At 44.3% G+C, this 43,266-nt stretch carries 37 protein-coding genes, 5 tRNA genes and 1 riboswitch; of the genes, 18 read left to right on the plus strand and 24 right to left on the minus strand.

The annotated features are described in order from the left end of the window. Nucleotides 1-569: 569 nt before the first annotated feature. The 6 genes from ACKA06_RS19750 to ACKA06_RS19775 all read right to left on the minus strand — a co-directional run bounded on the left by ACKA06_RS19750 (nucleotide 570) and on the right by ACKA06_RS19775 (nucleotide 5,390). Nucleotides 570-1,691, minus strand: coding sequence for a histidine kinase N-terminal domain-containing protein (locus ACKA06_RS19750; protein WP_411160451.1), 1,122 nt, complete (start codon nucleotides 1,689-1,691; stop codon nucleotides 570-572). A 159-nt stretch (nucleotides 1,692-1,850) separates the two neighbouring features. Further along, a complete protein-coding gene (locus tag ACKA06_RS19755; protein ID WP_411160452.1) occupies nucleotides 1,851-2,402 on the minus strand; it encodes a competence protein ComK in 552 nt (183 codons plus the stop codon). 259 nt (nucleotides 2,403-2,661) lie between these two features. After that, nucleotides 2,662-3,087 (minus strand): hypothetical protein, encoded by a 426-nt coding sequence (locus ACKA06_RS19760; protein ID WP_411160453.1) that lies wholly within the window; start codon nucleotides 3,085-3,087, stop codon nucleotides 2,662-2,664. Nucleotides 3,088-3,206: 119 nt separating this feature from the next. Next, nucleotides 3,207-3,785: a signal peptidase I SipW gene (gene sipW, locus ACKA06_RS19765; RefSeq protein ID WP_411160454.1), complete on the minus strand. Its 579-nt coding sequence runs from the start codon at nucleotides 3,783-3,785 to the stop codon at nucleotides 3,207-3,209. A 22-nt stretch (nucleotides 3,786-3,807) separates the two neighbouring features. Continuing rightward, a complete protein-coding gene (tapA, locus tag ACKA06_RS19770) occupies nucleotides 3,808-4,788 on the minus strand; it encodes an amyloid fiber anchoring/assembly protein TapA (RefSeq protein WP_411160455.1) in 981 nt (326 codons plus the stop codon). 5 nt (nucleotides 4,789-4,793) lie between these two features. Further along, complete coding sequence (locus ACKA06_RS19775) at nucleotides 4,794-5,390, minus strand: CalY family protein (protein ID WP_411160456.1); 597 nt, start codon at nucleotides 5,388-5,390, stop codon at nucleotides 4,794-4,796. 410 nt (nucleotides 5,391-5,800) lie between these two features. Here ACKA06_RS19775 and ACKA06_RS19780 point away from each other — a divergent pair, with 410 nt between their 5' ends. Next, a complete protein-coding gene (locus tag ACKA06_RS19780; RefSeq protein WP_411160457.1) occupies nucleotides 5,801-6,076 on the plus strand; it encodes a DUF4282 domain-containing protein in 276 nt (91 codons plus the stop codon). Between the two features lie 89 nt (nucleotides 6,077-6,165). Here the strand turns inward: ACKA06_RS19780 and ACKA06_RS19785 are convergent, their stop codons facing one another. The 3 genes from ACKA06_RS19785 to ACKA06_RS19795 form a co-directional block, all read right to left on the minus strand. Beyond that, a complete protein-coding gene (locus tag ACKA06_RS19785) occupies nucleotides 6,166-6,696 on the minus strand; it encodes an Ig-like domain-containing protein (RefSeq protein ID WP_411160458.1) in 531 nt (176 codons plus the stop codon). Further along, nucleotides 6,693-8,276 carry an S-layer homology domain-containing protein gene (locus ACKA06_RS19790; RefSeq protein ID WP_411160459.1) on the minus strand — a complete coding sequence of 528 codons (1,584 nt, stop codon included), beginning with the start codon at nucleotides 8,274-8,276 and terminating at the stop codon, nucleotides 6,693-6,695. Before ACKA06_RS19790 ends, ACKA06_RS19785 begins: the two co-directional genes overlap by 4 nt. 426 nt (nucleotides 8,277-8,702) lie before the next feature. After that, nucleotides 8,703-8,788: riboswitch (cyclic di-GMP riboswitch) on the minus strand. 310 nt (nucleotides 8,789-9,098) lie between these two features. Then, nucleotides 9,099-10,421, minus strand: a complete 1,323-nt coding sequence (locus ACKA06_RS19795; RefSeq protein WP_411160460.1) for an S-layer homology domain-containing protein — start codon at nucleotides 10,419-10,421, stop codon at nucleotides 9,099-9,101. A gap of 237 nt (nucleotides 10,422-10,658) precedes the next feature. Between ACKA06_RS19795 and ACKA06_RS19800 the strand changes: the two genes are divergently transcribed. After that, nucleotides 10,659-11,138: a sigma-70 family RNA polymerase sigma factor gene (locus ACKA06_RS19800; RefSeq protein ID WP_411160461.1), complete on the plus strand. Its 480-nt coding sequence runs from the start codon at nucleotides 10,659-10,661 to the stop codon at nucleotides 11,136-11,138. A gap of 612 nt (nucleotides 11,139-11,750) precedes the next feature. Here the strand turns inward: ACKA06_RS19800 and ACKA06_RS19805 are convergent. After that, nucleotides 11,751-17,465: a pullulanase gene (locus ACKA06_RS19805; RefSeq protein ID WP_411160462.1), complete on the minus strand. Its 5,715-nt coding sequence runs from the start codon at nucleotides 17,463-17,465 to the stop codon at nucleotides 11,751-11,753. Nucleotides 17,466-17,775: 310 nt separating this feature from the next. On the opposite strand from ACKA06_RS19805, the gene ACKA06_RS19810 reads away from it, so the two are divergent. Further along, nucleotides 17,776-18,189 carry a hypothetical protein gene (locus ACKA06_RS19810; protein WP_411160463.1) on the plus strand — a complete coding sequence of 138 codons (414 nt, stop codon included), beginning with the start codon at nucleotides 17,776-17,778 and terminating at the stop codon, nucleotides 18,187-18,189. A 127-nt stretch (nucleotides 18,190-18,316) separates the two neighbouring features. Here the strand turns inward: ACKA06_RS19810 and ACKA06_RS19815 are convergent, their stop codons facing one another. Genes ACKA06_RS19815 through ACKA06_RS19825 form a run of 3 tightly spaced genes read right to left on the minus strand, consistent with a single transcriptional unit; the run spans nucleotide 18,317 to nucleotide 20,769 of the window. Beyond that, the gene (locus ACKA06_RS19815) at nucleotides 18,317-19,069 is read right to left on the minus strand and encodes a gamma-glutamyl-gamma-aminobutyrate hydrolase family protein (protein ID WP_411160464.1); all 753 of its coding nucleotides are present in this window, start codon (nucleotides 19,067-19,069) and stop codon (nucleotides 18,317-18,319) included. Next, entirely contained in the window at nucleotides 19,069-19,383 is a 315-nt protein-coding gene (locus ACKA06_RS19820) for a hypothetical protein (RefSeq protein WP_197669531.1), read from the minus strand. Before ACKA06_RS19820 ends, ACKA06_RS19815 begins: the two co-directional genes overlap by 1 nt. A gap of 15 nt (nucleotides 19,384-19,398) precedes the next feature. Continuing rightward, nucleotides 19,399-20,769, minus strand: a complete 1,371-nt coding sequence (locus tag ACKA06_RS19825) for a TRAP transporter large permease subunit (RefSeq protein ID WP_197669532.1) — start codon at nucleotides 20,767-20,769, stop codon at nucleotides 19,399-19,401. Nucleotides 20,770-21,000: 231 nt separating this feature from the next. Between ACKA06_RS19825 and ACKA06_RS19830 the strand changes: the two genes are divergently transcribed. The 6 genes from ACKA06_RS19830 (at nucleotide 21,001) to glaH (ending at nucleotide 26,668) form a co-directional block, all read left to right on the plus strand. After that, entirely contained in the window at nucleotides 21,001-21,747 is a 747-nt protein-coding gene (locus tag ACKA06_RS19830; protein ID WP_411160465.1) for a GntR family transcriptional regulator, read from the plus strand. Between the two features lie 298 nt (nucleotides 21,748-22,045). Further along, nucleotides 22,046-23,425: an acyclic terpene utilization AtuA family protein gene (locus ACKA06_RS19835; protein WP_411160466.1), complete on the plus strand. Its 1,380-nt coding sequence runs from the start codon at nucleotides 22,046-22,048 to the stop codon at nucleotides 23,423-23,425. Nucleotides 23,426-23,509: 84 nt separating this feature from the next. After that, entirely contained in the window at nucleotides 23,510-23,833 is a 324-nt protein-coding gene (locus tag ACKA06_RS19840) for a DUF4387 domain-containing protein (RefSeq protein ID WP_411160467.1), read from the plus strand. 33 nt (nucleotides 23,834-23,866) lie between these two features. After that, nucleotides 23,867-25,081, plus strand: a complete 1,215-nt coding sequence (lhgO, locus tag ACKA06_RS19845; protein ID WP_411160468.1) for an L-2-hydroxyglutarate oxidase — start codon at nucleotides 23,867-23,869, stop codon at nucleotides 25,079-25,081. A gap of 30 nt (nucleotides 25,082-25,111) precedes the next feature. Next, on the plus strand, nucleotides 25,112-25,459 hold the full coding sequence (locus tag ACKA06_RS19850; protein ID WP_411160469.1) for a DUF3870 domain-containing protein: 348 nt from the start codon (nucleotides 25,112-25,114) through the stop codon (nucleotides 25,457-25,459). Between the two features lie 273 nt (nucleotides 25,460-25,732). Next, entirely contained in the window at nucleotides 25,733-26,668 is a 936-nt protein-coding gene (gene glaH, locus ACKA06_RS19855) for a glutarate dioxygenase GlaH (protein WP_411160470.1), read from the plus strand. A gap of 17 nt (nucleotides 26,669-26,685) precedes the next feature. Here the strand turns inward: glaH and ACKA06_RS19860 are convergent, their stop codons facing one another. The 6 genes from ACKA06_RS19860 to ACKA06_RS19885 all read right to left on the minus strand — a co-directional run bounded on the left by ACKA06_RS19860 (nucleotide 26,686) and on the right by ACKA06_RS19885 (nucleotide 28,897). Beyond that, nucleotides 26,686-27,918, minus strand: a complete 1,233-nt coding sequence (locus ACKA06_RS19860; RefSeq protein WP_411160471.1) for an ATP-binding protein — start codon at nucleotides 27,916-27,918, stop codon at nucleotides 26,686-26,688. Between the two features lie 279 nt (nucleotides 27,919-28,197). Further along, nucleotides 28,198-28,271: transfer RNA gene (locus tag ACKA06_RS19865), tRNA-Gly, on the minus strand. A gap of 16 nt (nucleotides 28,272-28,287) precedes the next feature. Next, nucleotides 28,288-28,361: transfer RNA gene (locus ACKA06_RS19870), tRNA-Trp, on the minus strand. Nucleotides 28,362-28,514: 153 nt separating this feature from the next. Next, nucleotides 28,515-28,595 (minus strand) — tRNA-Tyr (locus tag ACKA06_RS19875). 23 nt (nucleotides 28,596-28,618) lie between these two features. Further along, nucleotides 28,619-28,711 (minus strand) — tRNA-Ser (locus ACKA06_RS19880). A gap of 110 nt (nucleotides 28,712-28,821) precedes the next feature. Then, nucleotides 28,822-28,897 (minus strand) — tRNA-Val (locus ACKA06_RS19885). 217 nt (nucleotides 28,898-29,114) lie between these two features. Between ACKA06_RS19885 and ACKA06_RS19890 the strand changes: the two genes are divergently transcribed. Then, nucleotides 29,115-29,552, plus strand: coding sequence for a hypothetical protein (locus ACKA06_RS19890; protein ID WP_411160472.1), 438 nt, complete (start codon nucleotides 29,115-29,117; stop codon nucleotides 29,550-29,552). Nucleotides 29,553-29,666: 114 nt separating this feature from the next. On the opposite strand, the gene ACKA06_RS19895 is transcribed toward ACKA06_RS19890, so the two are convergent. Further along, complete coding sequence (locus tag ACKA06_RS19895) at nucleotides 29,667-30,431, minus strand: transposase (protein ID WP_411160473.1); 765 nt, start codon at nucleotides 30,429-30,431, stop codon at nucleotides 29,667-29,669. Nucleotides 30,432-30,804: 373 nt separating this feature from the next. Here ACKA06_RS19895 and ACKA06_RS19900 point away from each other — a divergent pair, with 373 nt between their 5' ends. From ACKA06_RS19900 to ACKA06_RS19910, 3 genes are all read left to right on the plus strand, one after another. Further along, on the plus strand, nucleotides 30,805-31,701 hold the full coding sequence (locus ACKA06_RS19900) for a helix-turn-helix domain-containing protein (RefSeq protein ID WP_411160474.1): 897 nt from the start codon (nucleotides 30,805-30,807) through the stop codon (nucleotides 31,699-31,701). A 15-nt stretch (nucleotides 31,702-31,716) separates the two neighbouring features. Next, complete coding sequence (locus ACKA06_RS19905) at nucleotides 31,717-31,848, plus strand: hypothetical protein (RefSeq protein WP_411160475.1); 132 nt, start codon at nucleotides 31,717-31,719, stop codon at nucleotides 31,846-31,848. A gap of 117 nt (nucleotides 31,849-31,965) precedes the next feature. Then, entirely contained in the window at nucleotides 31,966-32,862 is an 897-nt protein-coding gene (locus ACKA06_RS19910; protein WP_411160476.1) for a helix-turn-helix domain-containing protein, read from the plus strand. A 46-nt stretch (nucleotides 32,863-32,908) separates the two neighbouring features. Here ACKA06_RS19910 and ACKA06_RS19915 read toward each other — a convergent pair whose 3' ends face one another. Then, on the minus strand, nucleotides 32,909-34,012 hold the full coding sequence (locus ACKA06_RS19915; protein ID WP_411160477.1) for a plasmid pRiA4b ORF-3 family protein: 1,104 nt from the start codon (nucleotides 34,010-34,012) through the stop codon (nucleotides 32,909-32,911). Between the two features lie 252 nt (nucleotides 34,013-34,264). Here ACKA06_RS19915 and ACKA06_RS19920 point away from each other — a divergent pair, with 252 nt between their 5' ends. Beyond that, the gene (locus tag ACKA06_RS19920; RefSeq protein WP_411160478.1) at nucleotides 34,265-35,092 is read left to right on the plus strand and encodes a nuclease-related domain-containing protein; all 828 of its coding nucleotides are present in this window, start codon (nucleotides 34,265-34,267) and stop codon (nucleotides 35,090-35,092) included. Between the two features lie 174 nt (nucleotides 35,093-35,266). Next, nucleotides 35,267-35,587: a hypothetical protein gene (locus ACKA06_RS19925; RefSeq protein WP_411160479.1), complete on the plus strand. Its 321-nt coding sequence runs from the start codon at nucleotides 35,267-35,269 to the stop codon at nucleotides 35,585-35,587. 51 nt (nucleotides 35,588-35,638) lie between these two features. Here the strand turns inward: ACKA06_RS19925 and ACKA06_RS19930 are convergent, their stop codons facing one another. Both ACKA06_RS19930 and ACKA06_RS19935 read right to left on the minus strand, forming a co-directional pair. Next, nucleotides 35,639-35,953, minus strand: a complete 315-nt coding sequence (locus ACKA06_RS19930; RefSeq protein WP_411160480.1) for an outer membrane protein assembly factor BamD — start codon at nucleotides 35,951-35,953, stop codon at nucleotides 35,639-35,641. Nucleotides 35,954-36,108: 155 nt separating this feature from the next. Continuing rightward, the gene (locus ACKA06_RS19935) at nucleotides 36,109-37,188 is read right to left on the minus strand and encodes a DnaD domain-containing protein (RefSeq protein ID WP_411160481.1); all 1,080 of its coding nucleotides are present in this window, start codon (nucleotides 37,186-37,188) and stop codon (nucleotides 36,109-36,111) included. Between the two features lie 750 nt (nucleotides 37,189-37,938). Here ACKA06_RS19935 and ACKA06_RS19940 point away from each other — a divergent pair. Continuing rightward, nucleotides 37,939-38,904 carry a glycosyltransferase family 4 protein gene (locus ACKA06_RS19940; RefSeq protein ID WP_411160482.1) on the plus strand — a complete coding sequence of 322 codons (966 nt, stop codon included), beginning with the start codon at nucleotides 37,939-37,941 and terminating at the stop codon, nucleotides 38,902-38,904. A gap of 346 nt (nucleotides 38,905-39,250) precedes the next feature. Here the strand turns inward: ACKA06_RS19940 and dhaK are convergent, their stop codons facing one another. After that, a complete protein-coding gene (gene dhaK / locus ACKA06_RS19945) occupies nucleotides 39,251-41,002 on the minus strand; it encodes a dihydroxyacetone kinase subunit DhaK (RefSeq protein WP_411160483.1) in 1,752 nt (583 codons plus the stop codon). A gap of 221 nt (nucleotides 41,003-41,223) precedes the next feature. On the opposite strand from dhaK, the gene ACKA06_RS19950 reads away from it, so the two are divergent. Continuing rightward, on the plus strand, nucleotides 41,224-42,297 hold the full coding sequence (locus tag ACKA06_RS19950) for a tetratricopeptide repeat protein (protein WP_411160484.1): 1,074 nt from the start codon (nucleotides 41,224-41,226) through the stop codon (nucleotides 42,295-42,297). A gap of 10 nt (nucleotides 42,298-42,307) precedes the next feature. Then, nucleotides 42,308-43,180, plus strand: coding sequence for a hypothetical protein (locus ACKA06_RS19955; RefSeq protein WP_411160485.1), 873 nt, complete (start codon nucleotides 42,308-42,310; stop codon nucleotides 43,178-43,180). Nucleotides 43,181-43,266: the final 86 nt, after the last annotated feature.

The raw sequence follows: 43,266 nt of genomic DNA on the forward strand, positions 1-43,266 counted from the left end.
TGTTTCCAGATATATTTAAATTTGGGTGTATCTGTTTGATCATGCCGTGTCTCTTCTGTTGAACACTTAAGAAATCCAGAGAAAAACAAAGATATTTTAAGTAACCTGCCATTATCGTGAGGGAGGCTCACGGGCTACCCGCGGAAAGCGAAGTCTTGCACGGAAATCATTAGCGGTAAAAAGAACCTATACTCAGATTGTTCGTCTTTGGATGGTAACTCTTTAGTTTTGTCTCAACCTCTTTTGCCTTTAACACCTACTTTAAACCTGAATTTTTGTGTGTAAAATGAAATCCCATTGTATCTATGAGTCTTATGGATCTATTTTTCCCCATCCTTATTTATAAATGTAATTACCAACCATAAATACCACCTTTTACTCATCGACATGTACCAAATAAAAATGTTTAAATATAATCACGATAAGATTTTGGTTTGTAAGCTGTATACAGGCCATCATCCCAGAGGCATCGGCTTGGTGAGCCGGTGCCTTTTTCTATTCCGTTAATAAACCTAGATATGTCTAATAAAAAAGTTCCGGGATATCCTATCCCGGAACTTTTTCTTCGACTATATTGATGCTGCTTGCGGTAAAGGAATCCGAACGGTAAAGGTGGTCTTTTCCTCAGAAGAATCACAGTATATATCGCCGCCATGCTTTTCTATCAGCTTTTTACAAATGAAGAGCCCAATACCTGTTCCAAGTTCTTTAGTTGTATAGAACGGTTCAAAAATCGCCTTGATCGTGTCTACTTGAATCTGCGGACCGTTGTTAGAGATGCTGAGGTTTAGGTGGCCATTTTTTATGATTGTTTCAATGGAGATTTCCCTTTCATCTTCGACCTGCTGGAGGGCATCAATGGAATTCATGATGAGGTTCAGGAAAACCTGCCTGAGCTCATCTTTATTGCCGGAAATTTTCACATCAGCGTCAATATTGACGCTTGTCAGCACTTCTCCAGCTAAAAGACTTGGATACAGAAATTCGATCAACTCATTGAAAAGTCGTGAAAGATCGATTTCTTCTCTCTTACTGTCGATGATTTCTTTTCTGGATACATGGAGAAACTGCGAAATGCGGTAGTTCAGCTGATCCAGTTCATGCTGCATGATATCCAAATAAGGAAGATCAGGGTAATCATTTTGCAGCAGTTTAGTAAAACCGATAATGGAGGTGAGGGGATTCCTGAATTCATGCACGAAGCTGGAACTCATCTGCCCAAGTATCGTAAGCCGCTCTTTGTGGGTCTGATCGATATAGAGTTCTTTTTCCTGAAGCTGTTCTTCCCGTATTTCCGTGTACTTTCTCACCGCTAAATATGAGAATCGGTCAAACAGTGAATTGATTTGCTCCAAGTAAGACTGTAGCTCTGTCCATTCAATCCCAGATCTGCTCACCCATTTGATGATTTCGCTTTTCCCAATATTGACATTGTAAACAAAATCACTGATATTCACATTGGCTTGCACTCGTTCGCGAGCTGTCTTATAGGCAAGCGCAGTGATTTCATCCTCGCTCAACGGATTTACAATCGCTCGTTTAACCAACTGAAACATCCGCAGACCGTTTTGAAGGACTTCTTCTTTGTAAATATCATTTTCTGCAATCACGCTTTTCTCTCTCCAATTATGTAAAAACTCATCCGAATGATCATCCAAAAAAGATATCAATCTATCAGAAGTACCAGCCATTAAAGACATCCCCTTGTTCCCGACTTTTCGTTCTCTCTTTTTTATTATCATAACAGAAATAGACAGAACAGGAGACTTCTTTTTCTGCCTGCCCCATTGCTAATTGTTTTAGGCGTGAAAAAAAGAAGCCTTTATCAAGTCTTCTTTTGAATTGCACTATTATGTTTGGAAGTGATTTTCTATAGTTATTGGACTTTTGGGTATTGGCAAGTGAATGTGCTGAAAGACATTTTCTTCAGCAGGATGAAGCTCTGTCAGTCTATGATCATTGTATGGAGGAAAGTCTGCAAAATAGTTCATCAAGGTAGCCGACCGCTCCCGCTGCTTGTTCAGGACGTCAATTGAAGATTTTATCTCAAACGAGAAGCCGTTTTTAAAGTGAATGAGTGTTGTATTTCCAGAAGAGGTGAATTCTTTAATATGTAAGTGGAATAACCAGATGCAGTCATAATGTTCAGGGGACATGGTGGGAAAAGCGTAAATATTTTGTTCCTTACTAATCATCAGGGGTGTCTTTCTATGATATCGAAGTGCATGCCGTACCGCTTTAATTTTCCCGTCATAAGAAGCACCGTTAGACATGCATGCCTCTTTTATCAATCTTAACATAGGCTTTTCGCTGAAAATCTCCTTTCCTGATAAATCTAGTAAAATTGTTTGGTACACCTCATGATATGCCGGATACATCGCCATTGTGGTCGATGTGATCAAGCCATTCCCATTCCTCACCGCCAACACCATCCTTTTCGAAAATAGAGTAAGTTGGATTTATCAGAAAATAACGAGAAACACAACTTTATACCTATTATAACGCAACAAGAAATTATTACCAGTTATTTTTACATATTTCTGTAAATTTCGTCTTTGATTTAGTCGAACGTTGTCTATTTATAAAGTATTGTAAAAAATGCTAAAAAGGAATTCTGTTACAACTGGTCTATTAGAATTTATTGCACCCAACCTTAACGTACTAGTTTCTTAATTCCTCACTAAACTCCACAAAGTCTTCATACGTTTCGTTTAAGTACCGTCTATTTCTTTCCAGCTCCTTTTGTTCACTGACTGCATACTGTGCCTGTGCTTCCCAATATTGACTGAACAAATGATGAAGATGCTCTTTTTCTCTATTTAGTTTAGAGGGATAATTTGCTTCAACCACAAAGTATAATTGGTCAAAGGCTAATTTAATATATTCCGAACTTGTATTATAATAGTCCTTTGTGATTTGCTTCTTACTATATTGTTCTGTCACGTGAGTATGGATTTCAAGCTCCTTAAGAAACCTTGAGTATGAATCTAATGTGTGTTCTTGCTGAGACTTTAAATGGTTAGATAAAATTAATAAGAGGGTAATTATTAATATAATTATAGATACAGCAGGGATTGATTTTTTCATCAGCTTCTTCCTTTTCACTAAAATTTTCAAACAGCTCTTCTCACATTCTATCAGATAATTAATACATATTTTCATAAAAAAGCCTCTACACCAGACAGTGTAAAGGCTTGGGATAACATTTAAGAAATATTCTTTTCGATCGTTTCATCCTTTTTTGATGAGAGATCGATGGTGGAGATGGCTTTCCAAATTGTAAAGCCTGAATATAGGATGAGCAGGATACCAGGTATAATGAACATCAATGCACCATTCTTCGAGTTCATGAAGTTCATGAAATATCCAATGAATGGAACGGTAAACCCTTTATATTCAGCAACGACGTTCTCGGATAGTACCGGCTCAAGGTCAGGCGCATCATTGTTATCACCTTTTGTCTTATACATGACGTGTTCCCCGTTCTTGATCACTTCCAGGACTCTGTGGGTGATGAGAATGTCTTCTTTCTCTTTGAACGTGATGACATCCCCTTCCTTGAAGCGGGTCATATCGCCTCCAGGCTTCACTGCGATGATCGATCCAGTCTGGATGCCCGGCTCCATCGAACCAGACAAAACCGTTTTTATTTGATACCCGAAGAACTGAGGTTCGCCGCCGGCAGCTTTAGATGAGACGACTACGAAGATCATCATGAACAGAACAGCGTACAAAATCACTGTAATACTGGTACTTACTATTTTTTTCACTAATTTTAATTTCATTGGTATCTCCCTTACCTTTCTATTATGGTTGCTCTTTATCATCCGGGGTAGAGTCTACAGGCTCTTCTTTCTCAACTGGCGGTGCAGTTTTTGGTTCACTTGCCGTTTTAGCTTCTGTTTCTTTAGCCGGCTCTGGTTCAGGCTCTGCTGGAGCTGGGGGTTCTTCAGGGGCTGGCTTCTCTTCTACAGGTGGTGCCGGTTGTTCTTTATTTTCCTCTTTACTCTGCTCTGGTGATTTTTCCTTAGGAACTGTTACTTCCTGCTCTTCTTGTTTATCATTTTTCTTTGGAGGTTCTGGCTTGGTTTTTCCTCCGCCTTTACCCTCGTCTTTTAGTGTCTCTTGTACACAAGTGATCGTGATGGTTTCGCTCCATAATTCGTGTCGGGTGTCTTCTTTGTTTCCGTGCCCAGGGCGTTGTAAGGCTTTGAATTTGTAGTTTCCTGGCTCATTGACAGACAAACTTAGAGTAGTTGTACTATCTCCATCTATCGGCTGAATGTTTCCATTGAAAATGCTGTTTCCGTTCATAGGATTTCCACTAGCTGCATAGTATACCGCATATTCTGTAGGACCTTCCATTGTACTTCCTGTGTTTTTAATACTCACAGAAATCTCTGTCGCGGTACAAGCTTCGACTGATCTTTCGTGATCTTTATTCGGGAAGCTTAAAGAGCTTTTATCCCAACTGCTCCATGTGCCGGTAGTAATAACACCGGATACTTGATCCTGATCGTTAAAATATGCACCCGTACTTCCATCTAAGAAAGAGCTAGTTATGGTAGTTGCATACCAGATGGCCATTAATTGACAGAGCAACTTCCACTTTTTGAATGGGGTTTTATGTTTTCTAGTTCTTGGGAATCTTATGGGGATCACATCCTTTGGATACGTAAAAAAATTTAATCTTTTGAAGAAGATAAATTGTTTTATCTTCTTCAGAAAACTAATTTTTATTGTACTAATTATGATAAGAAAGGTGGGAGAATCCCCACCTTTCTCCAATTTTTTTATCGCGCTACGCCTTCACCCTGTTTACCTTCAAATGTCCATTTAAGTTGTAAAGAATCACCTTGGAATTGATTTTGTTCTGTACCACTGTCAACAAATTCATATTGAACATAAAGTGTATCCGATGTACCAGAAGCAAGGTTCCCTCCAATTCTTTCGAACCAAGGTGAGAAGATATGACCTTCAATAACATCAGGTGACATGGATTGTAAGTCTGATAGTGTTGTACTAAAGATAGGTGCATCTAATTTATCTGCATTAATTAAGAAGTTCACTCTTATATGATCCCCTAGGTCATCGTTACCATTATTACCATTTGCATCGCTAACTGTATAGGAAGTAGCCAATTTAATAGAGTCAATACCTAAGCTTCCATCATTTTTTAATTGAAATGAACGCAACATTGTATCCCCTGGTTTTATATTTGAAACATTTATAATTTCAGTAGGTGCTGCATTCAAATCCAAAGTACCTGCTGCGAAGGTAGCGTTAGTATCTACACTATCACTAAAGTAAGCATATGTACCTCCCCCAACCAAAGCTAACCCTAGTGCTGCTGATGCTACGCCTAAACCTAATTTTTGCTTAATACCCATTTCCGAATTCCTCCTTGTTTTCACCCTTAGTTTTTTTGGTTCGATCTAGAGTTTGTTTTGTTCTCTTTAGCGAACCTTACACTTGAAGTATAAGACAAATGTCACAACTTGAAAAACCTTAAATACAGCCGTTTATTCGTTAAAAAGAACATTTATCGTTCGTTTTCTCAATTTATCTCTATTATTCTTATTATTTTGTAAATTATTAAGAACATTTTGTTCATTATAAAATACAAATCAGCACAATTATACGGTTAACTTATATGCATTAACTCCCCCTCCATCTATACACCTTCAAATTCCAATATTATATGCATTTAACTTAATAACCCTTAAAAGTTAAAATAGTCTTGTTCCTAACCTACTTATATAGTTATATATCCCTATGCCTATAAAAGGAGGTGACAAACATGGATCAATTTCTAAACTTCAATAAGATGATCACGCCCACGATCATTAAGGCGATCTTTTGGGTAGGCGTGGTTATTTCAGTTATTTCCGGTCTTATTATGATTATTTCAGGAGCAGCAAGCGGTGGAATCCAGATCTTCGGGGGATTACTTACCATTGTGATCGATCCGCTTCTCACACGTATTTATTGTGAACTTCTTATCGTATTATTTAAGATGCATGAGGCTCTTCAAACCATCAAGGAAAACAGCACGAAAGAACGGATGGGAGCTTAATCCAACATTACCGCTATTATTCTTTATTTTATACATATGATAGCCAAAAACCCCTTCTCGAAAAAAGAAGGGGTTTTTCTATTATTCTTCTATTTTATAACGGACTTAAATTCATACGTACCCTGGCCGGATTGAACAGTGTATTTAACGTAAACTCCATTCGAAGCCAACAAGCCGCCATAATTATAGGTGATACTTATTCCAAACTTCTCGTATTGAGAAATTTCTGTATCGATTCCGGCATTGTTGAGATCTGCCTGACTATACTCTGATTTTTTCGTCGTTCCTTCAAAAATCTCAACTTTCTTTACAATCACAGTGTTCTCGCTCATATTATTAAAGGAAGTGCTCAAGCTTTTAATAACGTTGTTGATTTGGCTGGTGCCGTGACCAAATGTAAGCATCGGTCTGTCAGAGACCTCAATTACGGTTTCTGCAGTATTTCCATTTGAAAGCGTTGCTGTGATGACTGCGGATCCTTCTTCATGGGAAGTAACCAGACCGGTTTCATCCACAGTTGCTACAGCAGGGTTATCTGAAGTCCAAGTCACATTAAGTCCTCCGGCAGCTTCCTCCGGTGTGATCACTGCTGATAGTTGGTAGGTTTTATTTGTATTCATTTTTGCATGACTTGTGCAGATTCGATAAGCAATTCTTGGATGCGTCCCTCTGCTGCTTCAAGTTTACCAAGCCCATTAATTGCAAGGTTTTCATCAAGTGCTAATGCAGCTTCTACCTTTTCACGTGCTGCATCCACAGCAGAGCGATGATCTAAAGTAATGGTATCAGGGAGAGCAGCAATCGCTTCTTCCGCTTGATACACAGCTTTCAGAATCACGATTTCGGATTCAGCTTCATCCAGATGTTCAATTCCTTTAATAGTTGCTTCTGGATCCACTTTCAGGACCTCATCTACTTTAGCCCTTGCCGTTTCGATCGCTTCTGCATCATCAAGAGTGACCGGATTTGAGATCACTTCAATTGCTTTTTCTGCTTCGTTAATAAGACCCGTCAGAAGAAGCGTACGTTCTGCTTTTTCCAGTTTTTTGATATTGGAGATTGCGGCTTCAGCATCCATGCTGAGAACGGAATCGACCTTTTCACGGGCAGCTTCCACACTTTCTTTATCTTTCATAGTGATGGTATCCGGCAATGCCGCAATCACTTCTTCAGCATCCTCAATTGCATAGAGAAGTTTAATGGAATGTTCTGCTTTTTCGAGGACCGAAAGATTTTTAATCATATCTTTACTTCCTCTTTGCAGCACTTCATCCACGAGGTATCTTGCTTCTTTTATTTTTTCTTCATCTTCCAACGTAATTGTTTCAGGTAAAGATGCTATTATATCGTCCGCTTTTTGGGCGTTGATTGCCTCAGGAGTCGTTTCAATGGTTAATTTTAAAGATGTTTTCAGGTCTGTTCCATTGATATCCCCATGAAGAATATATTCTCCAGGTTCGCTGTAATCAATCATTTCCCAGCCGACCGATCTTTCTTCAAGATTATTTCCCCGCATAAGGAGGGTGACGTTTGGAAGGGACACGTCCATATAGGTACGGGCTGTAATATCTTCCGGTTCAATCACTTTAATGAATACAGGATTATATGGGGACTCTGAACGAAAAATGAAAAGCGCAAACTCACCACGTGTGATCTCCTGGTCAGTTCCGAATAATGTCGCAGTCTTTCCCTGTGTAATATCATTGGCGATGAGCGCCTTTACAAATGGCATATACCGGTTGTTCACATCAACGAACGGGACACCCGCTTCTCCTTTTAGTTGATAGGCTCTGGCAATGATAATAGCCATTTCCCCACGGGTTAAGGTATCATCTGCACCGAAACGAGTTGATGTTTTCCCATTGATGATCCCTTGCTGCTTTAAAATATTAACTGCGTCTTTGGCACGTTCAGGGACATCATTGAACCCTGCATCAGGTGCCTGTTCCCCTAATAAATTTAAAGCTCTGGCAATCATGACAGCTGCATCAGCACGCTTGATCTGTTCAGTTATGCCGAACTTCGATTCAGAAAGACCGTTTGTAATGTCTTCCCTCACAAGATAATCAACAGCAAGTTCATATCTTACAGATACATCTTTAAATGTAAATGCCGAAGCTGTCGGAACGGCTGCCGTTATAGTCGCTGCTATTGCTGCCGCAGACAAGAACTTACGTAATCGTTTAGAATATTGACCCATTTTTTCTCTCTCCTTTATGTAGTATTCTAGATGTAAGATTAGTTGTTTTTTTAGGCTCTTTTCGCATAATTTGTTGCTATACAGACAAGAAAATACCGAAACTTGGGTATTTTTGGGTTGACCGTCCGTATCTAGTTTAAACTTGAGTTCGAAAAGAGCACGTCCTCAATCTGCATTCAGGTTGCAAGCCTATTTACGGAAAGCAACAATCTTTTAGAAAACAGCCTTTTTTATGTATTTTACTAATCTGGAATGTTACACCATTGGTAATTTTATCATAAAAATAAGCTAAAATTACCGTGGTGTTTTTGGTAATTTCAGCCTATAAAGTATAGAAATAGTGTACGTCAATTATAAAAAAGACAAAATAAAAAACCTTCATAACTCAAGGTTTATCGTCTTCCCGATATGTAAAAATAGGACGTATTCGGCAACTGGCAAGCATCGTCTTATGGACGGAAGCCCCTATAGTTTTGCGCCACCACTTTTCAATGGTTTTGCCTTTCTCGCACGCTCCATCAACTTGTCATTTGCTTCTAGCCGAATATCCGCTTTCTCGGCTGCTGTAACACTTTTATATATAGGCTGCCGCTTTCACTTTTGTAAAACTTGATTCCTATTAACTTTAATGGAGTCCATATTTCCTTCATATAGTACATCGGCATCGGTTAACTACCTCCACTCCTTACTATTTACCTATATTTTACACATATATTTCAGAAAATTCTATAATTTACGACAATCATTTATCGACAACATTTTTTGACAAAATATTAATTCATAAAAAGAGCAAGAAACGACTATTCGTTCCTTGCTCTCCACTTAATCCAGTGATTTATCCTTATAAAGTACATTCATCAGTTTAGAAGACGGATCTTTAAAACTGAAAAATAACTCATATCCATTCTTTAAGCGGTAGTACATAGTCCACAATCCATCCATTTCACTGTATCCCTCGTAATCAGGCTTCCCTATTACTTGTTTGATTTGTCCGGGGATCTTATTTATTTTACTGCCTTCCATCACGATGGCACCAATAGGGGATTCCGGACTGCTGTCGGAACCGAAATAAATGCATCCGTTATACGACCTTCCATAACCACCCTCGTAATACCCGCTCCATTTCGGCGTTGTTGAAAAATATTGTGTTACATTCTCTGTTCGCACCTGATCTACAGAGAACTCACATCCATTCAGGTAGCCATCATTGGCTAATTCGATAAAATGCGAATTGATCACCGACTTTGTTACATCCTCTCTCTCCCCGACGAGTACTTCATACGTATAGGCTTTTTCCCAGCTGTATCCACGGGGAATAATCGTTATATAGCCCACTCCCGGTTTGACTGCAGAAATTGTATTTTGATCTTCAAATTTTAATACACTGCTATCGATCAATACCCGGTCGGTCTCATTATTTAATTTGTTTAAATGAATTTGCTGGGAGGGTTTTAGGACGAAGAGCTTCCCATTATGATGATTCGCTTCGATTTCCCCGCCAGAAATTTTATAGTCTACGTTGATTGGTTCAATCACAGGCAGCGTTACCTTAAATTCTTCATTTAGTCCCCTCGCCAGGAAGGCTGAAAACTCTGCCCGCGTCAGCTCTTTATTTGGACGGAAGGTCCAGTCGCTGTATCCATTCGTGATTCCTGCCGAAAGAATCTTTCCAATTGAAGGATAGGCCGCCATGCTCTTTGAAACATCAAAAAACTGGATGTCTTTTGTCTCTTTAAGCTGGAAGGCCCTGCTGATAAAAATAGCCATTTGCCCCCGGGTGACAATATCATTCGGGCGAAAAGTCCCATCCGTGTACCCTTTGATGATATTCTTCTCCACCGCTTCTTCAATATAACCCGATGCAAAGCTTTCTTTTGCCACATCGTTAAATGAGCTCTCCCTCTGAACCCCTTCAAAACCAAGAGAGCGGCCAATCATGGCTGCAGCGGCTGCCCTTGTCACTTTCTCACCCGGTTTAAACGTTCCATCTATGTAGCCCGATATGATGCCCTCGTTCAGCAGATAAGAGATTTCCTTGTAAAAACTCTGCCCTTCCTGAATATCTTTCAAAGCTGCGGCCTGGGCGAATGGTGTAAGGAATAAGAGTAAAGCCGCTGTGATCACTATCGTTTTTATAAACTTCATATGTACACCTCCAAGTTATACATATACACAATTGAAAGCAGTTATGCTTCTATTGTTATTTCATTTCTAGGTAAATACCTTTTTTTCTTCTTTTATATAGGGATTTGCCTTTCTGAAAACACATAGTTTCTCCTGTTAAAACATCCTTTTTCCCTTTTTGCCGACGTTCTGCATTCCTAATAAGGTTAAGCTACCGGTAATTCATAGAAAGGCGCGCTGATCAGAAGGAAGGCACGTTTGGATTCATTTGATACGGTCCAAAAACAATACGAAAATATGATTCATAAAATCATCTACTCTCTCAACATTTACAGGAACAAAGAAGAATTTTATCAGACGGGGTTGATTGCCCTTTGGGAAGCCTATGAGAAATTCGATACTGAAAAAGGGGCTTTCCCTGCATTTGCTTTTTCTTATATTAAGGGCAGGATCATGACTGAAATGACAACTTACCACCGCCATGCGGATCGGAATGTATATCAAAAGGAGGAGTTTTGGGAACAGATTCAAGATGATTGCAAAGAAGATTATTTTCCTAAAGAACAGATACTCTCCTACTGTACTAATCTTACTGAAAATCAGAAAAAGTGGGTTATCTATACTTTTCTGCATATGCTTACAATTCAGGAAATCGCCACTCTGGAAAACGTATCTACCTCTGCGGTTAAGAAATGGAGATATGGGGCGAAAGCGAAAATACTAGATAATTCATTATGAATTTGACCATTACAAAAGCTCCTGCACAGTCTATTACGCAGGAGTCTCTTTGACGTTCTTTAATATTCATAGATAGCAAGAACTAAATTGAAGCTCTCTTATTCATAAGGTCTAAAATTTTCAATTCATGATAAGAAATTTTTTGCTTTAATTGCTTTTGCAGCTGATTATCCAGACAACTTTCTAAGAGTGCTTGATTGTAGAGGATCCTCAGGGAATGCCATTTAAGTCTGAGTTTAGGTAGAATCTTTTTCATTATTTCCTAACCCCCTTTTATAATTCTTTACTGTATCTAGCAAAAAATCTGAAGGTAATTACTACTTACTAAACATTAAACCTTTAAAAAATAGATAGAAAGAACCACACCAAATAGCCTGTTTTTGTATAGTATCATAATTAATAATGAAAAATATGATTTATTCTTAAAAGAATAAGCCTTACCATTACTATATATTCTTGCAATGATAGAATTTGTATAAAATTGGACCTGATAACACTTTTTTTGGCGACAAAAACTTACATAAAAAAATCCCTCCTTAATATCAATTAAGGAGGGGCATGTATTAATTCAGCATATCAGACAAGATGACTGCTTGCGTTCGGGTCAATTTTTCACCCGGTGCAAATGTTCCGTAATTTTTGCGTTAAGGATTCCGTATTCCTCTGCAGCCATGAGTTCACTTTTTTTGAATACTTCAGTTCTTGAGGCGGAAGTTGAATGTCATTCTGCTTATCCGGTTTATCTTTTGACTTACCTTTTGCCTTTCCTTTTTGTTCCACTTTGATGATTACAGTAGTCAACGGATCAATCGTCAAGGTGTCTTTCTTCAATTTAAATCCAGATCTGTGTTTAACCTGTTTGACTCCCGCTTCGTCGTCATCGACTAACACTTTCGCACCCCTGAGGTCGTAGCCCCCGATGGACAGTGTGCGTTTCTTGTCGTCGGCGTTGACGAACACATAGTACGTGCCGGTGTCATCGGTTGAGACGTTTTTATATGCCAGCATCAAATCCTCATCCTTGATTTCCGGGATGTCCATCAGTGTTACGTTCTGATCAACGAGTTCTTTTTCACCAAGTCGGAAGGCATTTGTCGATCTTCTAAGTTTGATCAAGCCTTCAGTATACTTCCTCGTCGTTGAGTTCACGGCGAATTCCTTCTTGTTCGTCGCCTTCTCCCAATCAAACTTATTGATCGCATCCGAAGAATCATAGGAATCATGGATAAAGTATCCGAACGGATTGCCGTCCTCATCCTTTAGCTCATGATATTTCTGTTCAGGCACCCCTTCACCGAACCACTGCTTCGTTCGGCCGTATTCCTGACCGGCATGAAGGAAAGCCGTTCCCTGTGACGTCAGGATCATGGAGTTCCCGAGACGGACACGTTTGTGAATTTCCAGGTTGTTCTCCTGGATGGCCGGATCTTTCTTGATCGACTGCGCGATGACATCATACAGCGGCAGGTTGTCATGTGCTGCGATGTATTGGACCATATCGCCCGGATCATCATCGGCCGTGTTGCCCGGCTGGCCTTTGATGTTGTTGAAAATCGTGTTGATATCGCGTGCGCCGCCTGTGATGAAGCGCGGTTCTCCTTCCGATCCAAAACCGGATTTCAATTCGTTCCGGATTTCATCGGAGAAGACACCGACATCATCGGTTTTGTCCATCCAGTCCTGATCGGCACCCATTCCTATGAGGTCAGGGTCAGAAAGATGGCCGGCAAACGTTCTCCAGCCTTCCCCGATGAATAATGCGTCAGGGTTGACGGAAGCGGCTGCGTCATAAGCATTCTGCACCGCAGGGTACGTCGCGTCCCCCATCATGTCAAAACGCATGCCGTCAATTTTATATTCTTCGAACCAGTATTTCACTGAATCCACCATCAGCTTTTCAGCCATCTTGTGGTTTGTAGCCAGGTTGTTACCGAATCCTCCGAGGAAGTTTCCTTTTTCGTCCTGGAAAGCATAGTAATTCGGAACGATGTCATTCAGTGTGCTTGTCTGTGCCATATGTGTGTACACGACATCCAGCACGACACCCATTCCGGCGTCATGGATTGCATCGATTAGCTGTTTGAGCTCTTTCACCCTCAGTTCAGGGTCTTTCGGGTTTTCCGAGTAAGCCCCGTCCGGTGAAAAATAACTGTGCGGATCGTAGCCCCAGTTGTATTCGTTGCCGCCGGCTGAATACTCGAGCTCCCTTTCACCCATCTTCGTTTCGTCACCGTAGTACCAGGCCATGACTGGCAGCAGCTGGACGTGGGTGACACCGAGGGATTTGATGTAATCGAGCTTGTCGATGAATGCTTTATAGGAGCCCCATCTTGCATCCAGGTCTCCTTCAATCGATGGATCGGATGTGAAGTCGCGGACGTGGACTTCATAAATCACGGCGTCCTCGCGTTTTTCATAGCCATCAATATCGGCTTGAGAGAAGCCTTTCGGATTTGTCCCCTTTAAATCAACGATTGCCGCTTTTCCGACCGTATCGCCGTCCGGACCTGCCTCACCATTTGTGTTCACCGTGAAAGCGGCCATTGACTTCGCGTATGGGTCCAGCACTTTTTTCGTTACACCGTCATTTGTGACTTCATATTGATAGTAATACCCTTTGAGGTCTTTCACTTTCAGATCTTTGGCTTTGACGTCGGCTGACCAGACGCCTTTTTCGCCTTTCGTCAGGTCGACACTGGCAATCTTGGATGAGGCATCTTTTTTATCATAAAAATCGGCCGTTACCTTGCTTGCTTTAGGAGCCCATAACTTTAATGTGGCATTCCCTTTTTTATAAGTTGCGCCAAGGTCATCCCCGTCGTATCCGTACATTTCATCAAGCAATCTCCAGCCGGTTGAAGCTGAGACGGTTCTGCCTGAGTAGGTAATGGATAGTGGGAGTTTATCGAGACTGAATGAAGCTTTCACTTCGACTGTTTTATCGCCGGTTATTTTAGCGCTTTCCACGGCCACCTCAGCACCATCACTGTCTTCGATGGAGAGATTTTTTATCAAATCGTCCTCGGTCAATCCCTCTGTCATCGTAAAGCCCAGACGGATCGTGTCTACTGAAACGACTTCAGCAGAGGTGATTCCCGATGCAACTTCCCAATGAGGGGAAACGTATACCGTGTCATCGCCTTGCTTGACCCAGAGGCGGTTGTATTTATCCAGAAGGTTGAACGATTTATCCCCTCCATCCTTGCCGGCATCGCCTTTCGATTCATCCATGACGATGAAACCGATCTGTTTCGCATTTTCGTTTAATGGGATATCCACATAAGCTCCATACTGATCTCTTCCGGTTAAATCAGCTGCACCCGAAGGCCAGCCATCTGAAGGAGCCGTTACATCTCCCCAGTTCCACACCCCAAAATTTTCGTAATTTGCGTCGTCACGCACATAGTGAATGCGGACCGTGTTTTCAGGTAAATCAACAGGCTCATAGGTTGAAACTTTATCTGAACCCTGTTCGATCCAGATCTCATTCATGTCTTCCGAAGTAATGGTAAATCCTTTATCGCCGCCGTCTTTACCACTGTCCCCCTTGGTCACGTCCATGACCAGGAAGCCGATGTTCTTCGCTCCTTCAGCAAGCGGTACATCGATATAGGCACCGTAGCTGTCTGTCTTTTCGAACATGGTTGCGCCAGTCGGCCAGTTGGCAGAAGGGTCTTTCACGTCGTTCCACAGCCACGCACCAAAGTTTTCATAGTTGCCGTCGTCGCGCTTGTAGTGGATGCGGATATTGTTTTCAGGGACCGGCTCCACTTCAGGCTCGCCGCCATCAGCTGAGCCCGCTTCTGCACCCGTGATTGCACCGCCGTCAACTGTAAGCAGGGCGGTACCTCCGTCTACTTTTGCCGAAAGCGTCACAGTCACTTCTTCAGCCCCGGATACAGGATATTCTTTCCCGGAATAATGGTCGGTGATGACCGCATCGGGGGAGTCGACTGAAACCGTGATTTCTTTCGCTTCGTCCCCGACATTCATTCCCACATACACCGAGTCATCCCCATACGTCCGCGAGAACATCAGGAACTTATCGCTTTTCGTTCCGCCGATAAAGCTTCTTTCCCCTTTGGCAAAAACTTTCGAGTATTCGCCGCGGAAGTTGAGAATCTTCTTATAGTGCTCAAGGATATCGTTGTTTTCAACCTTATCCCATGCAAAATCATAACGGTTGTCATATTGCGGGTAGTTGTTCGCCCCGCTTTGGCCGAGCTCCTCACCGTAATAGATGACCGGCTGCCCTTTCGATGTCGCCTGCAGGGAAGCAGCCAGTTTCAGCTTGCCTTCATCCCCGCCCAGTGAATAGAGGAATCCGTCTTCATCATGGCTTCCGAGGAATTGGCCAAGTGTTGCGGTGTTATCGATTTTCCCGTTGCGGGCAGCCAATTTGTCATTCGCCGCTTTTACGTTTCCGTTCACAAATTCTTTAGCAATGTCCTTGAACCCGAAATCAAGCAGGGAATCCATCATGCCGGACTCTAAGAGGCCCTGATCATTATCAGCACTCGCCCCCCATGCTTCCCCGATCATCTTGTGCTCGGGCATTTTCTCCGTGATCGCATTCTTGAACGCCATCCACGTCGGTTTGTCGACATGCTTTACGGTATCCACACGGAAATAATCGATCGTGTTACCTTTCTCGGTTGTCGCTTTGTCGATCCAATCTGTCTGCCAATCGATGATCTGCTGGCGGACTTCAGGGTCTTCTGTGATGATGTCCGGGAGTCCTGCCAGTTCACCGACCACTTCGTCACTGCCGACTTCTGAGCCTTGACGAACGATATCAATGAAGCGTGCGCGGTCTTCGTCGGTTGGATAGCCGGTTGGACGTTGCTCTTCAGGAAGGTCCCCGTCAATTTCTTTAAGTCCGTAACCCGTGTGGTTCAACACCACATCCACCATGATCTTGATTCCGCGTTCATGGGCTTCGTCAATCAGCGTATGGAACTCTTCCATCGAACCGAAGTGAGGATTCAGCTCGCTGAAGTTGTCGGCCCAATAGCCGTGATAAGCAAAGTATGGCTCCCCGCCTTCTCCTTTGCGGACATCATAGTTCACGTTGTCCACAATCGGACTGATCCAGACCGTGTTTACGCCAAGCTCATCCAAGTAGTCAAGCTTGTCTGTGATCCCTTCAAAGTCGCCGCCCTGATAGGAACCGCGCTTAGACTTGTCATAGTTCAAGCCGTAGGGATCATCATTCGTTTTGTCGCCGTTGAAGAAGCGGTCCGTCAGCATGAAATAGATGATTGACTCATCCCAGTCGAAATCATTGCCGCCAACGACCTGCCTTGTTTTCACTTCGACTTCGGCCGATCCTTCATATGGATTGCCGTAGCTGTCGACCACTTTCAGAGGAATCGTCTTTTTGCCGGCCGTTACATCGTCATCGACGGCGATCGTTACCTCTTTCAACGAAGGATCGACTGTCACGTTTTTCGATCCGCCGAGCTCTGAAAGATCTGCCGTAATTTTAGATACTGACAGCTCTTCTGTCAGTCCATCAATATCTACGTTCAGAACAGCGTTTTCGTTGTAATCAATTGCTCCAGGTTCAACAGTCCCGGTTACGTTCAAATCCCCTTTTTGAAAATCAAGATAGGACTTGCCGTCAACCGTGTTGTAAGGATCGCTGACCTCGGTTGTTTGCCCATCTTTTGTTACGAGGAAAGAGTACGGAGTCTTTCCATTCGGGATGTCTTCATATGAAACCTTGAATCGCTCATTTTCCGGCTCATACGTCATTTCCCTTGTTTCGCCATTAAACTTCAATTCTACTTTATCAATCGTGTCCATGGCATCGTCAGCAAAGAGAGCCTTGTCACGATAGTAAAAAGTTGCGTCGCCCTGATCGAGTACAGGTGCCGATCCATCGGGAACGATTCTTATCTCTTCGACACCGCTTGTTATGTAAGCTTTCGTAAGCGAGTCGTTTTTATTGACCTTGATAAAGCGGTCACCGAATTCTTTTTGGGCAGTATCCCAGTCTTCTGTACTGCGCAGCACAAATCCAAACTGCTCAGTATCGGGTCCAACTGCGATATTCGCTGTCGCCAACCCGTTTTCATATGAATCAAAATTTAGTTGGCCATCCTGTACTCCGGTGTTCCAGGCCCAAATGTTCCAGCCGTCATACTGCTGGTCGTCGCGGATGTAAGTGAATCGTACGGTGCTGTCAGTGCCTTCTGACGTGTCCACCGCTTCCCCGCCGGTTGATGCCGCCGCTGTCTGTGCAGGTACGTATGGCAGCCACAGGCTCAACACCATCAATACTGTCATGAGTATCGAGAAACGCCGCTTTGTTCCTTTCTTCATGGTTATTTTTCCTCCCCATTGTTTTTCATTGTTCTGGTTGTGGAAACGTTTGCACAAATATGTAAAAGAGCTGGTCATTTTTCTAAACTTTCTCCCAATGCAGTAGACCCTCACTTTTCCGCTTTAAATGCAAACGCTTGCAATTGTCTGTATTTTTAAATTTTACATGATTTTTACAAGGGGGACAATATGACTAAAGACTCATCGAAAGTATGGAAATGGTTTTTTCGCCACTTTCAAATACAACCTTTTTTTTATAAAAATAATTCTCTCCAAACATAAGCACGAGCTATTCAGGAGTAATGACCCCGTGCAAGAAGATTTACTGACCTATATCAATGAAGACCTGAAAGACCTAACAGTACTGGAAGAAGAAGCGTTGGCCGAATACGAAAGTGTCACAGGCGATAACTATGAGGATGACTACACAACTTACGTTCATATTAAAGACGTCGTCATGCCTGCATACAAGGATTTTCTCGACCAGCTTGAAGAAGTGAAGCCTGCCACTTCAGAGGTGCAGGAAATACATGAAATCTACATCGAAGCCGTTAATCTGCAGAACAATGCCTTTATTAAAATACTAGCCGCTTTAGAACAGCAGGACTACGAAATGGTAGCCGATGCCAACGAAATGCTGGCCGATGGGAGAGCAGGTATCAGAAATTATACAAATGAACTGGAAAGGCTCGCTGATGAGCATAATGTGGAATTGACGGAGTAGTTTGGACAAGGGGACGGGAACGGTTTCCCTTTTATGGCGAGGGACAGTAGACCTGTCCCCCCTGTCCCTCTGTCAAATTTAAAGGCCCGTCCCTCGTTGCTTTAAAGCAACGAGGGACGGGCCTCCATTATACGGTATGAACCGGCTTAAAACTATGCGCAGCCGAGGCAAATTCCTCAAAAAACTTCATCCACACCGGCTGGCTCCCCCACAGCTTCTCCGGGTGAAATTGAAATCCGAAGAGGAATGGATGGGTGGTGGATTCGAATACTTCCACGAGCCTGTCTTCCTTGGACAAAGCTACCGCTTCCAAGCTGGTTCCCAGCTCGACCATATGCTGGCGGTGGAAGGAATTGACGGGAAGGTCTGACTGACCCATGATGGAATAAAACCTGCTTTCTTCCCTGACAACGATATCATGTACAGGCTGATCGGGTGGTATCAACTGACGTTCCTGGTGATGCTCGATGCCGCTGTCGGGTATACTTGCCAGTCTGCCCCCGAGCACTTCATTGATCATCTGGGCGCCCCTGCAGAAACCAACCATCGGCAGCCCCCTTTTCAGTCCGTATTCAACCAAACGCTTATCTGCCTTATACCGGCCGGGCCCGGACGATTTCAAACCGGCGAGCTGCGAGTTTCTTCTATTAAGCGGGAGATATCCCCCGCCGGTGAACAAGAGTCCCTTTAAATGGTCAAGCGGCGGAAGTGAACAATCACGGTAGATGGGAATCAGGTATGGCTCGAGCCCCACGCTCCTGACCAGCTCGATGGTATCCCTCTCGACGTATAGTAACGGATGACCAGGGTAAATATCATCATGACTTCCTTCATCTGCATGGACGGTGACACCGACCATATCCGGTGTAAACGCTGTCATTATAGAGCCTTCTTTTCAATCATATTCAGGTTTTCCCGTGACGTCTCGGGTTCCGTCTCCATATCGTGTACTTCACCCTTGATCGTCAGAGTATGGTTCTTGCTTAGATAAATCTGGACGATTCCTGCCAGAGCAGCGATTGCGGCCAGCCTGATGCCCCATGTCATCAATTTACCTGCGAATACGGCAAGAGAGGCTCCCATTTCCCCGCCGATCACCATCGTGACACCGAACAACAATCCAACAACCAGTCCAAGTAACATCGTGATGAACGCAAGCCAAGTATATGTTTTCTCCATTAAATTCGCCAACATACATGTCTCCTCCTTTTATAATCCGATGATCGGTATGATTCCAGCCAGAAGAATGATACTCACCAGTACATGCAGCAAGACCCACACCACGGCAAGCTTGGCCGTGTCTTTAAAAGTGGAGCCCGCTATCCCCATCGCGACAAACAGCCCCAATGCAAGCGGCGGTGTCATTCCTTCAAGAGCCCCAGTCATCGCAGGCAGCATCGCCGCAAGCAGTACCGGATTCCCTCCGAGAGTACCGAAGACTGCGATCATCGCTCCACCAAGGATGGCTACTTGTGCTGAACCCGGCAAGACCATGCCCAGAATCATGAAAAACAGCGGCAGAATGATGATGAGAGCCGTTGTGCTGAGCCCGAACGAAACAAACCACTCTCTCACAGCCTGTTCCATCTGCAGGCCTACAAACACCTGCGAAATCGCGTATGCCATATAAATGGTCACACCGATCGGGACGACCTTAGGCAGCGAAGACTTGAACATATTGAAGAGATTCGGGAAGTTGATCCGTTTCGAAGGCAGCGCTTTGCGCCCGATCGCAAGTGCATACGCCCCGGCCAGTCCCGGAGTGAACATCAGGACGGAAGAAGAATACGCTCCAGCCCCCTCTTCACCGATACGGCCGATGATAAAGTCCTTGAACTGTGAATCCGCAAGTAGCGGCAGGAAGATCAATGCCGGTAAAATAAGGGCCGGCCAGCCGAGTGATAAGCTTTTCTTAAAGGTAGGCAGCTCCGCCCTTGGAACAGGTTCCACCTTGTAATACTTACAGAGCGCCCATAAAGTAAGCCAGCGCTGGACGAAGAACCAAAATCCGATTCCGTAGGCAACGACCATCCAGCTGCTCAGCGATATGCTGTCAGGGTAGACATCGTTCAAGATACCGAAAGTCAGGATGACGATGCCTGATGGAGGAATGATATTCCCCAGCATACTTGCCGACATTTCAGTCGTCGCGGCAAGCGCCTTTGGATAGTTGGATTTTTTCATCATTGGAATGGTAAATACCCCTGTCGTCGCTACATTCCCCGGGCCAGTCCCGGATAACGATGCCATGAACGTACTTCCAAGCAAAGCGACATATCCCGCCCCGCCCCTGAATCTTCCGACGATCGAAAGCATGAGTTTGATTATGCTGTTCACCACTTTAGTAGAATCAAAGATGATGGCGACTACCATAAAAGCGAAGATCGCATAGAAAAGTGAGCTTGTCGACGGAAACAGAAGCGACTGCCAGGCAAGTTCGTATGCACCGGAAATGACCACAATAAAGATGAAAGCAAGGGTCATAACCTCGTACATCGGACGTTTAAACAAGACAAATAAGACGGCTACAAATGCAATCAGTGCAAGTAAATAAAAGATGGCTGCAGGTATTCCAAACACATATAGTTCCCCCTTTGCGTCATTGTCATAACCATCCCCTTAGTGGTTATAACATTTAATGAAGATTATAGCAGAGTTTTTTGAATAATCAAACACTTTTATAAAAAAATATACTAGAAATCTGAAAAACCAACCTAAATTACTAAAAGAACTATCCCTTGAAATTAATTACTTTCATAATGAATCCACAGTGGTTATAATAAGTGATAACAAGATATGGAAGGTGATCTTATGCTCGATCGCAAACAATCGGCGCCGCTTTATGAGCAATTAAAAAATGAAATCCATCTAAAAATAAAAAACGGGGAACTCAAACCGGACCAGCAAATCCCGTCAGAGAGGGAGCTCGTTGAACAATACAATGTAAGCCGGATCACTGTCCGACAGGCCATCAACCTGGCTGAAAGGGAAGGCCTTGTAAAACGGATCCACGGGGTCGGCACATTTGTGGCCCATCCAAAAATGCAGCAGGAGCTCAGTTCATTCAATAATTTTCAGTCCACCCTCCAGCAGCAGGGATTGATCGCTTCGACGAAATTAGTCGGCACCGGGACAATCGGTAGTGACTTTCAATTATCGAGGATGCTCGATATCAATGTGATGGAGAAAGTCACAAGGCTCGAGCTGATCGGGTACGGAGATAACAGCCCTGTTGTCTATTATAATAGTTATTTCCCCCATCATGTCGGAGAAAAAATGAAAAAAGCTGCAGAACAGGCGCTTAAGATGGAAAAACCCTTCTCCACACTCGACTTATATCAAATGGACGAGGAGATGGATCTGCACCCCACCCATGTGGAACAAACCTTTGAAGCGCAGGCAGCCTACGCCCCGATCACCGGCATCCTGGATATTAAAGAAGGCTTCCCGCTGTTCAGGGTCACATCCATCGTCTATCAGGATAAAACCCCGCTCGAATACAAGGAAACCTACTATAAAGGTGATCAATATAAGTTCTTCATAACCCGGCACATGTAAACTGCATGATGCCGGGTATTTTTTTGGCTTCTCTTTCTTGGGTTGTACCTGGTACATGGACAGCGGATTGTACCTGGTACATTTTTAACATTTTACACCTGGTACACTGAGAACGATTTGTACCAGGTACACGGAGAACCGTTTGTACCTGGTACATCGGCCCCACTACATACTCCCCCAAACTTCATCCTCAAATAAAATATTTTTCATTTTCTGAATTGACAAACAATTTAAACGGCGTTACACTGTAGTCACTGGTTATAACATGTTATAACAAAAAAGAGGAGGATACTTTACTATGAAAAAACAGTTACGCATACTTTGTCCGAATGGCCATCTTGGTTTCGCCCCTACAAAAGAAGAAAGCTTTCGCATCGCCGCTGCCACCAAACCCGATTATTACTGCTGCGATTCAGGGAGTGATGATATAGGCGCCTCCGCACTGGGCGGTGACCGTTCCGTATCCATGTATAAGTGGCAGAAGCATGACCTGGAGCTGATGCTTCTCGCATCCCGCGAGCAGGGCGTCCCGATGATCGTCGGATCTTCAGGCGATACCGGGGCCAACAGCCGGGTGGATATGTACGTCCAAATCATCAAGGACCTCGCAAAGGAACATGACCTCCCTCCATTTAAACTTGCTTATTTTTACTCTGAAGTAGATAAAGGATACCTAAATGATGCGCTAGCCAATGAAGTCACCATCGAAGGACTGGACGGCAGGGATTCCCTTTCAAAAGAAGACCTCGATAAGACGGAGCGTGTCGTCGCGGTCGCCGGCATCCACCCATTCGTGAAAGCGCTTGATATGGGGGCGGATGTCATCATCGGCGGACGCTCGAGCGACTGTGCCATCTTTGCCGCACCCGCGATCCGCGAAGGATTTCCGGAAGCGAATGCCTACTATATAGGAAAAGTGCTTGAGTGCGCCTCCTTCTGTGCAGAGCCGTACGGTGCAAAGGAAAGCATCATCGGGACGATCACGCATGATGACGTCAAGGTGACTGCGATGCACCCCGATCAAAGCTGTACGATCGCTTCGGTTTCCGGCCACGCGATGTACGAACGGGCCAATCCGTTCTATGAGTATTTCGCAGGCGGCATGCTGGATATGACCAATTGCCATTATGAACAATTCGATGAAAAAACGTGCCGCATCACCGGCAGCAAATATGTCCCTGTAGACGGGGATGTGAAGGTGAAGCTGGAAGGTGCAGGGAAAGTCGGTGAGAAATTCATCGGCATTGCCGGAGTTCGCGATCCATATACGATCCAGCATATCGACCAGGTCCTTTCTCTCGCCAAAGAGCAGACTGCGAAGGAATTTGAAGGCGTTGATTACCACCTGAACTTCAGGACGTTCGGGAAGGACGGCGTAATGGGAGCCCTGGAGCCGGTCAAGGAGATCAAATCCCATGAACTGGGCATCGTCGTGGAAGGGATCGCCGATACGATGGAAACGGCAGAAGCATTGACCCTGTTCGCGACGCGTCAAATCTTCTATGCCCGTCTCCCAGAAGTGAAAGGGACGGCCGGGACGGCATCCTTCCTGATCGATGATGTAATCTATGCACGTGCTTCCTACAGCTGGACGATGAATCACGTCATCCCGGTGAAGGATCCGATGGAGCTTTTCGATGTGCATGTGGAAGAAGTCGGATCACTGGTAAAAGCCTGAAGCTATCATTGAGGACACTCCCCCCGAGACCGCAAGACTGCCGAGGGGAAATATCATAATCCATTCAAAAAGGAGAAATAAAACATGACCACCAAACCATTACACGAATTGGCGAAAACCATCCGTTCCAAAAACGCAGGAACCGATAAAATCACATTCGATATCATTTTTAAAGAAAAAGAAAAGTATGAGCTTGTCAGGAACAGCGGTGTGCTGTCTAAGCAATCGGTATCGGAACTCTATAAGATTCCTGAAGAAAAGATCACCGACTTCGTCCATTATGATCCCGCCAATGCCATCAAATTCACAATCAAGCGCGACCGCCCGAGCGGAGATCCGGGAGACGGGGATATTTTCGGTTCGCAGCAATACCCTCCCCTCTTGATGGTGGAAGTCCCGACGGCTTGATTCGCAAAATCTCATTGGGAGGGAGCAGACTCTATGTATGATTTTATCATCGTCGGAGGAGGGATCGTCGGACTGTCGGTCGGGATGGCTCTTTTTGAACAATATGAAGGCGCAAAGGTCCTCCTTATTGAAAAAGAGGAAGAGCTTGCCCTTCACCAGACCGGCCATAACAGCGGCGTGATTCATTCCGGCATCTATTATAAACCAGGAAGCTACAAAGCCCGGTTTGCCCGGGAAGGCAGCAAATCAATGAAAGATTTTTGCCAAGAGCATAAAATCGAGCATGATATATGCGGAAAAGTGATTGTCGCGACCAAAAAAGAGGAGCTTCCTTTACTGAATAATCTCTATAAACGCAGCATTGAGAACAGCCTGGACACGACCTTGATCGGTGAAGATGAACTGAAGGAAATCGAACCCCACGTCAAGGGACTCGGAGCCATCAAGGTCCCTGCTGCCGGAATCGTGAACTATAAGCAGGTTAGCGAGAAGTTCGCTGAAATCATTAAACGCCACAGCGGGGAAATCATGCTCGGCACGAAGGTTCAGAAGGTGACGGAACATAACGATGAGGTAGTGGTCGAAACAGATAAAGGCGACTTCAGGACCCACCTCGTCATCAACTGTGCAGGCCTTCACAGCGACCGGGTCGCAAAGGCTTCAGGCTACGAGACGGATATGAAAATCGTGCCGTTCCGAGGAGAATACTACAAGTTGAAGCCGGAAAAGAGATATCTGGTAAAAAACCTGATCTATCCCGTGCCAAATCCCGATTTTCCGTTCCTCGGCGTTCATTTTACAAGGATGATCGGCGGCGAAGTCGATGCAGGGCCGAACGCCGTCTTGAGCTTCAAACGCGAAGGCTACCACAAGACCGATTTTTCCATGAAGGATTTCGCCGAAGTGATGGGCTACAGCGGGTTCTGGAAGCTTGCCGGCCGGTATATGAAAGAAGGCCTCCATGAAATGACCCGCTCCTTCAGCAAGGCCCGGTTCGTCGCAAGCCTTCAAGAACTTATCCCGGAGATCAAAGAGGATGACCTCGTCCCTGCTCCGGCCGGGGTGCGTGCCCAAGCGCTGAAATCAGATGGGAATCTAGTCGATGACTTTCATATTGTCATCGGAAAGAAAAGCATTCATGTATGCAACGCCCCTTCCCCCGCCGCCACCGCTTCGATTGAAATCGGCAAGGAAGTGGTCAGGAGGATAGCGGCTCAGGAACATTTGACGGAGGCAATCATTTCATAGAGTTTATCACTCATAAAGGAGTTTTGCGCCATGGTTCCATCCAATATCGTGTTCATCGCCGGGCACGCCCGCCTGCCCCAGGGCATGGCAGCAAAGAATGTTTACGACACTTTGACGATCACAGCAGAAATCGAACGAAAATACGGAGTCATTCTGGAAGCTTCCTGTACACTCGCAACGGAACATGGGAGCGACTTTATCGGCCGTTTACTTAGGGGGATCAGCTTGGCGGACGGGGTGGAGGAAGCAACTTCCCTCCTGCAGGCACAGTACAGAGGCAAAGCGATCAACGCCCTGACCGCGGCCGTGAAGGATCTGCAGCTGCAATTTCAAAGTTTAAAAGAGGACGATTCTCATAATGTCAGAATTTTTAAATAAATAATTGACTTATCTCTCTTTTACCAGTATGATTAGATCATCGAGTAAATCAGTATCCACCTTTTGAAAACTTCAGCCCTTTCAAAACCGTGAGTACGATCAGCTCATTCCTTAATTAAGGTAAGATCCAATCAATAACTATAAACTGTCCATTTACCGCGACTCTATTTCCGTAGAGCATACAGGTAAATACGAGCCAGTTATATTACGGGAGATATCCCTGTAATATAACTGGCTTTTTGTTTTCCCTACTAAAATTCAGGAGGAATAACCATGAGTATGCTAAAATCCAAAAAAGAATCGAAGTTTATCAGAAAGACAGATACGTACGAAGTGAATTTCCATCCACAAAGCAGCCGGATGTTCCAAGTCGACCTTGCCCCTGCCGTGATCAGCGAATTCCTGTCACTGACAAGGGAGATTTCCGTACAGCAGCTCGAATACATCCCTTACATGCGTCATATTGCGGCCGACCACTTGAACACCCTGACAAACAACTCCCTGCAGCAGGTCCTATCGGATATTCTTCACGACCGTGAAACCGGCGGCTACACGATCGGTTTACAGGGACAGACGGAAGATCCCGATGATTACGTGAAGTTCTCAACCGCCATCACCCACCTGGTCGGAAGCCCTAACTTCGATGCGATGTCCGGAAAATACTACGCCCGCTTCACCGTCAATCACATCGACAACAGCGATTCTTACCTGCGCCAGCCATACAGACTCTTCACCCTGCACACCGACGGGACGTTCGTAGATGAACCGACCGACTGGCTGCTGATGATGAAGATGAAAGAGGAGAATGCCGTCGGAGGGGAATCCCGCTTGCTTCACCTTGACGACTGGAATGAGCTCGACAGATTCTCGAATAACCCGCTCGCTTCCCATAAGTTCACGTACAAGGCGCCGGCAAGTAAAAATGTCAGCCAGGAAGTACAAAGAGCCACGTTCTTCCTCGACAACAACAAGCCTTGCATCTGCTTCATCGATCAGTTCGTATATCCGGAAAAAATCGATGAAGCGAAGTACCTGAAAGAACTCTCTCATTCTATGGAAAACGATCCTAGCCTGATCGAACTGAAACTCCCAGTAGGCGACCTCGTCGTCCTGAACAACCTCTTCTGGCTCCATGGCCGTGCGGCGTTTGAGAAGAATCCAGAGCTGAACCGGGAGCTGTTGAGGCAGAGGGGGCAGTTTTCTAAATAATTGTGAAGGCCCGTCCCTCACTGCTTTTCAGCGGTGAAGGACGGGCCTTTCTCTGTGTTCAAGGGAAATGTAACGTGAGCTGTAGTTCCTTCTCCTTGAGAACTTTCAAAACGGATCTTCCCATTATATTTTTCTACAATATTGAAGCAGATCATTAATCCGAGACCTGTGCCCTTGCTTTTCAATGAATAGAAAGGTGTCCCCAGGGCATCCACTTCGTCCCTTGTCATTCCCCTTCCCTCATCGATTACAAGGATTTTCACTTCATTTTTTTGTTTTTTCACCTTTACGGAAATAACCCCATTAGGAGGAGAGGCTTCGATTGCGTTTTTGATAAGGTTGATAAAAAGCTGCTTCAACTCAATCGGATTGGCCTTCACCATGCATCCTTCCTCCACCTTCAGTTCAATGCTTGTACTGCTGCGCAGCCCGTAACTCACCAATAATTCCGTGACATCATGTAAAATGATGTCCATCTCTACAGAAGATGCCATCTTCTCCTCATCGGGTTTGGCTATGGATAGGAATTGAGAAATAACATGTTCAGCTGAATGAAGCTCGTCAATCATCAAGGAAAAATTCCGCTTGTAGCTCTGATTCAAGTCAGGATTCTCCTGATAATACTGTAAAAAACCCTTCACCACAGTGAGCGGATTCCTGATTTCATGAGCAACCGCTGCCGCCATCTGCCCTGTCGTCTTCAACCGTTCAGCTTGCTGAACCTGCTCATAGTACATTCGCTGCTTTTGAATCCTGACACTCGACAGATGAAACACATAAAAAAGGATGATTTGCGTCGCAAGGAAGTTCACTATATTCCCGGTCATATCAGTGTATACGTACGAATAGGCTTTCCCCTGATCAAAAATGGATATATAAGTGAAAGTGAATCCTATCAATACTGTATTAGTGATTAATGAAAAATAAAAAAGAGTGCGATCAAAAAATAAAATGGACAACGCAGGTACAAAGCATAACAACACAAAGCCGGACCACGTTTCTGGATACAAATAAAACAAGCCGTATAGATAAGCAGTCGATGCAAACACCGTTATATACCTCATAAACGCATTCTCATACCGTGGATACAGTAACAGGCATAGTGAAACCACCAAGACCATGAATGCATGTATGATATAACGAAAATTTATTGTATTATTAACTACTACACCCATCACCATCAATAAGATGATGGCAGCTATAATAAAATAATAATTCCTTTTGTATAACCTCTGTTGTAATTCCTTCATCATCCACTTCCCCTGCTGGAGTCCACCATTAACTCCCAAACTATTACATTCATAGTAACTATCTTACAAAAATGGGGATTAGTCAATGGTGAGCGGAGTGGATTGGTGGCGGGGTGGTGGTGGGTCGGGGGGACAGGTACCGTGGCTCTAATAACAAACTTTTCACTTCTTAACAGCGTTTAATATATACAAATCAGAATGAATCTAAAAACACAAAAAGCCAATTCTTCTACTTCCTCGCATTAGAGGCAGCACAAGAACTGGCTTTTAATTACTTAGTGGAGCGGGTGATGGGAATCGAACCCACGACATCAGCTTGGAAGGCTGAGGTTTTACCATTAAACTACACCCGCTTATAAATTTGTAAATTGGCAGGGGCAGTAGGAATCGAACCCACACCAAAGGTTTTGGAGACCTTCGTTCTACCGTTAAACTATGCCCCTGTGATGTAAGTGTGCATTTTACGCAGTTCGCTCTGAGCGTATGCTCCGCTTCCGATGTGCAAAGGTTAAGGATGCTTCTTTTCACTCCGCTGTCGCTCCGTAAATTTTAAGTAAGCTTCTTTTACTCCGCAAACGCTTCGTAAAAAAGCTATATGGAGGGGGGCAGATTCGAACTGCCGAACCCGAAGGAGCGGATTTACAGTCCGCCGCGTTTAGCCACTTCGCTACCCCTCCATGATTATGAGAAAAAATAAATATGGCGGAGGAAGAGGGATTCGAACCCCCGCGGGCTTTAACACCCCTGTCGGTTTTCAAGACCGATCCCTTCAGCCGGACTTGGGTATTCCTCCGTATGATTGGCTGCTAACTAAACAAATAAGCACCTTATTGTAACTGCCTATATAAAGCTAGGCTTAGCTTTTACTTAGTGATGCTCCGCTGTCGCTTCGTAAAAAATCCATGGTGGAGGATGACGGGATCGAACCGCCGACCCTCTGCTTGTAAGGCAGATGCTCTCCCAGCTGAGCTAATCCTCCGTAAATTCTTTCGTTATTGGTGACGACCTTTATTAATCTATCAATTCTTTATAGAGTTGTCAAGTCTTTGTGGTAATTTAAGAATCTGTGGTGTGGGTCGGGGAGACAGGTTCCTTGCCCCACTTTTTCCTTTCAATTCCGATGGGTCACCGTACCTGTCCCCCGGCTCAATTATGATAAAATAGACTACCAATCTTGTTTAAAGGGTGTGGCATGCTTGATGGAGATTATTCCTTATATTTCGGTGAGCAGTTTGAAATTACATATGACTTCTAAGGAGATTTCAGTACAATTAAAGGAAGAGCCTAAACGTTTCAGGAAACATGATGAAGAGATGCGCTCAGATCATTACGTAAAAGCCGGGATTCTGGTTTATTACAGGACAGATGGAAGATGTGATTCCATCGAGTTGACAGACGACAAGGATCCAGTAATAGATGGGATTCACTTTATGAAGTTGCCTGCTAAAAAGGCAAAAAAGTTATTACTTGAGTTAGATGAAGAAATGATTGACCTTGAGGATATGGCCATTTCGAGAAAGTTAGGAATCAGTTTATATATCCCCTACAACAAAGTAGAAACTGTCATGATTTTTGAAAGAGGCTACTATGATGAAATGCTGAAATTGCTGGAAGAAATGGATGCGGAGATTTAAGAGGTGGAGCTTCGGGTGTGGGTCGGAGGGACAGGTACGCTGACCCATTTCCATAATCTTTTTTAGATGGGTCGAGGTACCTGTCCCCTCGACCCATCCACCACCCCCCTCCCATCACTTTACTCTCTGAACGACGCTTCGCGATATCCCCGTAACCCGGGCTATTTGGCGGGCGGATATCCCTTCTATTTGTTTAAGCTGCCCAAGGATTGCATTTCGCTGTTCTTTCTCCATTTTTTGCAGCATGCTGGTACTTGCTATGCCGGTTGCTCTGATGCACGCAAGAACTTCCTGGTCCGTTTTTTGTACGCTCCTCGTTTCTTCGAGGAATTGCTCCTGGTCGTTTGTCTGGTACATATATTCTTTAAATAATCGTAGAGCGTTGGATTTGTCTTTTGAAAATAGTTGCAGGACACCGGAGGTACTGAGGAGACTATTATTATGAAGGTATTCATGGATACTGGTCCATTCGCTGAAGAAAACGTCTGTGACGATACCTGCTTTTAAAGGGTTTTGGTGAATGTAGCGGAGTACTCTGAGGAAGGTTGAAGCGTTTTCGACTGTTTCACTTTTGAATCTTTCTTGAAATAAATGTCCGCACCGTTCGTATTTAGTGTTGTACCAGTAAACGTAGCTGGCACTGATTCTCTTGATTATTTCTGACACGGGGAACTCGTTCTCCTTTAATAAAAGGTGGACATGGTTATCCATCAAACAATAACCGTAGATTTCGAAATTCATTTCCTCCTTGTATTTCAATAACGTTTTAAGAAATCGCCGTTTATCTTCATCGTCTTCGAAAATGGTCTGCTTATTTATTCCTCTCAACATAACATGATACACACCGCTCCGGCTTTTTTCCCGGGCTTGTCTTGTCATCGGATCACCTCTTAATTTTTATTTGACCGTATTGGTCGGGGGTGGGTCGGGGGGACAGGTACAATGGCCCACACGCACAATCATAGAAGTAAATAGAAGGAGATAGATTTGCAACGCCTCCGCATTTCCAATCCCTACCATTATACCATGAGCAAAAGATTCAATGGCGATCATTTCATCTTATTTCCTGACTTAAGATATATCCCTTTCCCAGGAGTTGGCCACCGTACCTGGCTCCCTTCCAAAAGAGTGGGTCACCGTACCTGTCCCCCTGACCCAAAGTTGACCCAACGCACGCCTCCCCCCTATTGCCCACGAAATGGCCCGTTTCTGATAAACTAAAATAAGATATGACGCTGTAAGGAGATTAAATATGGATTATTCAGCTATCGGGAAGAAGGTAAGGGAACTAAGGAAGGCAGTCGGGCTCACTCAGGGAGAGCTGGCCGAAGGGATCTGCACGCAGGCGCTTGTCAGCAGGATTGAAAAGGGTGACATTTATCCCAGTGCCACTGCTTTGTATCAAATCTCGGTGAAGTTAGGTGTCGATGTGAATTATTTCTTTGAAATCGGCACCACTCCGAGGCTCGATTATGTTTTAGAAGTGGAAAAACAGCTGAAACGCCTTAGGGTGAACTTTAAATTTGATGAAATCAGGGAACTTGTAAAAGTGGAAGAAAAGAATCCCCTCTTTTATAAAGATAATGAAAAATTACAGTTACTATACTGGTATAAGGGCATTTATGCTTTTGAAGTGGAGAAAGATCAGGGAGCAGCCTTTGCTATATTGGATGAGGCTTATAACCTGACCGCAAACCAGAAAAAAGCTATGACAGAAAGGGAAATGGAGATCCTATTGTGCATAGGCACATTCCATTCTTCCTTGCATGAACATGCAAAAGCCATGGACTACTATACTCAAATCGAATCAGCACTGAAAGCGACTGAACAATTACATGATAAAACAATCAAGCCACGCTTGTTCTATAATATTTCGAGGGTGCTGACACGCATCGGCAGTTACAATGAATCAACCGGCTATTGCAGGAAGGCCCTCAATTGGTGCATCCAGGAAGAGCTTCTCTGGGGAATCGGGGAGCTGAACTATCAAATTGGATATAACTTTGAACTTGTGAATGACTTAGAAAAAGCACTCCCTTACTTTAAACGTGCCCTTCATATGTTCGAGCTTCGTCAAAGTGAAAAGAATTTCGTGTTCCTCCAAAAGAAGATTTCGCATATTAATAATGAACTAGAAATGAACCCTTAAAGAGGAGGCTGGACTGTGGACAAAAAAAGTGATCTGGCTGAAGAGATCAAGAAGAAAGACGCCGAATTCGACAAACTGATGGATGAGTATGATAAAGATATTCAAAAATTAAAGGATAGCATATTGGAGAATCAGGAAAAACAATGAAGATTTTTAAAAATCATTTCATTGTCGGCCGATAATGGCTTCTTCTGAACTTTTACTGGAGGCGGGTCACGGTACCTGTCCCTCCGACCCAATATTTTAAAAGGAGGGGGCGAAACCATGAATTACTCCCTTATAGGCAAGAAAATGAAAGAATTGAGGAAAGTAGTCGGACTTACACAGGGGGATTTGGCGGAAGGGATTTGTACGCAGGCACTTATCAGCAGGATGGAAAAAGGAGATATCTACCCGAGTGCCGCTGCTTTGTATCAAATTGCCTTGAAGCTTGGGGTGGACGTCAATTATTTCTTTGAAATCGGAACGAATCCGCGGCTGGATTATATCATGGAAGTGGAAAAGCAGTTCAAGATCCTTCGCGACGATAGAAAATTTGAAGAGATGATCGACCTGGTCAAGGCAGAGGAAAAGAACCCCCTTTTCTATAAAGATAAAGACAAGCTGCAGCTCCTTTATTGGCATAAAGGGATCTATACATATGAAGTCAGGAAAGACCCGGATCAGGCACTGTCGCTGCTGCACCAGGCATACAGTATGACATCCCACGAGAAAAAAGCCATGTCCGAAAGGGAAATGCAGATCCTTTCAAGCATTGGCACGATCCATAACTCACTTCATCACCATGAATCTGCCCTGGACTATTATCAGCGGGTGGAGACAGCCATGAAAACGACCGGACAACTTCAAAATAAATCGATCAAAACCCGCCTATATTACAACAAGGCCCGGATCCTGACCCGGCTTGGAAGATATGAAGAGTCCACATCCTATTGCCGGAAAGGGCTTAAGTGGTGCTTTGATGAAGAAAGCCTGTGGGGTATCGGGGAACTTCATTATCAGATCGGCTACAACTATGAACTCCAAGATGACCTAGAAAAAGCCCTAACTTATTTTCAAAAAGCCCTGAATATGTTCGACCTCAAGAACGATGAGGTTTATACATCATTTATCAAAAACAAAATTGAAGAGATAGTGGGTCGGGAGGGACAGGTACGGTGACCCATTTCTAGAGGTAAAGTGGGTCGCGGAACCTGTCCCCCCTGGCTCACCCCCGCTTCAATTTCCGATTGATTTCCTTAATATCAAAGTCCCCATACCCCTGCATTCTACCCCAGTCTTTCATGTACTGGTAATCAGGATGGGAAGGATCGTTTATGATCGCAAGGAAATTTTCGTATCCTGTTTCACCGCCGACATCTTCGGGAGGGGCGCTTCCTTCGCCGTCGTTGCAGACCGGGTAGTTGAATCGATATTCGTCAATGATGCGCTCCACCTCAATGACATGACGCCAATCATCTCCAAGATCATAGGTGTAAATGATTTGAGACGGCAGATAATCCTTTACCCTTAGACCGGTTTCCATTTGCATCGGAATATCCCTTTCACTGGAGAGGACGGATTCCTCGCAGACTAGGTGAAGGCTTGGACGGTCTTTCGGCAAGTTGCCATCCTCCCTTTTATCATAGATGTCGAAGTTATGGAGATGTAAGCCATGCCATGAAAAAGCTGTCTTAAGGACTTCATGCAGCTTTGGAAACGTACTATTTGCAGGTACGGTGAGCCTCCTCCAGACAGAGTGTTGCCCTAGCTCCAGCGTGACTTTTAACACCAGTGCCTCCGTCTCAAAAATAGGACGACCCGCAAACTCCTCAAGATCCATATACATCTCTTCATTAGGGTGTATATACTTGTTCTTCCCGTCCCCGACCAACAGGGAGCTGATCCATTTGCTCATCGCCACTTGGACAATCTCATCCGGATCCCAGAATTTATCACCGAAATGAACCATTTCACAAGCCTTATTCAACCGTGACACCAGCTTCCGGTCCTTCGTTTTTGTATAAGTGAAAGCAGTTGAGGCCTGCAAATAGTCATCGATGATCTCATCCTTGATGGCTTCATCCCGAAATACTTCCCTAATAGCTCTCTCAATCAACCCATTGATGTTCTTCTTTTCCTTCGCTTTCAGCCCATATAGGATGATTGCGTAACGATTCATATCATTAACAAATACAAAAAACTTGTGCCTTCCAATCTTCAAATAGTTGGCGTGCCATGAAAACAGCGGATTCTCCTCTTCATCACTCTCTACAGAAACCGGAACGACCTTCAACTCATCAAGAAGCTTCTTAGTACATCGGATCAACATGCAAACACTCCTTTAAAGCATAGTAGTTGAGTTGATTGTACCATAAGTGCGGCGGGATGGACGTAAGCTGGTTGAGCGTGGGGCGGGATGGGGCGGGTGGGTCGGGGGGACAGGTACGGTGGCTCACTCCACAAAGTGGGTCACCGTACCTGTCCCCTCGACCTGACCCAACCTCGCCCAATTCCTAAACCTTCTCCCCCGCCAACCGATACTACTATACAGAACGACTACATCGAGTCGAAGGAGACCACAATGCTATTATTTCTGCAATTTCTCAAAAAGAAAAAACAAGACTCCAACCCAAAAGAAAAACAGAAAAAAGCTCCCAGTCCCACAAAACCAGCTGAAGAAATCGCAGCCAGAAAAGGTGAACTCGGAGAATACAAGATTGATATTCAACTGGATCAACTTCCAAAGGATTGCCTCTATTTAAGCGATCTTCTCATTCAAAACCCCAAGGCTAAATCGGGATATTCACAAATTGACCATGTTGTCTTGACTCCATATGGGATTTTTTCGATCGAAACGAAAAATTATCAGGGGACAATCTATGGCGGCAAGGAGCGGAAAACGTGGCTGATCAACGGAAAGTTCAAGATGATGAATCCTTTCATTCAAAACTACGGACATATCGAAGCACTGAAAACCCTGATCGATAAAAAATTCCACACCTATTTTATCTCCATCGTCTCCTTTACAAAAAGGTGTATGTTCAAGGTCGACATGGACTACAGAAAAATAGCATCTAATGAACTGATAGTCTATGATATAGAGCTGTCAGAATTCATTCATAGGAAGGTTTCCGTCTTGAAACTTCAACACAAAGAACCTCTGCTGGATGCGACTGACATCTCTGGTATCTACCAAACTATTACTAGAGCAAACATCACCGATCCAAAAACCAGAGAGGAACACAAAATCAGCCTAATTACCATTCCAACAAAAAAAGAAGAAACCAACCCCGACGTTGTCTGTGAAATGTGCAGCAAGCCTGTTTCAGCAAAAGTTCAGGACTATTGCCTGTCAAACAAGCGGTTCGGCGGGAAGATTTATTGTTATGAGCATCAGAAGAATAGGTGACACTGAAGCCACCGTACCTGACCCGTTGTTCCACTAAGACACGGGGGCAGGTACGCTGACCCGTTGGTTTTCGGGTCGCGAAACCTGTCCTCTCGACCCTTCCCCGCGGCCCACTCCGCTTCCTATATGCTATAATTCAAATAGGAAATAGTTACTAAAGTAGAGGTGATTAAATTGTCTACGTCAAGAATATTAAAATGGACGACCGGTGCCTGCGAAGCTGTATTGGGAGTTCCTATTTTGGGAGCAGCCATTGTCCTTGGGTATCTATGGGCTCCACTCGGCATCATGCTCATTTTACATATCATTACCCTTATCTTTACTCTGAAGGATGGCGGATCGCCGATCGGAAGCATACTCGGCATCATAACTTCCTGCATTGCCTGGATCCCCTTCGTAGGTATGACCATGCACATCATTACCGCCATCCTCCTCATGATCAACGCAGCAAAACCAGACCGCACCACCCTCGAAAACAAACAGTATTATGCGTGAAGTTCCAAGGCCCGTCCTTTAGCTCGATAAAGGACGGGCCTTAAACATGCATTACAGTACCGTATAAATAAATCCAAGCGCGGTCTTCTCAGTCCTGATCCAGTCATTCTTCACCAGCCGTTTGATGGATCGCTGAATCCGGGACAGGGAATATTCCTCTTTTTTATTTCCCTCATAATACTTCAAGCTTTTCTGCAGCTCTCGGATCGATGCCTGGTACTGTCCCTTCTCTAAGTAAAAATCTCCCTCATTCCCCGCCTCTTCCCTCGACATCAAGCGGATCCATAAATAAATCCTCACATCCTCCTCGTGACGAAAAATAGATTCTTCCACTAAATTACGGTCAGACGTTATCATTTGCTTCATTTTCTTCTCCCCCTTCACCCTTTATATACAAGCAGGCGATTCAATATGACACCGTCATCAAAATATTTTTGTTTCATCCCTGTTTTACATTGGAATCAGACCACCAGCCATGTTCTTTCGAGGAGATGAAAAATCCTATCGAAACATCATCCCTATCAAGCCTGCACTGAAACACATGCTCCCCGCTCCCGATAGACCGCAAGCTCCGCCATCAGCTTAGCCTTCTCCGCTTCAAACTCCTCATCATGTCTTTGACCGACCTGCACATCTTCACACTGCTCCCCAGTAAACCAATCCGGCAGCTTCTCCGTCCGGACCGGCTTCCTCTTCTGCCCCTGACCTTTACCTTTGCCCGCAACCTTCTGCTTCATAAAATCAGATTCTTTCTCTTCAGCGTCTTTCACATCCTTCACACCCGATAACTCCCACTTCTTCAAAATCGCCTCCACATAACTCCAATACTGCTTCCTCTGATCGACAGCCTTCTTCATCGCTTCCACCACAAGACTCCCTGACAGCTTCTCACACCAAGCCTGGACTTTTTCCTGCAAATAAGACCCAATCTGTCCAAATCCATTTTCCTTAAAAAATGTCACCGCACAATCACGCGCGCTTTGTTGTTGATTGTTTTTAATTTCTGAAGAACTCTCTGAAGAACTCTCTGAAGATCTCTCTGAAGATCTCTCTGTATACGTCCCCTCTCCCGCCGGAGGTGCCCCTTCTTCCTGTTGGGACACGTCATCCTCTGAAGCATTGGTGCTGGTACGCTCCAACGTATCATCAGTGCAAATGGAAACCAATTCACTCATAGGGCATTTTCCGCTCATGACCTTATTCACGTTCCCTGCCACAGGCTGTACATACATTACATTGCTCAACACAACGCTAGACGTCGTGATCGTCCTGAACTCCCTGATCAGCAAATGATTGTTAACCAGGAAATCGACCGCTTCCTTCACCTGTCTCTTCGTAAACCCGTATGTATCGGCAAATGCCTGGTAACTCTTCTGTAGCATATCCCCCTTGAACTTCGTCCGTGTTCCAATTACATCTCCGCTCTCATCCCGCACCAATGTAGGACGATACCAATACAAAATATCCGCCAGAAGCGTAATCGCCACAAAGTGTGCCTTCCCGCTGGCAAACGTGATGTTCTTGTACCATAAATGAGGAACCAGATTCCCCTCGATCTTCATTTCCCCTACCTGATCCACTACCGTACAACCTGACTTCATAAAAAAATTCCACCCTTCTATATGTATTCACTTACTAGATATAGAGAAAGGAGGAAAAAGGACACCAAGATATGAAATTTTTTGAGCCAGGGGGACAGGTACGGTGGCTCATTCTGTTAATTTATTTAATTAAACGTTTGTTTCAATGGATGGATGGCTCTAAAACGTGGTTTTAGAAATTTAATTAAACGTTTGTTTAAAAACGGACAGGTTGCTGGAATTGGAAAATTATATGGAAATGAAACAAATTTCAACCAAGATACGTATAAACTATAAACCAAAACGCACTTTCGATTAGAGAGGAAGAAGTGAACGTTATGAAAAAATGCCGAGAGAGAATGAGGGAGAAAAGAAAAAATCGAAATCATGGAGAACGCTATTCCATTGTAGATTTGATGCTTGAGCTTCTAATCTGGATCCCCGAAGTATTATTCTTCCCCTTCCGGATCCTATTTTGGCTGATGAGAGGAATAGGCAAAATAATCGGTGATATATGGTGGTGAGCCATGGGGACAGGTCCTGTGACCCAATCTCTAAATTGAGCCACCGTTCCTGTCCCCCCGACCCACTTTTTTCTTTTGAACTATGACTCTCCCCCCTCCCCCTCATAACCTACACACATAAAAGTTATTAAAAGGTATTTTTTACATAATGTAGAAATATATTATTTTTTGTAATATACTGTATGAAACTATTGAACAGAATTTAAAGTCTAATAGATGTACTAATTTTTCTAAGGAGAACCTATAAATGATCACATTAGCTCTGACCATCGTCCTGCTGACTTCGTTCATTACTTATATGGGGGTTAAATTCATTATCCCTTTCGCCATTAAAATTAACTTTGTCGATAATCCCAATAAAAGAAAAGTACATAAAAAGCCCCTGCCAATGCTGGCTGGAGCTGTGTTCTCTGTCATCACTCTCATTGGAATTCTGGTATTATATTGGATGGATTTTTTAACTGGAAGCTTAGCCGCCGCGTTATTAGCTGCGGTCACAATGCTTAGCACAATCGGCTTCATAGACGACTACTATAAGACAAGGTCTAAGGAGTTTTCTCCATTCCCAAGATTGCTTGTTCAAATCGCCGCCGCATTTCTGATTGTTCAATTCGGAGACTATGTATCACAGATCGACATTCCTGTATTGGGATACATGGAGCTTTCGCCGATTCTTGGGAAACTGTTCACCATGGTGTGGATCATCTTTATTATTAATATAATCAATTTCATGGACGGCCTGGACGGTTTGGCTGGCGGAATGGCCGGGATTTTCTCGTTCACCTTCCTGATCACTTCCATACTGATGGATCAGCCGGTTTCAGCTCTTCTTTCAGCTCTCATGCTGGGGGTTGCAATCGGATATCTCCCTCATAACTTTTTCCCGGCAAAAATCATCATGGGAGATACGGGATCCACTTTATTCGGTTTCATGATAGGCGCAATTTCCATTATCGGGGCTATGAAGACCATCACGGTCATTACGATCAACATCCCTTTGTTGATACTGGCTATTCCAATTTTAGATACTCTTTTTGTTTTCTTAAAAAGAATCAGGCAAGGAAGATCTATCTTCCACGCAGACAAACTGCACCTGCACCACAGGCTGCTAAGCTACGGCCTCTCACAAGTCCAAGCAGTCATGCTTATCTATCTACTATGTATCAGCACCAGCGCTTCAGCTATATTCATCTTGCTGTCTATCAATTTTTAATTTCGGAAAGCACGGGGAAGAGGATCTGGAATACAACCAGTCATACTGTTCCCCGTGTTTTTTCTATTTCTATTAATCTTACCATCAAATCCTGAATTCTATCCGAGTGATCCGTTCAATAAAATGGAATGACTCAAAGAAGCTTAATCCTAGATAAATTCAAAAAGAGCTATAGAAGGATGTTTGTTCATGAAGTGAGCCAGGGGGACAGGTTCCATGACCCAACACCAAAATTGAGCCACCGACTACACGGACCAGGTCCCTTGGTGAAATTGAGCCAACGTACCTGTCCCCCCGACCCACATAAAAAAGAAGCACGAGACCTAACCCGTGCTCCTACTCATCATCATTTCAAACTATAGGCAATCTCCGTAAAAATAACTCCCAGAGCATAAGCCCCCGCATCCGGGTGTCCGAGACTCCGGTCTCCGACAGTTCCCGCACGTCCCATCCGCGCAACGATATCCTTCGTCTTTTCTGCACCCGAGACGGCGGCTTCGGCTCCTTTTACGAAAGCTGTCTTAAAGTCGCTTCCTGCTTCAGCACTTTCCGTCCAGGCATCCGCACACGGCACAAGTGCATCCACCAGGGTCTTGTCCCCGACTTCCGCGCCTCTTCCAAATGAACGCTCACCTGTACGCTGGATGCCCTCGACTGCATCTTGAAGCATGGCCGCAAAGTCAGAAACGGTCATCGTTGATTGATTGCCGACTGATTTACCTGCAGCGCGGAATGCCGAGCCCCATATCGGGCCGGAAGCTCCTCCGCAATACTCCATGATTACAATGGAGCATGCATCCAGAAAGCTTCCGATCGTCAGATTATCCCGCTCAAGAATCGAGTGCCATTCACGTTTCAGCTGTCTGAACCCCTTGGCGACACTCATTCCGAAATCGCCGTCACCCGCATGGGAATCCAGTTCACAGAACGGGACTTCATTCTCGATGATGACTTCACTCATCTTATCCACCATGTAAATCATGTTTTCTAACGTTACTTCACCGTTCTTGATCTCTGCATACTCTGCCGGTGTCTCCACCTCAAACGAAACTGGTCTTTTCTCTTCAACTTCAACCGCACGCGTGTACTCCACCGCTGGAACCGGCCCGTCCACCCTGAACGCAGGTGCCTGAGATTCCTTGGACAACAGCGTTCTCAGTTCATCATCCAGTTTCATCACAGTCAAGGAAAGCCCGTCCATGTCGATGCTCGTCATATAATTGCCTGCAAATGAACGGTTGATGCGAATCCCTTTTTCAGATAAAATTCTTGCCACCGCATTGTTGTATAAGTAAAGTTCCTGCAGAGGCGTCCCGCCAAAGCCGTTCACCAGCACAGCCACTTCGGAAGACTCGTCCACCTTCAAATCTTTAAGCACGTCATCGACCATCCGCTCCGCCAGTTCATCTGCGGTCGCCATCTTGCCCCGCTTGATGCCAGGCTCACCATGGATTCCGACTCCATATTCAATCTCGTCATCACCCAATTCGAAAGTAGGCGACCCACTCGCCGGAACAGTACACGAAGTCAGGGCGATACCGATACTCCGCACGTTTGCCGCTGCTTTTTCAGCTACGGCTTTAACCTCATTCAGCCCCCTGCCTTCTTCCGCAGCCGCCCCTGCGATCTTATGTACGAGCACGGTTCCGGCAACACCTCGGCGTCCGACTGTATATAGGCTGTCCTCAACCGCGATGTCATCATCGACCTTCACATAATCAACAGGAATGCCATCCTCTTTAGCCATATGGGCGGCATTCTTGAAGTTCATGATATCACCGCTGTAATTCTTGATGATCAGCAGGGTTCCTATTTCATTCGCCGTTGCTTTGATCGCCTGGTAAACCTGAATCTGGGACGGTGAAGCAAATACGTCTCCGCATACTGCCGCGTCGAGCATCCCTTTTCCGACGAGCCCCGCATGTGCCGGCTCATGACCGCTGCCGCCTCCGCTGATCAAAGTCACTTTGTTTTCATCCAATTCCTTTTTCTTCATGATTTTATACTTTTCCAGAAATTCCAGTTCCGGGTGGGCAATCGCCATCCCTTTGCACATTTCCGTGACCAGCGTATCCGGTTCGTTGATAATTTTTTTCATATGAACGTCCTCCTCTGGTTTGGTTTGAATACTGCAGTTTTTAGTTTTCAAATATAAAAGTAAAAATGTTTTCACTGTCATGTTAAAGTGAATAAGTTTCAATGTAAAAGGATTATACCTGAGGCAGCAGAAACGGTCCCAAAATATTCTTTTGCCGTGCACTTTTCTACCTTTCCATATGGTAAAATATTCATTATTAACTAGTAAATAAGGTGAATCCAATGACCGTATTATCATCTCATGAAGTAATTGAAGATTTCATTCAATTCGCTTCCACCCTGCCTAACCGTAAACTGCGAAAATATGAAACTGCTTTGGCTCAGTATGCATCCAACAAATTAACCAAACATGAGTGTGCGATTTTATCAGACTGGTTGAAAAGAAGTGCAGAACGAAATGAAGACCGCAATGATGTAGAGAATCCTGTTTTGTTCTCCGTATTTTTTGTTTTATGTATATATGCCCGAAGAATGAAAAATCACTCTACCCATAAAGATTTGATCAGGGATTACGGAGAATTATTTGAAGGGGAACTTCTTTATCCCCATATTGTGTCATTGTTTCACAAACAATATGATACGCCTGAGGATATGGAACTGGCGATTCATTATAGCAGGAAAGCGGTAGAAAACCTTCCTAGTCAAGTGGGGGTTCTTCACTGCTATGTAGAAGCTGTTGTTACCGCCGAAGAACGCGGATTGGAAATCGAACAAGAAGTCGTTGAGGATGCCAGGGAAAAGATGGATCAGATTATCAGACTGGATTATCAATATCCCAAATTCCATTGTACAAAAGGAAGATTGCTTGCGATATTAAAACAATACCGGGAAGCCAAAACAGCCATCCACAAGGCCATCGACAAGGAAGACTCTTCTAGCACGGACTACGCCATCCGGCTGAATGAATACCAGGCTCATCTCAGCAGAATTGAAGCAGCTGAATCATCTTCATTGATTTTAGCGGAATTAGACAGAACAAGAACTGAATTAGAAGAATCAAAGCGTGAATTAAAAATTTCAATGGATAAGATGCAAAAGGATAACCTGCAATCCCTTGCTTTCTTTGTAGCCATCATCAGCTTGACAATAGGCTCATTCAATTTAATCGGAAACAAGCCTTTTCTCGATTCTGCCTTCCTGATTATGATTCTGACAGGCTGCATCCTTGTAGGATACCTTTGCCTCGGGATGCTCCTGCAGCAAAAGAAATTTCCATGGAAGCACCAGACATTCATTCTCTTAATAGGACTGCTTCTAATCGCTGGTCCGCTATACTTTCACTACTTATCTCGTTAGGAGTGACTACATGAACTACACCGTTAAATATGTATACAAACAAGGTTCAAATAAAAACAATGAAGATGCTTATGCCATAAACGAAAATCACGGCCTGTTTGCCGTGATTGACGGCGCAACAGGTTTGGGCGGATTACCGGGAGACGTAGCGTCCAGGATTGTTAAAGAAACATTCGAAAGCAGTCCTTCAAGCCCCCTCTTATCCTTAGTTGAAGAGGCAAACCATCACCTCAATAAAGAAACTCAGCAATTAACGGGGACAGAACTCGGAGCAATCCCTAAATACAAAAGAAGCACCTGCGGATTATCCGTAATTCAAATCAGTAACAACGAAACCATCCGATTCATTTCTGCCGGAGACTGCATGCTTTTCATTGAGCATCTTGACCATACAATCAGGCAAATGACCTTTGATCATTTAGACCGGCTGGATGCTCAATCCATCGCCGCCTTCCACCAGCTACTGACAGAAAAAGAATCTAAATTGGAGCAGTCCTTGAACTCACTGCCTTCGCCTGAACTTCAACAGGTGCTGAGCGATTGCCGGGAAAGCATATCCCAGCTGTTAAAAAAGAACCGGAACAAACTCAACACAATTGGCGGCTACGGGGTTATCGACGGAAGTCCCGAAGCCCTGCGCTTCCTGGAATCCGGCAGCATTCCCCTCATGAACGTAAAAAGCATATTATTACTGACAGACGGTCTGAAAATGAACAAAACCGAGAATGGCTGGGAAGAAAGCGCACAATTCGCCTTCACCCACGGCGTCCAGGCCCTATTGGACGAAATACACACAGCCGAACAACAAGACCCGGCATGCATCACCTACCCGCGCCTAAAAAAACACGACGATAAAACAGGAATACTAATACAACTAGATTAAACTGGGTCAGGGGGACAGGTAGGGACCACTGAAAAAGTCGCTTTCTAAAACCCTTCTGTTCATCCGTTTTCCCGTTTTAATCAATT

Origin of the sequence: Rossellomorea oryzaecorticis, assembly GCF_045897515.1 — a bacterium.
Taxonomy (GTDB): domain Bacteria; phylum Bacillota; class Bacilli; order Bacillales; family Bacillaceae_B; genus Rossellomorea; species Rossellomorea enclensis.

Coding starts and splice junctions, on each gene's coding strand:
- ACKA06_RS19750 (WP_411160451.1), bottom strand. CDS start 1,691: ATGGCTGGTACTTCTGATAGATTGATATCTTTTTTGGATGATCATTCG.
- ACKA06_RS19760 (WP_411160453.1), bottom strand. CDS start 3,087: ATGAAAAAATCAATCCCTGCTGTATCTATAATTATATTAATAATTACC.
- sipW (WP_411160454.1), bottom strand. CDS start 3,785: ATGAAATTAAAATTAGTGAAAAAAATAGTAAGTACCAGTATTACAGTG.
- ACKA06_RS19775 (WP_411160456.1), bottom strand. CDS start 5,390: ATGGGTATTAAGCAAAAATTAGGTTTAGGCGTAGCATCAGCAGCACTA.
- ACKA06_RS19780 (WP_411160457.1), top strand. CDS start 5,801: ATGGATCAATTTCTAAACTTCAATAAGATGATCACGCCCACGATCATT.
- ACKA06_RS19785 (WP_411160458.1), bottom strand. CDS start 6,696: ATGAATACAAATAAAACCTACCAACTATCAGCAGTGATCACACCGGAG.
- ACKA06_RS19790 (WP_411160459.1), bottom strand. CDS start 8,276: ATGGGTCAATATTCTAAACGATTACGTAAGTTCTTGTCTGCGGCAGCA.
- ACKA06_RS19795 (WP_411160460.1), bottom strand. CDS start 10,421: ATGAAGTTTATAAAAACGATAGTGATCACAGCGGCTTTACTCTTATTC.
- ACKA06_RS19805 (WP_411160462.1), bottom strand. CDS start 17,465: ATGAAGAAAGGAACAAAGCGGCGTTTCTCGATACTCATGACAGTATTG.
- ACKA06_RS19815 (WP_411160464.1), bottom strand. CDS start 19,069: ATGACAGCGTTTACACCGGATATGGTCGGTGTCACCGTCCATGCAGAT.
- ACKA06_RS19820 (WP_197669531.1), bottom strand. CDS start 19,383: ATGTTGGCGAATTTAATGGAGAAAACATATACTTGGCTTGCGTTCATC.
- ACKA06_RS19830 (WP_411160465.1), top strand. CDS start 21,001: ATGCTCGATCGCAAACAATCGGCGCCGCTTTATGAGCAATTAAAAAAT.
- ACKA06_RS19835 (WP_411160466.1), top strand. CDS start 22,046: ATGAAAAAACAGTTACGCATACTTTGTCCGAATGGCCATCTTGGTTTC.
- ACKA06_RS19840 (WP_411160467.1), top strand. CDS start 23,510: ATGACCACCAAACCATTACACGAATTGGCGAAAACCATCCGTTCCAAA.
- lhgO (WP_411160468.1), top strand. CDS start 23,867: ATGTATGATTTTATCATCGTCGGAGGAGGGATCGTCGGACTGTCGGTC.
- ACKA06_RS19850 (WP_411160469.1), top strand. CDS start 25,112: ATGGTTCCATCCAATATCGTGTTCATCGCCGGGCACGCCCGCCTGCCC.
- glaH (WP_411160470.1), top strand. CDS start 25,733: ATGAGTATGCTAAAATCCAAAAAAGAATCGAAGTTTATCAGAAAGACA.
- ACKA06_RS19860 (WP_411160471.1), bottom strand. CDS start 27,918: ATGAAGGAATTACAACAGAGGTTATACAAAAGGAATTATTATTTTATT.
- ACKA06_RS19895 (WP_411160473.1), bottom strand. CDS start 30,431: ATGACAAGACAAGCCCGGGAAAAAAGCCGGAGCGGTGTGTATCATGTT.
- ACKA06_RS19900 (WP_411160474.1), top strand. CDS start 30,805: ATGGATTATTCAGCTATCGGGAAGAAGGTAAGGGAACTAAGGAAGGCA.
- ACKA06_RS19910 (WP_411160476.1), top strand. CDS start 31,966: ATGAATTACTCCCTTATAGGCAAGAAAATGAAAGAATTGAGGAAAGTA.
- ACKA06_RS19915 (WP_411160477.1), bottom strand. CDS start 34,012: ATGTTGATCCGATGTACTAAGAAGCTTCTTGATGAGTTGAAGGTCGTT.
- ACKA06_RS19920 (WP_411160478.1), top strand. CDS start 34,265: ATGCTATTATTTCTGCAATTTCTCAAAAAGAAAAAACAAGACTCCAAC.
- ACKA06_RS19930 (WP_411160480.1), bottom strand. CDS start 35,953: ATGAAGCAAATGATAACGTCTGACCGTAATTTAGTGGAAGAATCTATT.
- ACKA06_RS19935 (WP_411160481.1), bottom strand. CDS start 37,188: ATGAAGTCAGGTTGTACGGTAGTGGATCAGGTAGGGGAAATGAAGATC.
- ACKA06_RS19940 (WP_411160482.1), top strand. CDS start 37,939: ATGATCACATTAGCTCTGACCATCGTCCTGCTGACTTCGTTCATTACT.
- dhaK (WP_411160483.1), bottom strand. CDS start 41,002: ATGAAAAAAATTATCAACGAACCGGATACGCTGGTCACGGAAATGTGC.
- ACKA06_RS19950 (WP_411160484.1), top strand. CDS start 41,224: ATGACCGTATTATCATCTCATGAAGTAATTGAAGATTTCATTCAATTC.
- ACKA06_RS19955 (WP_411160485.1), top strand. CDS start 42,308: ATGAACTACACCGTTAAATATGTATACAAACAAGGTTCAAATAAAAAC.